42 protein-coding genes are annotated in these 40,796 nt (G+C 43.6%); 40 read left to right on the top strand and 2 right to left on the bottom strand.

Features of this window, described 5'->3' with window-relative positions; genetic code table 11:
• Positions 1-375 (bottom strand): transposase (locus AC1U9Z_RS15850; RefSeq protein ID WP_479957690.1); only part of this gene is annotated, 375 nt, incomplete at its 3' end.
• A gap of 338 nt (positions 376-713) precedes the next feature.
• Between AC1U9Z_RS15850 and AC1U9Z_RS15845 the strand changes: the two genes are divergently transcribed.
• From AC1U9Z_RS15845 to AC1U9Z_RS15750, 20 genes are all read left to right on the top strand, one after another.
• A complete protein-coding gene (locus AC1U9Z_RS15845) occupies positions 714-1,592 on the top strand; it encodes a YicC/YloC family endoribonuclease (protein ID WP_479958306.1) in 879 nt (292 codons plus the stop codon).
• Between the two features lie 20 nt (positions 1,593-1,612).
• Positions 1,613-1,885, top strand: a complete 273-nt coding sequence (gene remA, locus AC1U9Z_RS15840; protein WP_333530872.1) for an extracellular matrix/biofilm regulator RemA — start codon at positions 1,613-1,615, stop codon at positions 1,883-1,885.
• A gap of 8 nt (positions 1,886-1,893) precedes the next feature.
• Positions 1,894-2,496 (top strand): guanylate kinase, encoded by a 603-nt coding sequence (gene gmk, locus AC1U9Z_RS15835; protein WP_333530871.1) that lies wholly within the window; start codon positions 1,894-1,896, stop codon positions 2,494-2,496.
• Between the two features lie 24 nt (positions 2,497-2,520).
• The gene (gene rpoZ, locus AC1U9Z_RS15830) at positions 2,521-2,730 is read left to right on the top strand and encodes a DNA-directed RNA polymerase subunit omega (protein ID WP_333530870.1); all 210 of its coding nucleotides are present in this window, start codon (positions 2,521-2,523) and stop codon (positions 2,728-2,730) included.
• A 14-nt stretch (positions 2,731-2,744) separates the two neighbouring features.
• On the top strand, positions 2,745-3,956 hold the full coding sequence (gene coaBC / locus AC1U9Z_RS15825) for a bifunctional phosphopantothenoylcysteine decarboxylase/phosphopantothenate--cysteine ligase CoaBC (RefSeq protein ID WP_479958305.1): 1,212 nt from the start codon (positions 2,745-2,747) through the stop codon (positions 3,954-3,956).
• A 1-nt stretch (position 3,957) separates the two neighbouring features.
• Positions 3,958-6,156, top strand: a complete 2,199-nt coding sequence (priA, locus tag AC1U9Z_RS15820; RefSeq protein ID WP_479958304.1) for a primosomal protein N' — start codon at positions 3,958-3,960, stop codon at positions 6,154-6,156.
• Between the two features lie 87 nt (positions 6,157-6,243).
• A complete protein-coding gene (gene def / locus AC1U9Z_RS15815; RefSeq protein ID WP_479958303.1) occupies positions 6,244-6,702 on the top strand; it encodes a peptide deformylase in 459 nt (152 codons plus the stop codon).
• 14 nt (positions 6,703-6,716) lie between these two features.
• Complete coding sequence (gene fmt, locus AC1U9Z_RS15810) at positions 6,717-7,670, top strand: methionyl-tRNA formyltransferase (protein WP_479958302.1); 954 nt, start codon at positions 6,717-6,719, stop codon at positions 7,668-7,670.
• Positions 7,671-7,726: 56 nt separating this feature from the next.
• Positions 7,727-8,467 (top strand): DUF116 domain-containing protein, encoded by a 741-nt coding sequence (locus AC1U9Z_RS15805; protein ID WP_442886060.1) that lies wholly within the window; start codon positions 7,727-7,729, stop codon positions 8,465-8,467.
• On the top strand, positions 8,464-9,825 hold the full coding sequence (gene rsmB / locus AC1U9Z_RS15800) for a 16S rRNA (cytosine(967)-C(5))-methyltransferase RsmB (RefSeq protein ID WP_479958301.1): 1,362 nt from the start codon (positions 8,464-8,466) through the stop codon (positions 9,823-9,825). Before AC1U9Z_RS15805 ends, rsmB begins: the two co-directional genes overlap by 4 nt.
• Before the next feature lie 2 nt (positions 9,826-9,827).
• Positions 9,828-10,874 (top strand): dual-specificity RNA methyltransferase RlmN, encoded by a 1,047-nt coding sequence (rlmN, locus tag AC1U9Z_RS15795; protein WP_479958300.1) that lies wholly within the window; start codon positions 9,828-9,830, stop codon positions 10,872-10,874.
• A gap of 14 nt (positions 10,875-10,888) precedes the next feature.
• The gene (locus AC1U9Z_RS15790; RefSeq protein ID WP_479958299.1) at positions 10,889-11,677 is read left to right on the top strand and encodes an FhaA domain-containing protein; all 789 of its coding nucleotides are present in this window, start codon (positions 10,889-10,891) and stop codon (positions 11,675-11,677) included.
• A 2-nt stretch (positions 11,678-11,679) separates the two neighbouring features.
• Positions 11,680-12,198: an FHA domain-containing protein gene (locus AC1U9Z_RS15785; protein ID WP_479958298.1), complete on the top strand. Its 519-nt coding sequence runs from the start codon at positions 11,680-11,682 to the stop codon at positions 12,196-12,198.
• Positions 12,176-12,889 carry a Stp1/IreP family PP2C-type Ser/Thr phosphatase gene (locus AC1U9Z_RS15780; RefSeq protein WP_479958297.1) on the top strand — a complete coding sequence of 238 codons (714 nt, stop codon included), beginning with the start codon at positions 12,176-12,178 and terminating at the stop codon, positions 12,887-12,889. The genes AC1U9Z_RS15785 and AC1U9Z_RS15780 overlap by 23 nt, the downstream gene beginning before the upstream one ends.
• Positions 12,890-12,926: 37 nt before the next feature.
• Complete coding sequence (locus AC1U9Z_RS15775) at positions 12,927-14,252, top strand: FtsW/RodA/SpoVE family cell cycle protein (protein WP_479958296.1); 1,326 nt, start codon at positions 12,927-12,929, stop codon at positions 14,250-14,252.
• On the top strand, positions 14,236-15,663 hold the full coding sequence (locus AC1U9Z_RS15770) for a peptidoglycan D,D-transpeptidase FtsI family protein (protein ID WP_479958295.1): 1,428 nt from the start codon (positions 14,236-14,238) through the stop codon (positions 15,661-15,663). The genes AC1U9Z_RS15775 and AC1U9Z_RS15770 overlap by 17 nt, the downstream gene beginning before the upstream one ends.
• Positions 15,664-15,696: 33 nt before the next feature.
• On the top strand, positions 15,697-17,580 hold the full coding sequence (gene pknB / locus AC1U9Z_RS15765; RefSeq protein WP_479958294.1) for a Stk1 family PASTA domain-containing Ser/Thr kinase: 1,884 nt from the start codon (positions 15,697-15,699) through the stop codon (positions 17,578-17,580).
• Positions 17,581-17,609: 29 nt separating this feature from the next.
• Complete coding sequence (rsgA, locus tag AC1U9Z_RS15760) at positions 17,610-18,488, top strand: ribosome small subunit-dependent GTPase A (RefSeq protein ID WP_479958293.1); 879 nt, start codon at positions 17,610-17,612, stop codon at positions 18,486-18,488.
• A gap of 1 nt (position 18,489) precedes the next feature.
• Entirely contained in the window at positions 18,490-19,146 is a 657-nt protein-coding gene (gene rpe / locus AC1U9Z_RS15755; protein WP_479958292.1) for a ribulose-phosphate 3-epimerase, read from the top strand.
• Positions 19,147-19,182: 36 nt separating this feature from the next.
• Positions 19,183-19,296, top strand: a complete 114-nt coding sequence (locus tag AC1U9Z_RS15750; RefSeq protein ID WP_479958291.1) for an RCKP-type rubredoxin-like domain-containing protein — start codon at positions 19,183-19,185, stop codon at positions 19,294-19,296.
• A 122-nt stretch (positions 19,297-19,418) separates the two neighbouring features.
• Here AC1U9Z_RS15750 and AC1U9Z_RS15745 read toward each other — a convergent pair whose 3' ends face one another.
• Complete coding sequence (locus AC1U9Z_RS15745; RefSeq protein WP_333530853.1) at positions 19,419-19,646, bottom strand: hypothetical protein; 228 nt, start codon at positions 19,644-19,646, stop codon at positions 19,419-19,421.
• 185 nt (positions 19,647-19,831) lie between these two features.
• Here AC1U9Z_RS15745 and AC1U9Z_RS15740 point away from each other — a divergent pair, with 185 nt between their 5' ends.
• The 20 genes from AC1U9Z_RS15740 to AC1U9Z_RS15645 all read left to right on the top strand — a co-directional run.
• Entirely contained in the window at positions 19,832-20,473 is a 642-nt protein-coding gene (locus AC1U9Z_RS15740) for an adenylate kinase (RefSeq protein ID WP_479958290.1), read from the top strand.
• Between the two features lie 346 nt (positions 20,474-20,819).
• A complete protein-coding gene (locus tag AC1U9Z_RS15735; RefSeq protein WP_333530851.1) occupies positions 20,820-22,004 on the top strand; it encodes an ABC transporter substrate-binding protein in 1,185 nt (394 codons plus the stop codon).
• 82 nt (positions 22,005-22,086) lie between these two features.
• Positions 22,087-22,968 carry a branched-chain amino acid ABC transporter permease gene (locus tag AC1U9Z_RS15730; protein ID WP_479958289.1) on the top strand — a complete coding sequence of 294 codons (882 nt, stop codon included), beginning with the start codon at positions 22,087-22,089 and terminating at the stop codon, positions 22,966-22,968.
• A gap of 4 nt (positions 22,969-22,972) precedes the next feature.
• Positions 22,973-23,914 carry a branched-chain amino acid ABC transporter permease gene (locus AC1U9Z_RS15725; protein ID WP_333530849.1) on the top strand — a complete coding sequence of 314 codons (942 nt, stop codon included), beginning with the start codon at positions 22,973-22,975 and terminating at the stop codon, positions 23,912-23,914.
• 13 nt (positions 23,915-23,927) lie between these two features.
• On the top strand, positions 23,928-24,695 hold the full coding sequence (locus AC1U9Z_RS15720) for an ABC transporter ATP-binding protein (RefSeq protein ID WP_333530848.1): 768 nt from the start codon (positions 23,928-23,930) through the stop codon (positions 24,693-24,695).
• Positions 24,695-25,399, top strand: a complete 705-nt coding sequence (locus tag AC1U9Z_RS15715; RefSeq protein WP_479958288.1) for an ABC transporter ATP-binding protein — start codon at positions 24,695-24,697, stop codon at positions 25,397-25,399. Before AC1U9Z_RS15720 ends, AC1U9Z_RS15715 begins: the two co-directional genes overlap by 1 nt.
• A 143-nt stretch (positions 25,400-25,542) precedes the next feature.
• Positions 25,543-27,288 carry a sigma-54 interaction domain-containing protein gene (locus AC1U9Z_RS15710; protein ID WP_479958287.1) on the top strand — a complete coding sequence of 582 codons (1,746 nt, stop codon included), beginning with the start codon at positions 25,543-25,545 and terminating at the stop codon, positions 27,286-27,288.
• Between the two features lie 175 nt (positions 27,289-27,463).
• Entirely contained in the window at positions 27,464-28,651 is a 1,188-nt protein-coding gene (locus AC1U9Z_RS15705) for an ABC transporter substrate-binding protein (protein ID WP_479958286.1), read from the top strand.
• Positions 28,652-28,733: 82 nt separating this feature from the next.
• Positions 28,734-29,606 carry a branched-chain amino acid ABC transporter permease gene (locus tag AC1U9Z_RS15700; RefSeq protein ID WP_479958285.1) on the top strand — a complete coding sequence of 291 codons (873 nt, stop codon included), beginning with the start codon at positions 28,734-28,736 and terminating at the stop codon, positions 29,604-29,606.
• Between the two features lie 10 nt (positions 29,607-29,616).
• Complete coding sequence (locus tag AC1U9Z_RS15695; protein WP_479958284.1) at positions 29,617-30,540, top strand: branched-chain amino acid ABC transporter permease; 924 nt, start codon at positions 29,617-29,619, stop codon at positions 30,538-30,540.
• 15 nt (positions 30,541-30,555) lie between these two features.
• On the top strand, positions 30,556-31,326 hold the full coding sequence (locus AC1U9Z_RS15690; RefSeq protein ID WP_479958283.1) for an ABC transporter ATP-binding protein: 771 nt from the start codon (positions 30,556-30,558) through the stop codon (positions 31,324-31,326).
• Positions 31,327-31,329: 3 nt separating this feature from the next.
• On the top strand, positions 31,330-32,037 hold the full coding sequence (locus AC1U9Z_RS15685) for an ABC transporter ATP-binding protein (RefSeq protein ID WP_333530841.1): 708 nt from the start codon (positions 31,330-31,332) through the stop codon (positions 32,035-32,037).
• A 236-nt stretch (positions 32,038-32,273) separates the two neighbouring features.
• A complete protein-coding gene (locus AC1U9Z_RS15680; RefSeq protein WP_479958282.1) occupies positions 32,274-34,001 on the top strand; it encodes a sigma 54-interacting transcriptional regulator in 1,728 nt (575 codons plus the stop codon).
• A 296-nt stretch (positions 34,002-34,297) separates the two neighbouring features.
• Complete coding sequence (locus tag AC1U9Z_RS15675; protein WP_333530839.1) at positions 34,298-34,603, top strand: (2Fe-2S)-binding protein; 306 nt, start codon at positions 34,298-34,300, stop codon at positions 34,601-34,603.
• Positions 34,600-35,676, top strand: coding sequence for an NAD(P)/FAD-dependent oxidoreductase (locus AC1U9Z_RS15670; RefSeq protein WP_479958281.1), 1,077 nt, complete (start codon positions 34,600-34,602; stop codon positions 35,674-35,676). The genes AC1U9Z_RS15675 and AC1U9Z_RS15670 overlap by 4 nt, the downstream gene beginning before the upstream one ends.
• 26 nt (positions 35,677-35,702) lie before the next feature.
• The gene (locus AC1U9Z_RS15665; RefSeq protein WP_479958280.1) at positions 35,703-36,197 is read left to right on the top strand and encodes a 4Fe-4S binding protein; all 495 of its coding nucleotides are present in this window, start codon (positions 35,703-35,705) and stop codon (positions 36,195-36,197) included.
• Complete coding sequence (locus AC1U9Z_RS15660) at positions 36,198-36,488, top strand: (2Fe-2S)-binding protein (protein WP_333530836.1); 291 nt, start codon at positions 36,198-36,200, stop codon at positions 36,486-36,488.
• Entirely contained in the window at positions 36,481-37,629 is a 1,149-nt protein-coding gene (locus AC1U9Z_RS15655; RefSeq protein ID WP_479958279.1) for an NAD(P)/FAD-dependent oxidoreductase, read from the top strand. The genes AC1U9Z_RS15660 and AC1U9Z_RS15655 overlap by 8 nt, the downstream gene beginning before the upstream one ends.
• A gap of 45 nt (positions 37,630-37,674) precedes the next feature.
• A complete protein-coding gene (pruA, locus tag AC1U9Z_RS15650; protein ID WP_479958278.1) occupies positions 37,675-39,219 on the top strand; it encodes an L-glutamate gamma-semialdehyde dehydrogenase in 1,545 nt (514 codons plus the stop codon).
• A gap of 96 nt (positions 39,220-39,315) precedes the next feature.
• Positions 39,316-40,796: IS1182 family transposase (locus AC1U9Z_RS15645; RefSeq protein ID WP_479958277.1), on the top strand; the 1,481-nt coding region annotated here is incomplete at its 3' end.

The raw sequence follows: 40,796 nt of genomic DNA, 5'->3' as shown, positions 1-40,796 counted from the left end.
TAGCCGTACAAATTCCCGGAACAGCTTTTGCAATGGGCGCACGTTTTCACGCCGGAACTCTGATATGGTTTTGTAGTCCGGTGTAAGACCCTCCAAAAGCCACATGACTTCTACGTTTCGCCGTGCTTCACGCTCCAGTTTTCGGGACGAGCGAATACCGTTCTCATAGCCATAGACATACAGCTTGCACAGTGCCTGGGGAGGATATGCCGGGCGTCCTGTATCCGCTGGAATGGTTCGTGTGAATCCCAGTTGCCTCAAATTGAGTACCTCAATGTATCGATCGATCACGCGAGCCATGCTCTCCCCATCCACCATATCTTCCAAAACCCATAGCCCACATTGTTCTCTATTTGTTCCTTTTAGGTACCCCATCTCTATCTCTCCATCCGTACTCTTCTTGCTTATATTTTACCATTTTTACTAGAGGTGGAGATGGTTTTGTAACAGTCTGCCGTCCCCGTGAGTCCCCTCCGTGAGCACCCCCCCGCTGATGCAATAACCAAAATGATCCCAAAGTAAAACATGCAAAAAGCTGACGTCTAATAAACGGATGGCTAATAATAGGGCCAGTTTGGGTATAACTATGAAAAATAGGGTTATAACCCAGTACTGGCCCTATTGCTTTACCTTACGTGATTTTTCTTAAGAATTAAAGGATAATCTAGTTTTAGGTAGAAATGATGATATATTAAAAAGTAGGTGGTGGAAAATTGATAAAAAGTATGACAGGGTACGGCCGAGGTGAGGCATCTATAGAGGGCCGTAGGTTTACAGTGGAACTAAAGTCTGTAAACAACCGTTATTGTGAAGTATTTCTTCGGCAACCCAGATCCCTAACTCCCATAGAAGATAAAATAAAACGCAGTATCCAGGCCAAAGTTAACCGTGGGCGTGTGGATGGATATATTTCAATAGAAGAGACGGGTGAAATCACCCCTTCGGTAAAAGTTGACAAAGCTTTAGCAGTGGCGTATCATAATTCAATGGAGGAATTGGCGGAATACCTGTCTATTAAAGAGAAGATCTCTATAAAGGACCTAATATCACTGCCAAACGTTATTTCTCTTGAGCAACCAGAAGAAAACCTGGAACTATGGTACCCAGCTATACAGGAGGCCACTGAGCAAGCCCTAGAGGCACTTCTAGCCATGCGTCAAACTGAAGGAGAACGTCTAAAGGAAGATATCTTGAACAGGAAGGCTACCATCGGGCATCTTACCATGAAAATAACAGAAAGAGCCCCCCTTGTTGTACAAGAATACAGAGACAAATTGTCCCAAAGACTATCCGAGTGGCTAGATAATGGCATCATTGACGAAACCCGCCTAGCAGCAGAAATAGCAATCTTTGCAGACAGAGCAGACATATCAGAAGAAATTGTACGATTAAACAGCCATTTGTTGCAATTGGACCAATTTCTCTCAGAAGGCGGTTCTGTGGGGAGAAAACTTGATTTTCTCGTTCAAGAAATGAACCGGGAAATTAATACAATTGGTTCCAAGGCTAATGATTTAGCAATTACAAAGGCTGTTGTTAACGCCAAAAGTGAACTTGAAAAAATAAGAGAACAAGTCCAAAATATTGAATAATGTAATAGGGGGAACGAAACATGGATATTAAGCTTATAAATATTGGCTTTGGCAATATTGTTTCAGCTAATCGCATTATTGCTATTGTTAGCCCCGAATCCGCTCCTATAAAACGCATTATTACTGAAGCCAGGGATAGGGGCATGTTGATTGATGCCACCTATGGCCGTCGTACCCGGGCCGTAATAATCACCGATAGTGATCATGTCATCTTGTCTGCTGTGCAGCCAGAAACTGTGGCCAATCGTCTGGTAAGTAAAGAAGCTACACAGGTTGACGAACCTACGGACTAGGTGAAAATATGACTAGGCAAGGATTACTAATCGTTATATCAGGACCTTCAGGCGCAGGAAAAGGTACCATATGTCAGGGATTGCTCAATAAAAATAAGAATCTTTGCCTTTCCATTTCTTGTACAACAAGGGCACCAAGACCCGGTGAAGTGGATGGAGTAAACTATTTCTTTATTAATAAAGATAATTTTGAAACCATGCTGGCTGAAGACAAATTGTTGGAATATGCAAAGGTTTACGATAATTACTATGGAACACCTAAACATTTTGTGGACGATAAGTTGTCCAATGGACAGAATGTAGTGCTAGAGATCGATATTCAAGGAGCCTTACAGATAAAAGAAAAATACCCCCGTGGGGTATTGATTTTTGTGGTGCCACCGGGTCTATCCCTGTTAAGGGAAAGACTGATAAAACGAGGCACAGATTCAGAGGAAGTTATTAACAAACGGTTAAAATGTGTTTGCGAAGAACTCGCCAACACCAAAAAATACGATTATCTGATTGTTAATGATACCGTTGAGGAATCGATTGAACAAATCGAGAGTATCATCAAAGCCGAAAAGTGCAGACCCTTTAATTTCGACATTGGTAAATTTATGCAAGGCTAAATACTTATAAGTGGGGTAATTACCATGATGAATCGACCTACGCTGGATGAATTAATGACGAAGGTAGATAGTCGTTATACCTTAGTTGTTGCTGCGGCAAAAAGGGCACGTAGACTTACTGAAGAAGAAATTGAAACAAATTCACCGTTAGCGATTAAGCCAGTAACACTGGCTTTGGAAGAGCTTGCCGATGGAGATATCCTATATCGACGTGTCAAAGAAGGTCATAAGTAACGGAGGTGTTATCGTTGCTGACAGGAAAAAAAATTACCGTAGGGATTACTGGTGGTATTGCAGCTTATAAAACGGCTGATCTGGTTAGCTCCTTGGTAAAAGCTGGTGCGAATGTGAGGGTTGCCATGACCTCAGCGGCCCAGAAATTTATTACACCCCTTACTTTGGAAACACTTTCAGGCAATCCGGTACATACAGACCTCTTCCCAAATGGTTTTGCTGGTGGCGTTTTACACATTGATTTAGCCCAAAACACCGATTTGCTGATCATTGTTCCAGCTACGGCAAATATAATTGGCAAAGCAGCCAATGGCATAGCGGATGATCTGGTTTCCACATTGCTGATGGCTGCCACCTGTCCCGTATTGTTCTGTCCAGCCATGAATGTTGCAATGTATAACAACCCCATATTGCAATTAAACATAGGTAAACTTAAGGAGTACGGCTGCCATTTTGTGGAACCTTCTATCGGACCATTGGCCTGTGGTACCACGGGCAAAGGGAGACTGGCCGAACCAACTGAGATAGTATATAACATTGAGCGAATGTTAACCCCCCAGGATCTGGCGGGGTTAAGGGTTCTGGTTACCGCTGGTCCAACCAGGGAACCCCTTGATCCCGTTCGTTATCTAACCAACCGTAGTTCAGGCAAAATGGGTTATGCCCTGGCAAAGGGTGCGGCTCTGCGTGGTGCTCAGGTTACTTTGGTTAGTGGACCAACTAATTTAAATGCACCGAATGCAATCGATAAGATAAGGGTTGAAACAGCAGTTGAGATGCGCGATGCTGTTTTGAAGCATTCCGATCATTCTGATCTTATTATCAAGGCTGCGGCAGTGGCTGATTATGGTCCGATGGAAATAAGCGATCATAAAATTAAAAAACAAGCAGACAACATGTCCATCCCGTTGCAAAAAAACCCAGATATACTAGGTGAATTGGGAACTCGTAAAAAGGATCAACAAGTACTGGTTGGCTTTGCTGCGGAGACCCATAATCTTGAGCGTTATGCACAAAGTAAACTGGAGAAGAAAAACCTAGATCTATTAATTGCCAACGATGTTACCCTACCTGGAGCTGGATTTGATTGCAATACAAATATTGTACGCATCTTCTGGGCTGACGGAACGATCGAACCACTTTCTAAAATGGCCAAAGAACAGGTAGCCCAGGAAATACTGGACCGAGCGATCAAGGTATTAAGGACCCGCCGGGGGGAAAATTAGCATGTTATATGCGGAGGTGGCTGTTCCTGTACCGGTTCGCTCCCTCTATCAAACCTTTCATTACGGGGTACCGGAGGCCCTTCAGGGCGAACTAAAAAGGTTCAGCCGGGTCGAGGTACCCTTTTCTGGTAGGTTCATACAGGGGTTTGTTATCGGTTTTGGCGAGCCCCCTGCCTTTAAGAATATAAAGAATATAAAACGTATGATCGAAAGAGAACCCTTTTTAGATACAGAGCTATATAAAACAGCCCAATGGATGGTACAGCGGTATTTATGCAGCTTAGGGGATGCGATCCAAACGATTGCCGGATCATCTGTTGGCAGCCTAAAGATAGAAAAAAGAAAAAAAGGATTAATCCCAACGGTAGGAAATGATTTTCTTATCGGGCTGGCAAGGGCCCCCAAACAAAAAATTGCCCTTGAGGTGGCTCTTAGGCAACCAGGACTAAATAAACAGGAGTTGGCCAAAGAAGCAAATACCTCACCAGCCATCATCAATGCTTTAATTGATAAAGGCTTACTAAAAGAAACAGAATTAACAGGGTCAGAAGACGATCAGTATCTAGGCCCTAAACCAAACCTTACAAAGGAACAAGCCATAGCCGTAACACAAATCAGTCAGGCATTGAAAGAAGAAAAACCATCTGCCTGGCTTTTGCATGGAGTAACCGGCAGTGGTAAAACAGAAGTGTACCTGAGAATTATTGAGGAGGCACTGGGGCAAAACCGTCAGGCCATTGTTCTGGTACCAGAGATTTCCCTTACTCCTCAAATGGTGCAAAGATTTAAATTGCGTTTTGGTAGTCAGGTGGCCTTGTTACATAGTGCCTTATCCCAGGGGGAAAGATATGCCGAAAAGGCACGTCTGCGTAACGGAGAAGCTAAGGTTGTTTTAGGAGCACGTTCTGCTATCTTTGCACCACTACCGAATCCGGGGGTCATCATTATTGATGAGGAGCATGAATCCTCCTATAAACAGGACGAAAGTCCTAAATACCATGCCAGGGAAGTGGCATTACAGAGGGCTGCCCAACATAAAGCGGTGGTTGTACTGGGCAGTGCAACACCGGCCATTGAAAGTTATTGTCGAGCCCGCCCCGGTGGCCCTTATCAGCTTATTCAACTTACAAAGCGAGTGGACCAAAGAAAAATGCCAGTGGTTCACATTGTTGATCTTCGCAAGGAGTTTGCTTCAGGCAATAAAAGTATTTTTAGTCGACTTTTTATCCATGCTTTGTCAGAACGTATTGAAAAAAATGAGAAAAGTATTATATTCTTAAATCGACGGGGTTACGCCTCCGTTGTTGTATGTCATCATTGTGGACAGGTCATTAAGTGCCCCCATTGTGATATATCTTTGACTCTCCACAAAGACGGATTATTAAGATGTCATTACTGCGGCTATGGCAGTCGAATTCCTCAAAAATGTCCTTCCTGTGCCAGTAGCGTCATCCGAAACTTTGGCTTGGGAACTCAAAGGGTAGAGGAAGAAATTAAAAAGCTTTTTCCCAGCATCAAAGTACTTAGAATGGATGCGGATACTACCACCCGCAAAGGTTCGCACCAAAAGTTACTTGACCAATTCATTGGCGGCGATGCGCAGGTATTAGTGGGTACGCAAATGATTGCCAAGGGTTTAGATATACCACAAGTAACATTGGTTGGGGTAGTCAGTGCGGATATAACACTGCACATGCCTGATTTCCGGGCAGCCGAAAGAACCTTTCAATTGTTAACCCAAGTTGCGGGGCGTGCCGGTCGGGGGGAAATTGAGGGCGAGGTAATTATTCAAACCTATGACCCAGAGCATTATAGTATTTTACACGCCCAACAGCATGATTTTATTCACTTTTTTCAAAAGGAAATGGCAACGAGAAGAACCTTATACTATCCGCCCTTTAGTTTTATCATTCGAATCATGTTTTCAGGCGTAAATGAAGGGGATGTACTCAGTGCAGCCCAGGCTTGGCTGGAACGCTTATCGAAAACAAGGCAAGAAACGGATTTGTCAAACATCGATATCCTCGGGCCTGCACCTGCCGGCATAACCAGGATTAATGATCGTTACAGGTGGCAACTACTATTAAGAGGTCCGGTAAGCCGGGACCTGCGAAAAATAGTTACCCTTGTTTTGGAACAATTGGGCATTCGTTATAAACAAGTCACGGTTAGCATTGATGTGGATCCGTTGACGATATAGCCATTCGCTTGTGGCCATGGCCCATGGCCACATAGTTGCAAATCAATAAGCAAATAAGCTTACGTCAATAGTGGAGGGAAATAGACAATGGCAGTATACAAAATCGTCGAAATCGGTGATGAGGTTTTAAGGGAAAAAGCCAAACCGGTGAAAGAGGTTACACCAAATATTCATAAACTACTGGATAATATGGCTGATACCATGTATGCAGCCAAAGGGGTAGGTTTGGCTGCGCCGCAAATTGGGGTTTCTAAGAGGGTTATCGTCATCGATATCGGAGAGGGTCTGATCGAATTAGTCAATCCAGAGATATTAGAAGCCTCTGGTCCCACCGTGGTAGATGATGAGGGATGTCTTTCCGTGCCCAATATGGTTGGGGAAGTAGCCAGAGCGGATATACTGGTAGCCAAAGGGCTTAATCGCAAAGGTGAAGAAGTGGTCTATCGGGTTAAAGGTTTTCTGGCCCGGGCCTTCCAGCACGAGATTGATCACCTGGAAGGAGTTATCTTTGTTGATAAAGCAAGTAATCTCCGTAAGGTTGAGTAGTTAGGGGTATTAACATGCGCATTGTATTTATGGGAACGCCTGATTTTGCTGCAGTATCATTAAAAGCCTTGCTTGAGGCAGGACAACAAGTGGTGGCGGTAGTTACCCAACCTGACAAACCAAAAGGCAGGGGAAAACAGGTGCAGGCACCACCTGTCAAGGTTTTGGCTGAGGCCTATGATTTACCTGTTCTTCAGCCAACCAGTGTTAGGACAAATGAATTTTTGCAAATAATGGAAGAAATCAATCCGGAATGCATTATCGTAGTGGCCTATGGAAAAATATTACCGTCGGAGTTGCTGGACTTGCCTCCTAAGGGTTGCATTAACGTCCATGCATCCATATTACCCTATTATCGGGGATCAGCTCCCATCCACTGGGCGATCATTAATGGAGAGACAGAAACCGGGGTTACAACCATGTATATGGATAAGGGAATGGATACCGGCGACATGATCCTGAAAAGTTATCTGTCCATCGGTTCAGAGGATACAGTGGGAGAAATACATGATAAATTGGCGGCCCAGGGGGCAGAATTATTATTAGAAACCACTCGCTTACTGGAACAAAATCGGACACCCAGGACACCCCAAAATAATGATTTGGCCACCTATGCACCGATGTTAAAGAAGGAAAACGAGTTAATTCAATGGCATACTGGTGCTAACAAGATTCATAATCATGTGCGGGGCATGAACCCCTGGCCTGTCACTTATACCACTTGGGGAGATAAAATATTAAAGATATGGCGCACAGCCCTGCCACCCCAAGGGAATAATGCTGCTGAACCAGGTACAGTCTTACAAACGAATTCTTCAGGTATCTTGGTACAAGCCGGACAAGGACAAATTTTGATTAAAGAATTACAGCTTCAGGGTAGTAAAAGGATGGAGGCTGAGCAGTTTCTCCGGGGCAAACAGTTACTTTCTGGCACGGTTTTAGGAAAAGAAGGGGGGGGGGATCACTGATAACACAGAGTCATGTCCAGGCACCACAAGTACGCAAAAGATTGTTCCTGGGCCTGTTGGCTGCAAGCTTAGTCATTGTAGGTCTAACGATCTTTACGATCTGGTATCTGGTCTATCATCCCACCACTTTGTTACAGCAAACGGTATTGGTTGCCCTGGTTGTGGCTATTATTTTAGCCATTATTCTGGTAGGCTTTGGCCTTGGTGGTATCGTCTTAACCATTTGGCTGGCCCAAACGATTAAGCCTTTACAGCCTTTGATGCGGATTGCCATGTCGTCATTGTTTCCCTTTGCCATTGGCCTGGGCAGGCTTTTTAAAATTGATACCGATAAAATTAAGAATTCTTTTATTGAGGTAAATAATGAACTGGTTAGGACCAATACGCCCAATCTGGAACCAAGGCAAATTTTATTATTAGCACCCCATTGTATTCAGGAATACACCTGTCCCCATAAGGTGACGAATGATATTAACAATTGTAAGCACTGCGGCAAATGTAAGGTTTCGGAACTACTAGACTTAAGGGATAAATACGGTATTCATGTGGGGATTGCTACCGGCGGCACCCTAGCACGCAAACTTGTTAAAGAGCATCGGCCAAAGGCCATCGTAGCAATAGCCTGCGAAAGGGATCTGTCCAGCGGTATACAAGACTGTAATCCAATTCCAGTACTAGGTGTACTGAATGATCGTCCCTTTGGGCCATGTATTAATACATCGGTATCCACACTTGGAGTGTCAAAAGCGATTGAGTTTTTTCTGGGTAACCGGAAAGGGGAAGAGAGGATCAATTGAAAAATATAAGTGCCAGAGAAATTGCACTTCTAGTAAGTAAAGCGGTAGAAGATGAAGGTGCTTATGCTAACCTTGCCTTAAATAAATTACTAGAAAAGTATCAGCCCGGCAAATTAGACCGGGCTTTTGCCACAGAGATTGTTTACGGGATATTAAGGAACCTCAATACCATTGATTGGGTTCTGGCCCATTTTCTTAAACAACCCTTGGCATCACAAACAATTTACATAAGAAACATCCTAAGAATGGGCACTTACCAGATTATGTTTATGCCGAGGGTCCCAGATTCTGCTGCCTGCAATGAATCCGTAAATTTAGCTAAAAAATATGGTCATGCTGGGGCAGCCAAGTTTGTCAATGGCGTTTTACGAAATGTAGCAAGGCAACAGCAAAGCTTGACCTATCCAGACCCCAAAGAGTCACCGGTTGACCACATTGCTCTAAAATATTCACATCCTACCTGGTTGGTGGAAAGATGGTTAAAAGAATATGGTTTTGAGCAAACCGTTGCCCTCTGCCAAGTTAATAATCGTCCGGCACCGAATACTGTGCGAACAAACACGTTGAAAATATCCCGACAGGATTTGATTGACAGATTAAAAGAAGAAGGAGTGGAAGCAAAGGAAACCCAGTATGTACCAGAAGGCTTAAATCTGCATGGTTTTTTGTCTTATCGGAGTCTCAAGCCATTCCAGGAAGGTCTATTTCAGGTACAGGATGAAAGTTCCATGTTGGTGGCCCATGTTTTAAATCCTTCCTCAGGGGCCAAGGTGTTGGACGTAGCAGCTGCTCCGGGTGGTAAAACAACTCATTTGGCCCAAATAATGGGTGATAGTGGGCAAATTATGGCCTTTGATTTACATAAACATAAATTAGATTTAATTATAGAGAATTGTCAACGACTAGGCATCCACTCCATCCAAGTCGAAGTAGCCGATGCCAGAGATTTAGACAAAAAATATCAGGGCTGGGCAGACTATGTTTTAGTTGATGCGCCTTGTTCCGGGCTGGGGGTATTAAGAAGAAGGGCGGATGCCAGATGGCGCAAAGATCCTAGTCAATTGCCAGGTATCATAAGATTGCAAAAGGAGATTTTGCAATCTGCTGCCCAATGCTTACGGCCGGGCGGAGTTCTGGTTTATAGTACCTGTACGATCACAAGGGAAGAAAACATAGGGGTTGTGGAAGACTTTCTCAAGGGACATCCCGAATTTACCATGGGGGATCTGAGACAATTCCTACCACCTGGCCTGGACCAGGAAGAATCGGCCGAACATGGTTTTTTGATGTTATTGCCCCATATTCATGGCATGGATGGCTTCTTTATAGCCCGCATGAGAAAAAAAGGATTTGAGTAGAAATGCCTAGAAGTATCACGGATAAAGTGAATTTAAGGGACTTAAATAGACAGGAAATGAAGGAGTTTTTCTTAAGCCTAGGGGAAAAACCCTTTCGGGCAGATCAGGTCTGTCGTTGGGTTTTTGCTCAGGGGGTTACCTCCTTTGCCGAAATGACGAACCTACCCAAGGTCTTGCGAGACAAACTGGCAGAAGTAGCTAAACTGAGCCAACCCACCATATTAACCAGCCAAGTATCGGCAAAGGGTGATACAAGAAAATATTTATTTGGGCTGCCAGATGGCAATGCAGTTGAATGTGTACTAATGAAACATTCCTATGGCAATTCAGTATGTGTTTCTACCCAGGTGGGTTGCCGTATGGGCTGCTTTTTCTGCGCCTCAACCATAAATGGTCTGGTAAGGAATCTTACCCCAGGGGAAATTTATGACCAGGTAATGGGCATCCAAAGGGATACTGGGGAAAGGGTCAGTCATATTGTTATAATGGGTTCAGGGGAACCCTTGGACAATTATGAAAATGTAATGAAATTTTTGGAAATCGTCAATGCGGAGTATGCCTTAAATATTGGCTATCGTCATATCACCCTTTCAACCTGCGGAATTGTGCCAAAGATGCTGGAATTGGCAGAGAAAAAGCTCCCCATTACCTTGGCGGTATCTTTGCACGCCCCCAATGATGAATTGCGTGATCAATTAGTTCCCATGAACAGAAGGTATAATATAAAGCAGTTATTGGCAGCATGTTCTGAATATATCAAAATTACCGGCCGCCGCATAACCTTCGAATATGCTCTGTTGGCTGACGTAAACGACAGTGACCGACATGCCCGTCAACTGGCAGAGGGATTAAAGGGCCTAATGTGTCATGTCAATCTAATCCCGGCCAATCCGGTGGAAGAAAAAGGTTTTCTGAGAACACCACCGGAAAGAGTGGAAAGTTTCCGTAACTATTTAGAGGAAGCCGATCTAAATGTTACCGTCCGCCGGGAACTAGGCACGGATATTGATGCCGCCTGCGGACAACTCAGGCGTAGATTTGAAAAATAAATGGTGGTGATACTATGCGTATATTTTCAGGGTTGGAAAGCAGCTTAGAAAAATATATTGAGGGTTTTTTTAAGGGTAAATTCAGCTCTGACAAGCCTATTCACCCCACAGATATTGCCAAAAAACTAGCCAAGGCCATGCGGGATAAACGAAGAATCAGTGTTTCTAATGTCTATGTGCCAAATGAATATCATATTCTTTTGCATCCCTCAGATTTTTTGTATATTCAACCCATGATCCCGCTTCTAACAAAGGAGCTGGGGGAATTTCTGGTGCAAAATGCGGAGGATAGGAAATTTACTTTGGTTTCGTCACCCATTATTAATTTTTCAGAGCAAAAGGAACTGGAACCGGGCGATATTTTTGTTGAAAGTAAATTTGGTTTTTCTGAGGGTGGGGACATACCTTTATCACTAACCCTAGCACAACCGGAGAACAACCTTAAGCATGAAGAAACCAAGGCTTATGAAGCGTTTTCTGATACGGCACCCCTCGTCAAGCTGAAACAAATCTACTTTGCCAGCCTGGTAGTAGAAGAAGGTGCCGACCTTGGTAAAGAATTTCCGCTAAGTGCTATTCATTCAAGTATAGGAAGACGGGATACCTGTGATATCGTTTTAAACGATAACAGTATTTCAAGGCGACATGCCCAGATCGAAAAAAACAAGGATGGCTTCTATATCTCCGATCTTAACAGTACCAATGGAACCCATGTCAATGGTTTACTTATTGATACCTATAAATTAGTATCGGGTGATGTGATCACCCTGGGTAATACAGTTTTGATATTTAAGGAGTTATAATCGTGTTAGCTCTCGTTATAACAATTTTACGTGCCCTTTTTTTAATTTTGCTCTACCTTTTTATTTTTAGGTTAACTACCAGTATGATTGAACAGATAAGAAATATTGATCGGTCCAGCGGTTCATTGCCGTATCCAGAAAACCATCCTCCGGTAAATCACCTACCGGGTCAAAGGCATTTAATTACCGATGGAGATGGTGCTATTTTAAAAGTAGTAACCTCTGGTGATGATTTTATAAAAATAGGTGAAGTTTTTTTGCTGGGTGATGAAACAAGGTTAGGACGGGGTCGGGGCAATCATATTATTTTTAGTGGTCATTATGCATCCCAGGAGCACACTAGAATTGTCTATAAGCAAGGGCAGTACTGGCTGGAGGACTTAGATAGTTTGAATCATACATTCTTAAATGATGTACCAATAGACAAGCAAACGGTACTGGCAAATGGGGATCTTATTCGAATTGGTGATGTAATTTTTCATTTTGTGAGGTGGGCGTATGAAATGGAGTCAGATAAGTGAGATTGGCCTGGTTAGGGCCGGCAATGAAGACAGTATGTGCGCCTGTCCGGAAATTGGTCTTTTTGCTGTAGCGGATGGTATGGGGGGTCACAGGGCTGGTGAGATAGCCAGTAGTACAGCCCTAAGCTTATTAAAGGAACAGTTAAAAAATTCTAGCGTGGAACAGGAAGATGTGGCAACAAATTTACTTTCTATCATGGACGAGGCCAACCAGAGAATATACCAGTTATCCTGTGAAAATGAGCAATTTCGTGGTATGGGTACCACTGTAACAGCGGGAATTATTTTGGGAAATGAACTCATTATTGCCCATGTAGGAGATTCCAGGGCTTACTTAATCCGCAGTGATGACATTTTACAAATTACCAATGACCACTCCCTGGTGGGCGAAATGCTGCGTTGTGGGGGACTAACTGAAGAACAAGCAATCAATCATCCCCAAAAAAATGTCTTAACCAGGGCCATGGGAACGGCACCTACTATAAGAATAGACTTGTATAGAAAAGACATCCAGGTCGGAGATAAGATTTTGTTTTGCACCGATGGACTGACAAATCATTTAAGGCCTCAGGAAATTAAGGAAATAATTTTGACTCCGTCAGATCCTGGGAAATGTCTAAGGGAATTAATGAGAATTGCTTTAGAGCGTGGTGGCCTTGATAATATCACCATGGTTCTAGTGGAAATATGATGTAGGGAACGACCCCCTTGTCAGAGGAGTGCTCTTGATGTTAGCTTATCTGCGTAAAGAAGAACGCAGCTTGCTGTATTATATTGCCGCTTTCCTGGCAGTGGGAATTATTACCCTTTACCTGGGAAAGCCAGAATTAAATAAAGTATACGAACTATCTTTAAGCAGTGGTACCAAACTTCCTTTCTGGTGGTTTGTAGCCTTTTTGAGTGTCGGTACGATGGCAGGTTTTAGTCTTGTCAGTATCTACTGGAGATTAGCAGATTTTCGCTGTGATCCATATTTAATGCCGATTACTGCTGCTCTAACCTCTATTGGACTTATTTTTTTATTTAGACTGCGTCCCCAATATGCCGAAAGACAATTTGCCTGGTTATTAATAGGGTTACTGGTCTTAGTTATGGTTACGACCATTCTTAGACACATAGATAAACTGGCTGAATATAAATACATTTACGTAGCCGTAGGTGTGGTATTGCTTGTGGTGCCAATTTTTTTGGGCCAAGAACAGTACGGTGCCCGCAGTTGGTTAAACCTAGGTTTATTTCAAGTTCAACCGTCGGAATTTGTCAAGATTCTTCTGGTTTTGTTTTTAGCCAGTTTTTTGGCAGAAAACCGCAGAATGCTAATTAGTGGAAATGAACGAATGTTTGGCGTAAGCATTCCTGGCATTCGTGAATATGGCCCCTTAGTGGGAATGTGGGGCATCTCACTGCTTATTTTAGTTTTTCAAAGGGATTTAGGAACCGCTCTCATTTACTTTTGTACCTTCCTGGCGATGATCTATGCCGCCACAGCAAGAGTGTTATATATAATACTTGGTTTGATCCTGTTTTTTATGGGAGGAACTCTGGCTTACTACATTTTCAGTCATGTCCAAGCCCGGGTGAATATTTGGTTAGATCCCTGGTTATACCTGGAGGGCAGCGGTTATCAAATTGTACAATCCCTATTTGCCCTAGGGTCAGGTGGACTCTTTGGCACCGGCCTGGGCAAAGGATTACCTGATTTAATCCCGGCTGTGCACACTGATTTTATTTTTTCGGCCATTGTAGAAGAGTTAGGGCTTTTTGGCGGCTGTGCAATCTTAGTCTTATATATGTGTTTTCTTTTTAGGGGGTTGCTGATCGCCTTAAATTGCCGGGATCAATTTTTATCGCTATTAACTGCTGGTTTGACATTATTAATGGGTCTGCAAACCTTTATTATTATCGCAGGTGTGATTAAGCTTCTGCCAATGACAGGTGTAACTTTACCCTTTGTTAGTTATGGCGGCAGTTCTTTAATTGCTAATTTTATTATTCTTGGTATAATTTTAAACATCTCCCACGAGGTAAATGGAGGAAATGACAGAGAATATTAAAAGATTAGGTTACTTCTTATTATTCATCTTTGTTGCCTTAATCTTATATTTAACCTACCTGGTTATGGCTGAAGGAGAAAGCCTGGCCAGACATCCCCAAAATCAAAGAATGGCGGCTAAGGAAGCTGGTATTATCCGTGGCACCATCTATGATCGGACTGGCATTGAATTAGCAGAAACGGTCTGGCATGGTAAGGCGGGTGAACGTGTTTATCTAAAACAGGGTAATTTGACACCCTTTTCCCATGTAACTGGTTATGTATCCCAAAGATATGGTTCATTTGGCCTGGAAGCTTCCTATAGTAAAGAACTTCTCGGTTTAACAGAGGCTGACGCGGTGGAAAATCTTCTGGATGGGATATTAAACCGTACGCCACGGGGTAATGATTTAGTATTAACGTTAGATACAGCGCTCCAGAAGACTGCCTTAAATGCCCTAGGGGATAGGAAGGGGGCAGTGGTGGCACTGAATCCGCAAACGGGTGAAATTCTCGTATTAGCCAGTTTCCCGACCTTTGATGCCAACGCCATTGATAACCCCGGTCTTTGGCAGCAGTTAAACCAGGATCATCTCAATGCCCCTTTATTAAACCGAGCCACCCAAGGGGCTTACCCGCCCGGTTCGGTGTTTAAAGTTGTAACAGGTACTGCCATTCTTGAGCAAAAGATTTTAGAGCCCCAGGATAAGATACAGTGCCCAGGCTACGCAGTGATTAATGGCCAACGAATTGCAGACAATGGTGTCCACAATAATGTGAATTTTAACCAGGCCTTGGCTCTGTCCTGTAATACATATTTTGCCCTAGAAGGATCACAACTCAGTTGGGGGCAATTTGAGGCTGCCTTTCATAAGTTTGGTTTAAGTGAAAAACCTAGCATTGGCATACCAATAAGGGCAGGTACCCTTGCTGCAAAAGAGAGAAGGAATAAAAGTCAATTGGCCGAATCCTCCTTTGGACAAGGTGATACCCTAATCAGCCCCTTTCAGATGGCCTTGGCTTGTGCCGCTATTGCAAATAAAGGGACCATTATGAAGCCGTACATCGTAAAAGAAATAAAAAAACCCAATGGCAAAGCGGTCCGTGTTACAGAAAACGCTTTATGGCTAACTGCAACAAATCCAGCAGTTGCTGAACAAATTGCCCAGGGTATGATAGCAGCAACAAACTGGGGTACTGCAACAGCAGCATCGATCCAAGGTATTCAGGTGGCAGGAAAAACAGGCACGGCTGAGACCGCAGAATCCCAAGGTAAAGGTCAGCCCCATGCCTGGTATGTGGGTTATGCCCCGGCAGAAAACCCCAAAATTGCAGTTGCGGTGATCGTGGAGAAGTCAGGCTCAGGCGGCAGAATAGCAGCACCCATTGCCAGGGAAATATTCTCTGCAGCCCTAGCTAGAAGTGATATTTGAAGCTCTCATCTGTTAATTCAGGTGGATTAAGGAGTGAGACAGAAGATGATAGGCAAACTTCTGGGTAATCGTTATGAAATACTAGAACAATTGGGCGGCGGAGGAATGGCACTGGTTTGGAAAGGCAAGGATACCTTTCTAAATCGGTTGGTTACCATTAAGGTACTAAGGCCAGAATATGCCAGTGACCAGGATTTTGTACGCCGTTTTCGTCGTGAAGCCCAAGCTGTGGCCAGTCTGTCCCACCCGAATATAGTAAGCATCTATGATGTAGGGCAAGAAAATGAAAGCCACTACTTGGTAATGGAATATATTGATGGGGAAAGTCTCAAGGAGATGATTCGCAGGGAAGCCCCCCTAGACCCAACCAGGGTTACTCAACTGGGACGTCAAATCGCCGATGCCCTTGAACATGCCCATGAAAACAATATTATTCATAGGGATGTGAAACCCCATAATATATTGATCACCAGAAGCGGCCGGGCTAAACTAACTGATTTCGGTATTGCCCAGGCCAGCGCCTCTACCATCACGCACACGGATACCATCATCGGTTCTGTTCATTATATATCGCCAGAACAGGCCAAGGGAGAGCCGGCGGGGCCAAAATCCGATATTTACGCCCTGGGTGTCGTGATTTATGAAATGCTAACCGGCCAGGTTCCCTATCAGGCAGATGGTGCCATTGGTGTGGCACTCAAACATATTCAGGAAAAACCTCTTTTATTAAGAGAGATCAACCCAAATGTTCCAGAAGATCTGGAAAAAGTTGTTTTGCGTGCCATGGATAAGAGGCCGGAGAAAAGGCATAAAAGTGCCAAAATTCTAGGTGATGATTTAGTTTCTATCAGTGATGAAACTAAAAATATGGCCGCCTATGACCCAGAGGAGGAAGAATATACCAGGGTTTTACCCGGACCTGTTGTCATCAAAGATGAAATGAAGGCGGGCAGACCTGCGAAAGAAGAACCAAAGAAAAAGATACAGATGAAACCTGCTGCCTGGGGTATGCTGGGAGTATTGGTTCTATTATTGACGGCTGGGTTAATCTTTGCTCTCAGCAGTTATTTAAATGTGGGTGAAGTTAAAATGCCCCCGGTTACGGGGATGAAGTCAGCCGAAGCCGTGAAGGTACTGGAGGGTTATGGACTGGAGGTAAGTATATCCAGGCAGCACCATGCAACCATCGAGCAGGATCAAGTAATATCCCAACAACCTGAGGCTGGCAATATCGTGAAAAAGGTGCGGCCGGTGGTTATCGTGGTGAGTAAGGGCCAGGATTTGGTTGACCTACCAAATGTTATTGGACAATCCTATGATGAAGCAAGATTTTCCTTGATTAATCGACAGTTCCAAGTGGATACGCCGGAGTATGTTTACAGCAACAGCATTGAAAAAGATTTAGTGGCAGAGCAGGAACCGGCGGGTAACAACAAAGCACCCCGTGGCAGTAGAATTATTTTACGACTAAGTCAAGGCCCTAAACCACAAATACAAAAGGTGCCTAATCTCATTGGCCTCAGCCAGGAAGCGGCCCGGGCAGAATTAACCGCCTTGAAACTCAATTTGGATGAAAATATCGGACAAACCGAAAGCAATGAATATCTCAGTGGACAAATTGCCTCCCAGGAGCCTGGCCATGGCAGTGAATTAGAAGAAGGGCAAAAAGTAAAAATAACAATTAGCACGGGTCCGGGACCTGCACCAAGGGAGGTTAAGGTTAAACTCTTGGTACCGGAGGATGGGCATAGCCATGAGGTTAAAATAGAGACAGAAGATGTCAGGGGTAAATCGAACGCTTATATTAATACGCACCAGCCCGGTGATAATGTTGCTACCAACGTTAGACTATATGGCAAGGGTATCGTTAGAGTATTTATTGATAACAAGCTGGAAGATGAAAAGGAAGTTGACTAAAGGGAACCTGGATCAAGGAGAGTGTCATATTGTTCGAAGGGGTTTTAATCAAGGCCTATGGTGGTTTTTATTATGTCAAAAAAGGTGACGAGATTTGGGAATGTTCCCTGCGAGGAAAATTTCGTTTAGGTAAAGATACGCCTGCCCTCGTGGGAGACCGGGTCATGATCACACCGATCAAAGAAAATGTTGGTCGTATTGACGAAGTACTGCCAAGAAAAACAGAATTATTTAGACCAGCGGTGGCAAATATTGACCAGGCTGTTATTGTCTTTGCCGTGCAAAATCCAGAACCAAACCCAACTCTTCTCGATCGCTTTCTAGTTTTAGCAGAGACAGCCGAAATTGCACCCTTAGTATGTCTAAATAAAGGTGACCTACTTACCGGACGCAGGGATCATGAATGGCTTCGTTTATACAAAAAAATTGGCTACCCCACGGTTATTGCCAGTACCAAAAAAGGAGAAGGCATTGACGAGTTAAGACAGTTATTGGTGGGTAAAACATCCGTTTTTGCCGGCCCGTCGGGGGTTGGTAAGTCTAGCCTCTTAAATGCAGTGCAGCCGGGACTAGAACTAAAAACAGGAGATATCAGCCATAAATTAAAAAGAGGCAAACACACAACCCGTCATGTGGAATTATTACCTTTGAATAATGGTGGTTACGTAGTGGACAGCCCGGGTTTTTCCAGCCTGGATCTGCCCCAAATGAATAAAGAAGATTTATGTTACTATTTTCCTGAGTTTGCTACCTTTATATCTGAATGTAAGTTTAACGGTTGTCTGCACCATCATGAGCCCCAATGTGCCATCAAGGATGCCGTAGAAAAGGGATTGATTGATAAAGAAAGATACCAAAACTACTTAGCCTTTTTATTAGAAATCCTGCAACAGGAGAGGAGATACTAGCATGATTAAACTGGCACCGTCCATACTGTCTGCAGATTTTGCTAACCTGGCTCAATCTGTTCAAGTAGTGGAGCAGGCAGGAGCAGAATATTTGCATATTGATGTGATGGATGGTCATTTTGTCCCCAATATTACGATTGGCCCACTGATCGTTAAAGCCCTAAGGCCCCATAGTAAGATGTTTTTTGATGTGCACCTGATGATAGAAAATCCAGACCGTTATGTTCCCGAATTTATTAAGGCCGGGGCTGACTTAGTCTGTGTCCATGCCGAGGCCTGCCCTCACCTGCATCGCAACATCAGCCAAATCAAGGAATTAGGAGCAAAGGTTGGTGTGGCCTTAAATCCACATACACCCTTAAGCATCCTGAATCATGTGCTGCCGATGCTGGATTTAGTTTTATTAATGACAGTAAACCCTGGTTTTGGCGGACAAAAATTTATTCCCGAGGTATTACCTAAAATTCAAAAGTTATCCCAAAAAATCCAGGACCAAGGCTTACACACAGAAATTGAAGTTGATGGAGGGGTTAATCCAGAAACAGCCCCATTAATCACCCAGGCAGGTGCCCACGTCCTGGTGGCAGGCTCAGCCATCTTTGGCGCACCTGATCCGGCCCAAGCGGTGGCTGCTATCCGAACGGCTGCTAATTTCTAAGGCCTTAACACATACTAGAGATAGGAGGTGGTAGGGATGGCTGTTTGGAAATGTCAAAAATGCGGAGCCGTTAAGGAAGGACGTTGTCGTCCTCAAAAGTGCACTTGTGGAGCAACCAAGGAAGATTATGTTAAGGAAGAAAGCAAGTAAATCATTTCACAAAAAAGGAGCCATGGGCTTATCTATTCAAAAAAAGCCCGTGGCTCATGGCCAAAGGCTACATGTTTTCCCCAAGGGCAAAGTCTTTAAAGCGGAAGGCTAAAGACTGACAGCTAATTACCCTCATTGATCATCTCAGAAACAAGTCGCAGAGTTGCCACTGTGTTGGTCAGGAGAATCTCGTAAAGCATAATCGGCAGAACATCTTGAATGGTTGCACCCACTTCCCCGTTCTGTACCTTCTTGGCCACAATATCGCCAGCCCGGTTTAGACTGTTATTAACTAAGGTAATAATCTCTTCCTGGTGTTCTTGAACAAATTTGTCAACATCTACTGTCATATTTAACGATTTCCTCCTTTGGGGTATTCCTTATGGGTTGGCCGTGGGCCATGGCCTTATTATGGCAGAAAACTTTTCCAAGGTAAACATTTTTTGTTTTTATTGTTAAACTATATTGACCAGTTTGTGATATAATATACAATATGATTAGGACGAGCTCACTAAAAATTTCAGGAGGGATATTTGTGAATTTGTTAATTATGGGCCCCCCCGGTGCTGGTAAAGGCACACAGGCAGAAGTTTTGGTAAAAGAACTAAATATTACCCATATTTCTACTGGTGATATGTTCCGTGCTGCTATTAAGGAAGGCACAGAAATGGGTAAAAAGGCTAAAGAGTATATGGATAAGGGTGCTTTGGTTCCTGATGAAGTAGTTATTGGTATGGTTAAGGATCGTCTATCTCAAGCTGACTGCAAGCAAGGATTCTTACTGGATGGTTTTCCCCGTACGGTAGAACAAGCCTCTGCCTTAGATGCAACACTGCAAGACATGGGCATTAAGCTTGATGCTGTAATCAATATTGAAGTTCCCCTAGAGAAATTAATGGCTCGTTTAACCGGACGTCGTGTTTGCAAAAACTGTGGTGCTTCCTATCACGTTATCTTTAATCCTCCCCAAGCAGAAGGTGTCTGCAACTCCTGCAGCGGTGAGTTATATCAGCGTTCCGATGACAACGAAGAATCCGTAGGAACCCGTCTCAATGCCTATATTGAAAAAACCAAACCCTTAATCGATTATTATGATGCCAAGGGTATCTTGAAAGACATTAATGGCGATCAAGAAATCAGTATAGTTCTTGCTGATATCATGGCTGCTGTGAAGTAGTAGACTAACTAAAAATACCGCCCCCCTAGATTGTACAAATCTTGGGGGGCATTTTTTTAGCCATTCGCCAGCCGCTTTAAAGCATATGGGATGTGCGTGCCATCGATTTAGGAACGACTCTAAAGTGATTTGAAAACCGAAAAAGCGGCTGGCGGCTGGCAAATAGCCCTGTTAATAATTTTTTCCCAAATTGCCAAACATGCTGCAGGATTTTGCAATATCATGTTGAAATAAACAAGGCGTCGAAATTTTTAGTCAATAGTTGAATAAAAAACTAGAGGGGGTGGCTAATAACCTGACGCTTTATGTGGACAAAATGTTTTACTATTAGGCGAGGAGGATTGAAATGAAAAAATTCCGTATTTTTGCTATCCTAACAATGATCACATTGTTGACAGCATTCGTAACCGGATGCGGCGGCGGTGCTACAGAAGAAAAGAAAGCTGCAGATGCAACAGAAATTATTATTGGTGGTAACTTAGAACTTAGCGGAGCGGTGGCTACCTATGGCACCGCCTTAAAAAATGGTGCCGAGCTGTATTTTGATGAAGTTAACGCAGGTGAAGGCGTTCTTGGCAAGCAAATTAAATTTAAAGTATTAGACAATAAGTCCGAAACCACAGAATCTACGAACGTTGCTACTCGGCTAATCACCCAGGATAAAGCAGTGGCAATTTTTGGTGCTGCTACTTCTGGTAATACCATGGGTGCTATGCAAGTAGCCATGGATAACAAAGTTCCTATTATTACTCCTTCTGGTACTGCCCTGGAAGTTACAGTAGATCCCAATACCAACCAGGTACGTGATTATGTTTTCCGTACTTGTTTTATTGATCCTTTCCAAGGTATTGTCATGTCAAACTTTGCCAGCAATGAGCTTAAAGCAAAGACAGCCGTTATTTATGTAGACAACCAGTCTCCTTACGCTAAAGGCCTAGCTCAATTCTTTGAGGAAGCCTTTGTTAAACAGGGTGGCAAAATTATAGGTAAAGAAGCTTTTGTTCCAGAAGATCAAGACTTCAAAGCGACCTTAACGAAGATTAAGAATTTAAATCCAGACGTAATTTATCTTCCGGCATATTATGAAGCTGTAGGAAAAATTGTTAAACAAGCAAGAGAAATTGGTTTTACTGCTCCCTTTTTAGGTGCTGATGGTTGGGATTCTCCTAAACTTGTCGAAATAGCTGGAGCAAACCCCCTTAATGGCACATATTTTACCAACCATTATTCTTCACAACAGGATGATCCGATCGTTAAAGAATTTGTAGAGAAATATCAAGCAAAATATGGACAAATTCCCGACACATTTGCAGCCCTTGGGTATGACACAGCCATTTTGTTAGTAGATGCTATTAAACGTTCTGGCGACGCCACACCTGAAAAAATTAATGAAGCTCTGGCAGCCACGAAGGATCTGCAGACCGTTACCGGTAAACTCTCCGTTGACGAGCAGCATAACCCAGTTAAAGGTGCTGTTATTTTGGAAATGAAAGATGGTAAGCAGGTTTATAATACCTATGTAACCCCATAGTCACGGGTAATTTCAATTAAGTAATGAGGGAGTCCTCGCTCCCTCATTATTTTTCTAAAACAACTGATAGGGGTGGCCTGTTATGGATGTATTTTTTCAACAACTAATTAACGGTATATCCCTGGGCAGTATCTATGCACTTATTGCCTTGGGCTATACGATGGTTTATGGCATCGTTCAATTAATTAACTTCGCTCATGGTGATGTATACATGGTTGGAGCGTATATCGGATTTTATACTACAGCCATCCTAGGTTGGTCATTTGTACCTGCTCTTTTAATGGCAATGATAATTTGTGCTGTCGTCGGTGTTATCATTGAAAAACTGGCCTACAAACCTTTGCGAAACGCTCCTCGGCTGGCTGCTTTAATTACAGCTATTGGTGTTTCTTTATTATTAGAATATGGCATGATGTTTTTTGTTTCTCCCCAGGTTCGTACTTTTCCTAATGTTTTACCAGATATTCAATATACCCTTTTTAATAGTGTAGTTATCTCTAATCGCCAAATTCTTATTTTAGTAGTTACAGTCGTTTTAATGCTGCTTCTACAATTTATTGTACATAAAACAATGATTGGCAAAGCAATGCGTGCAGTGTCCTATGATAAACAGGCTGCTCAATTAATGGGAATAAACGTCAATAACACCATTTCAGCAACATTTGCCATTGGTTCGGCATTGGCTGCAGCTGCAGGTGTTCTTGTAGGAATTTACTATAATGCGATTAGCCCATTAATGGGTCTTATGCCTGGGTTAAAAGCCTTTGTAGCTGCTGTTCTTGGAGGCATAGGCATCATCCCGGGGGCCATGGCGGGCGGCTTCTTATTAGGTATTATTGAGGCGATGGTTAGTGGTTATGGACAATCTCTGTTCCGTGATCCGGTTGCCTTTTTAATTCTCATCATCTTCTTAATTGTTAAGCCCACTGGGATCTTTGGCAAGAATGTCCGGGAGAAAGTGTAGGTGAATGTCAATGCTTCAGAACAACAAAGGCAAAATACTAGTAACATTTTTAATTCTGATGGCCTTTTGGTTATCTGTGCAGTTATTACTTAGTTCCGGTATGATCAACCCTTACTATGAATTAAATCTAATCTTGATCGGTATTAACATCATCTTAGCCGTAAGTTTAAACTTAATTAATGGTTTTAATGGTCAGTTTTCACTTGGCCACGCCGGTTTTATGGCCATAGGTGCTTATGGCGCTGCCATAATTACCCTTAAGGCTCAACTTCCTTTGCCTGCTGCCCTTTTATTTGGAGCTGTATTGGCTGCAATATTTGGCATCTTGGTAGGTCTGCCAACATTACGTCTAAGGGGTGACTATTTGGCCATTGCCACCCTTGGATTTGGTGAAATCATTCGCGGCCTTATCGTTAATATAGATTACATCGGAGGAGCCTACGGACTTTCAGGTATTCCTAAAACAGTAAGTTGGACCTGGATTTTTTGGTTAACCGTTTTGACTGTAGTTATCATTACCAACTTTATTAATTCAACACATGGTAGAGCAACGATATCCATTCGCGAAAATGAAATTGCGGCGGAGGCCATGGGTATTAATACAACTAAATATAAGGTTATGGCCTTTACCATTGGATCATTTTTTGCAGGTCTTGCCGGTGGCTTACATGCACACTTTTTTTATACCATCCAACCAAACACCTTCAATTTCCTCAAATCCTTTGATATTCTAGTGATGGTCGTTTTAGGAGGTCAAGGTAGTATAACAGGTTCCATTATAGCAGCCATCGTTTTAACCATAATATCTGCTTCGCTGCAGAGTTTCGCTGAAGTACGTTTGGTTATCTACGCTTTACTGTTAATTATTATCATGATCTTTAGACCGCAGGGGTTAATGGGCACAAAGGAATTTTCATTAAACATCTTTGGCAAAACGAAAGATTAGGAGGGAAAACAACATGGAACTTCTATCGGTCAATAATCTGTCCATATCTTTCGGAGGTTTACGGGCTGTTTCAGAGCTGAATATCCAAATAAATAAAAATGAATTAGCCGGTTTAATAGGCCCAAACGGGGCCGGGAAAACCACTGTTTTTAATATGCTAACAGGGGTATATTTGCCTACTTCGGGAGATATTCAATTTGAAAATAAGAGTTTGGTTGGGCTCAAGCCATATAATATTAATCAACGGGGTATTGCCAGAACCTTTCAGAATATACGTCTCTTTAGTGATTTAACGGTTATTGATAATCTAAAAATTGCCTATCATAACCATGCTCAATATGGGCTGTTGTCTGCCATTTGCCGCTTACCCGGGTTTTATGCGGGCGAAAAGGAAATGCATGAAAAATCCATGGAAATTCTAAAAATATTTAATCTTGCTGATAAAAGTAATGAATTGGCAAAAAACCTTCCTTATGGAGAACAAAGACGCCTGGAGATTGCCAGAGCCATGGCTACCCAGCCACGCTTGCTTCTTTTGGACGAGCCTGCCGCAGGGATGAACCCCCAGGAAACCCATGAATTAATGGAATTAATAAGATGGATTCGTGAAGAATTTAACCTGACAATATTATTAATCGAACATGATATGTCTTTAGTAATGGGAGTATGTGAAAATATATTTGTTCTGGAGTATGGTCAACTTATTGCGGAGGGTACACCAGACGAGATCAAAAATAATCCTAGAGTTATTGAAGCATACCTGGGAGAGGAGGCCTCCTAATGTTAAAACTTGAAGATATTCATGTATATTATGGAGCAATTCATGCAATCAAAGGTATTTCATTGGAGGTTCCCAAAGGTAAGATTGTTACTCTTATTGGAGCGAATGGTGCAGGAAAAACAACGACACTTAACACCATCTGCGGCCTAATAAAACCACAAAAAGGTAAGATATTATTCGAAGGCAACGATATTACAGGCGTAGCAACCCAAGATATTGTCAAGAAGGGTTTAACTCAGGTGCCAGAGGGAAGGCGGATATTTGCGAATATGCCTGTTTATGAAAACCTTGAATTAGGTGCCTTTTTAAACAAGAATAAAAAAGAAGCGGCCAAGGATTTGCAAAAGGTTTACACAAAGTTCCCCAGACTGGCTGAGAGGAAAAATCAGATGGCCGGCAGCTTATCCGGAGGGGAACAACAAATGTTAGCCATGGGTCGGGCTTTAATGTCAAAACCCAAACTTCTTTTGCTGGATGAACCGTCGATGGGTTTAGCGCCTATTCTGGTTAAAGAAATATTTACAATGATTAAGGAATTAAACGAGCAGGGAACAACAATTTTACTGGTGGAACAAAATGCTAAAATGGCATTATCCATTGCCCACTGGGGTTATGTTGTGGAAACTGGTAAAATCGTTCTTGCTGGTGAGGCCAATGAACTTCTGGAATCCCCCGAAGTAAAAAAGGCTTACCTCGGTGGGTAACCGACGAGGATTTTAGCTGTCGGCAAGTTGTACAAATTTCTCATTTAATTTTTTATAACATTCTTATTTTCGCAGGAATTATTACGGATAGTGTTGAATATTTAAACTAATGATAAATAATTATAACCTGGATGTGATGGGCTATGGGGAGATATCATCAATTTTACCCAGAGGCCAGGGATTTGCCCAGTTTACCTGTCCAGGAAGTTGACGGGACAATTTCTGTCAGAGAAGGACAGAGGTTGCTGGAATCTGGCCTGTTGGGTGGCTTGTTGCTGCAGAAAAATGATCAGTATTTTATTGTATTACACTCAGATATATCTAGCATGGGAGAAGAGACTCTAGGTGCTTGTGCCTGGAGAATTGCTCTTTTTATTCCAGAGCACTGCACAGTGGAAGAATTATTTAAACAATGGGTGAAGGACCCCACAGCGATACCCGTTATAAATAATAGGACCGATAAGTCAGTGGCTATATTAGACCCCTTATTGGTAGCCAATAAAATATTTTCTGAATTTACCAACCTAAGAGGATTTTTGGAAACTGTATTGTGCCAAGTGAATGAAAGTATCTGTGGCATTGACAAAGGACACCGGGTAGTAATTTGGAACCCTAAGGCTGAGCAACTTTACAATGTCAAGGCCGAAAACATTCTTAATGAGCGTATCGAAGATTATTTTTCTAATTTACGCGTTAGCAGCTGTATGCATGAGAGAAAAGAGGTTAAAGGACATTATCATCAACCCTGTGATGGTGCACATGTACTAATTAACTCGGCACCGGTTCTTGTGGCAGACAATGTTGTCGGAGGCATATCCGTTGAAAAGGATATTACCGAATTAGTACAACTGAACCAAGAATTAAATAAAGCCAGCTCACAGGTTAAACTCCTGGAACAAGAAATAAGAAAAATTTCCGGGCAGGATTGCGCTTTTCGTAAATTAATTGGCAGAAGCGAAGCCATACAAAACCTCACAATCTTTGCTAAAAAAATAAGCTTTACCGATGCAACCGTCTTACTTAGGGGTGAAAGTGGTACTGGTAAAGAATTACTGGCCAGAGCGATTCATCAAAACAGTCCCAGGCATCTTAATCCATTTATTGTCGTTAATTGCGGAGCTATCCCAGGAAATCTTTTTGAAAGTGAACTATTTGGCTACGAAAGTGGTGCCTTTACAGGGGCTGACCGCAAGGGTAAACCGGGCATGTTTGAATTGGCCAACGGCGGCACACTTTTCTTGGATGAAGTAGGCGAAATGCCCATCGACATGCAAGCAAAACTCTTGAGAGTATTGCAAGAGAGCACTTACTATCGGGTGGGGGGGTCACAACCGGTACAGGTCAATGTAAGAGTGCTGGCAGCAACCCACCGTAATTTAGAAGATATGATCAATCGCCGCCAATTTAGAGAGGATTTATACTATAGGCTAAACGTTGTTTCCTTGGAAATACCGCCCCTGAGGGATCGTAAGGAGGACATACCGGAACTTGTCCACCTTTTTATGCAGGAGTTTTGTCATAAGTATGATAAAACCATCAAAAAAATTGAACCTGCCGTAATGACATCCTTTTTGGATTATACCTGGCCAGGCAACGTCAGGGAATTAAAGAATGCAGTGGAAAGGCTTGTGGTTTTGACAGATGGTGATATCATTGATGAAGCCTCTCTGCCAGAGAATTTAAGAAGGAATACCTATATTTCCTTAGTTACAAGTACGGTGTCACAAGGTAAACTAATGAATGTAGCCATTGAAGCTGAGAAGCAGCTTATCTTAAAAACCCTGCAACAGGTAAAGGGCAACCGCTCAGAAGCGGCCAGAGTTTTGGGTATTCCAAGAAGTACGTTATATTACAAGCTTCGACAACTGGGTATTCCAGCTAAGGTTTAATAATGAAATACGGAGGTGAGGACGGGGTAGCCATTAGCTATTAGCCGTTAGCTCTTAGTCATTAGCTAAAAGCTAAAGGCTAATGGCTAACAGAACGCCTGCGGTATTTCATCAGGTCTTGACAAGTAAGGGGCAGGTAAAAGGATACTATTGAACAGAGGAGAGGAATAGAGAGATGAAAAAGAATAAGCTATGGAAGGTTATGTCATTAATGTTAGTTCTTTCCCTGGTGCTCGTCGGCTGTGGCGGAGAGAAAAAGGCTGCTGAAGGAGATAAGCCTGCTGCTGGTGGAGATACCATTAAGATTGGTTTTCTAGGTGCTAAAACCGGTGGACATGCTGCCTTTGGTATACCTACCCTGGAAGGCATGAAGATGGCGGCGGCAGATGTTAATAACGCTGGCGGTATCTTGGGTAAAAAGATTGAAATTATCGAAGAAGACCATGGCAGCAAAAACTCCGAAGGTGCCAACGTAACTCAAAAAATGATTACCAGAGACAATGTTGTGGCCATCGTTGGGGATCCAACCACTGCCATTACTAAAATTGCTGCACCAATTGCCCAGGATAAAAAGGTTGTTTTACTTTCTGCAGGTGCTGTAGGTACTGGCGTAGTTGAAATCGGTGACTACATTTTCCGTGATACCTTACTGGATGCAGTGGCTGCTCCTGCAGTTACCCAATATGTAAAGGAAAAATTGGGTTGGCAAAAGGTCGCGGTTGTTACTTCTATGAATAACGACTATAGCGTAGGTTTATCCAAACTGTTTAAAGCAGCACTGGTTGAAAACGGTATTGAGATTATCGTAGAACAAAGTATTCAAGATGGAGATCAAAACTTTAGTGCACAGGTTACTACCATTAAAGAAAAAAATCCGGATGGCATTATTTTCACTGGCTATTATACCGAGGGTGGCCTCTTCATGAAAGAGGTTCGTAAACAAGGTATCAAAGCATTTATGGTAGGCGGCGATGGTCTGCTTGGCGATGTTCTTATGAAGATGGGCGGCGAAGCCGTTGAAGGAAGCATGGTCTATTGTGGTTTTGCTGCTGATGAAAACAAAGCAGGAGAGAAAACCAAGAAGTTTATCGAAGCATATAAAGCAGGCAACAATGGTGCACTGCCAGATATGTTTGCAGCCCAGGGTTATGATGCTGTGATGTTATTGGCAGACGCCATAAAAGCTGCCAATAGTGATGCACCTGAAACATTCCGCAGCGAATTGGCTAAAACCAAGGATTGGGAAGGTGTTTCCGGAACAATAACCTTCCAGGAAAACCGTGAGCCAATTAAGAGCCCAGTTTATTTGTTGGAAGTAAAAGAAGGCAAGTTTGCTGTTAAGGATATCGTCGATATTAAATAAAATTTGCGCAAAGATAGTTGCAGCCATTGCTTCATGGCAATGGCTGCAAACCTGTTAATACCCCGCAGGAAGGGATGATTCTATGCTTGGACAACAACTGCTTAACGGCTTAACACTGGGTGCAACCTATGCGCTGATCGCACTGGGTTATACGATGGTATATGGTATTATTCAATTAATTAATTTTGCTCACGGAGAAATATATATGGTAGGTGCCTTTGTCGGGGTGTTGATGGTCGCCGTTTTTAAACAGGGGTTGGTAGTGTCTTTAGTTGCTGCCATGCTTACCTGCATGATTATTGGTGTATCCATAGAGAGAATTGCCTATCGACCACTGCGTGGATCAACGAGGTTATCACCGTTAATTTCAGCCATTGGTGTTTCAATTTTTTTACAGACCCTAATGACCAAGGTTCAAGGACCTCAGCCAGTGGGGTTTCCTCATGTTATTGAAGATGCCATCTATAAGTTTGGTTCCCTGGAAATTACCAAGGTGCAAATCCTTATTTTAGTTGTGGCCAGTTTATTGATGGCGGGACTAACCTTTATTGTAAAATATGTAAAAATCGGTAAAGCCATGCGGGCAGCTTCGGAAGATTATGATGCAGCATCCCTCATGGGTATTAACGTTAATCGAGTTATTTCCTTTACCTTTGCCATTGGTTCATCGCTGGCTGCAGCCGGTGGTGTGTTGGTGGGAATTTACTTTAATTCGGTATCCCCATTGATGGGGGTTTCTGCAGGATTAAAGGCTTTTTGTGCTGCCGTTTTAGGTGGCATTGGCAGTATCCCCGGTGCTATGCTGGGTGGTATCTTTTTAGGAGTTGCCGAAACCCTTGGTATTGCCGGCGGGTTTGATCTATATAAAGACGCCATTGCCTTTACCTTATTGATTGTGGTGTTACTTTTCCGGCCCACTGGTTTGCTGGGGCGTCCAATCCAGAGGAAAGTGTAGGTAACTTAGCATGGATACTATTTTTAACATTTTATTAAGTGACAGTTTTTTCAAGGCTTTTTTAAATGACTATTATATTCAGGTCCTAACAATGCTGGGTATATACCTGATCGGCTCCCTCGGATTAAATTTAATTACTGGGGTAACAGGTCAGTTATCCTTCGGTCATGCGGCATTTTTAAGTATTGGGGCTTATGCGTCGGCGATTACCAGTCTTAAATTAGGCATGCCTTTTCCCATCGCTATTCTTGCCGGAGGAGTTATGGCCAGTATATGGGGTATCTTGTTGGGTTTTCCTACCCTCAGATTAAGTGGTGATTATTTAGGAATTGCTACTTTAGGATTTGGTGAAATTGTGCGGGTTGTTTTTCTTAATTTAAGTATTACTGGTGGGGCACTTGGTATGGCCGGGATTCCTCGTAATTCCAGTCTCACTCTGGTGATTTTTGTTGTGTTTTTTACAATTTGGGCCATGTATCGCTTGGAAAATTCTCGCTTTGGCCGTGCTTTAGTAGCAATTCGTGAAGATGAGATTGCTGCAGAGGCCATGGGCGTTAACATTACGAATTCAAAAATTGTTGCCTTTGCTTTAGGTACATTTTTTGCCGGGGTAAGTGGTGGACTGTATGCTCACCTCTTAACCTATCTAAATCCATCGGATTTTGGTTTTCTTAAATCCTTTGAATTCCTAACCTTCGTGGTATTGGGGGGATTAGGAAGTATTCCTGGCGTTATTTTAGGTACCAGTATCCTAACTCTGGCACCTGAGTTTCTCCGATTTATTGCTGATTATCGGATGATGGTGTATGGTTTATTGATGGTATTTATGATGATTGTTCGACCCAGAGGTTTGCTGGGCGGTGTTAGGTTAAGCAGGGTTTTTAAAAAGAAGCTTTCCCAACGAGATAAAGCTTCAGCCACCGGCGCTAACTAACGGAGGTAAAAGCACATGTCAAAAATATTACTGGAACTTAGAGATGTCACCATTCGTTTTGGCGGTCTTACTGCCGTTGATAATGTAAGTATAAAGATTGAGCAGGGTAAAATTCGTGCCCTCATTGGACCCAATGGAGCCGGTAAAAGTACCATATTCAACCTAATAACCGGTATTTATCCGCCAACCGAAGGGGAAATAACCTTTCAAAATATTAAAGTAAGTGGTCTAAAACCACACACCATTACTGAAATGGGTATCGCTCGGACTTTTCAAAATATCAGGCTGTTTGGTGAAATGACTGTCCTAGAAAACGTCAAAATTGGCCAACATTGTCGAACGAAGGCTGGCTTTCTGTCAGCCATTTTAAGAGGTCCCAGGGTTAAAAAGGAAGAAAAGGCCATTACAGAAGCATCGATGGAAGCCTTAAAACTAATGGAACTTGATCATAAAGCAGATGAATTAGCAAAAAACTTACCCTATGGAGAGCAACGTCGTTTAGAAATTGCCAGGGCCATGGCCACCAATCCCAAACTTATTTTGCTGGATGAACCTGCTGCTGGTATGAATCCCCAGGAAAAAATGACTTTAATGAACATGATCAGAAAAATTCAAGCTAAGGGCCTGACCATTTTTTTGGTTGAACACGACATGAAGTTTGTTATGAGTTTATCGGATCGTATCGCTGTTTTAGATTATGGCAGAAAAATTTCTGCCGGAACGCCAGCAGAAATCCAACATGATCCCGCAGTTATTGCAGCCTATTTGGGAAAGGAAGTGGTCTAGCCCATGCTGCTGGAATTAAATGACCTGCATGTTTCCTACGGGGCTATTCGAGCACTTAAGGGGATTTCTTGTCAAGTGGCAGAAGGACAAATTGTAGCCCTAATTGGGGCTAACGGTGCAGGAAAGACAACAACTCTGCGCACAATTTCTGGCTTAATTCGCCCCCAGTTGGGTACCATTACCTATAAAGGGCAGCCGATTACCAAAATGCCTCCCCATCAAATCGTCTCCCTAGGTATTTGCCAAGTACCAGAAGGACGGCGGGTTTTTACTCGCATGACTGTGATGGAAAATTTAGAGATGGGTGCTTATATACGTAAGGACAAAGTCGGCGTGAAGGAAGATATAAAAAAGGTTTTTGAACGTTTTCCCCGTCTGGAAGAACGTAAAAACCAACTGTCTGGGACACTCTCTGGTGGCGAACAACAAATGTTAGCCATGGGTCGGGCCTTGATGTCACGCCCCCAGGTACTATTAATGGACGAACCTTCTATGGGTTTAGCACCGATGCTGGTTCGAGAGATATTTTCCATCATTAAGGAAATCAATCAAACTGGCACAACCATCCTATTGGTTGAGCAAAATGCCCACATGGCCTTATCGATATCCCATCGGGCCTATGTACTGGAAACCGGGGAAATCGTCCTATCCGGTCCTGCGGCAGATTTAGCGAATAACCCTGAGGTGCAGAAGGCTTACTTGGGGGAATAAAATAAGCCATCCGTCGTCAGCCATCCGCTAAAAGACCAAGGCCTATGGCCTTGGTGCTTTCATGTCATCCTAAGCGGTGGCGAAGGAAGCCTTCCAAAGGATCGAAAAGATCCTTCCTATTGCTCAGGATGACAGGTGATGCTTCAAAGCCTACGGCTCATGGTCCACGGCCAGTTAAGGCCTCCAACGCCAGGATCGACTAATAGTTAAGCTGACGGCTTAAATGGGGTGATATAATGCATAAAGGCTTTTTGACAGTGAAAGAAATGCTATACAAGGAACTTCTGTCCGTTACTCCAGATGAAACCATCGGTCAAATACGAGAAAAGGGTATACCGGGGCGTCCCATTGTTCTGGTGAAAGATGGAGAAAAATTGGTTGGTATTTTGCTTTGGAGAGATGCCATTAACCGTAAACTGGATACCGATTTACAGGTAAAACAGGTAATGAGAAGGGATTTTTCGACCCTCGATGAAGAGGATCTTGATCGGGAAATCTTAGCCTTTTTACCGGAACTTCGTTATCATGCCCTCGTGTGCCGTGATAATTATAGAAAAATTCTTGGAGTATTATCCTATGATCAGGTATTCCATGACCTTGCCCTAAGGGTTTGTGAAACCGAAGCCCGTATAAATGCTGTGGTAGAGACTGTGGATGAAGCCATCTGCATTGTAAATCAAGAGGATGTAGTAATCACCTGGAATAGCCGGGCAGAAGAACTATATGCCATCAAAGCCCAGGATATTATTGGCAAGTCTGTCCATAGCTTTTTTACGAATCTGGTAGTAACCAGGGTTAATAAAGAATGGCAGGAGATACGTTCCCTGCCGCACCAACCAGTTGAAGGTACCCACGTTTTAGTCAATGCTGCACCCGTAAGGTTGGGACCGAAGGTAATTGGTGGTGTTACGGTAGAAAAAGATATTACGGAAATCGTGCAATTAAATAATAAATTAAATCAGGCAAGTTCCCAAGTTCAGCGGTTGGAAAAAGAGATTGATAAATTTGCCACGGATCGAAACCCCTTTGCTACCATCAAGGGTCACCATAAAAGGCTCATTGATCTAATCAATGTTGCAAGAAAAGCCGCCTTAACCAGTGCTGTGGTGCTCTTGCGCGGCGAGAGTGGAACAGGCAAAGAGTTATTTGCCAAAGCCATTCATGAGGCGAGCCATCGGGCGGGAAAAAATTTCTGTGTCATAAATTGTGCAGCAATTCCACCTAGTCTTTTCGAAAGCGAAATGTTTGGCTACGAAAGCGGTGCCTTTACTGGTGCTGACAAGAAGGGAAAAGCCGGTGTGTTTGAAACGGCCAACGGCGGCACACTTTTCCTGGATGAGATTGGTGAACTACCCTTGGACATGCAGGTAAAACTCCTCCGTGTACTTCAGGATGGTGTCTTTTTTAGAGTTGGCGGTGCCGCACCAATTAAGGTGGATGTAAGAATTATCGCCGCCACCAACCGTTTACTGGAGGATATGATGGCCAAGGGAACCTTCCGGGAAGACCTTTATTATCGTCTTAATGTTGTATCCCTGGAGATACCACCCCTGCGGGAGAGAAGGGAAGACATCCCGGAATTGGTTTATTTATTCCTGCAAGAATTCAGCCAGCTCTATCATAAACAAATTTCCAAACTGGAGCCAGGTGTTATGGCTACTCTCTTAGCTTATCCCTGGCCTGGTAACATTCGGCAGCTTAAAAATGTGATCGAGCGTATGGTTATTCTCACGGAAGGTGATACCGTCTCCGAGAAGTCTATTCCCGACTCTTTAAAAACAGGTAACTTACAGGAGCAAGTAACGGCGACCACCGGCCTAGCCTCGGTTACAGAACAGACTGAAAGGGAACTTATCATACGTACCTTAAAGCAGGTAAATGGCAATCGTTCAGAGGCTGCCCGCATGTTAGGTATTCCCAGAAGCACCCTTTACTATAAAATGCATCAACTGGGAATTATGTAAGTCCTAACTGTCCAAACACATGTGTCAGGATAGACATTAAATGTACAGCAAATTATACAACTTGTTTCCTTGCTAAAAAGAACGCGTCAATGACGCGTTCTTTTTTTCTGGCGGTTAGCTAAAAACTTTAAGCATAACAGGCAGAAAAAGCCCAAGGTCCAAGGCTTCAAGGCCCTGTTTTAAGCTGTTCGGATAAAGGCTAATGGCTGATAGCCAAAAAACTGTACACCCCGGAGGGAAGATTGTCCATTCGGCACGAAATTTGCAAGAATATTCTTTATGAGGAGGTATCGCCCATGAGAATTGAAAAACATCCCATACTTGACTTTAAAGCCGGCGAAAAGGTTACCTTTACTTTCGATGGCAAAGAATTGGAAGGATATGAAGGAGAGTCCATAGCCTCGGCCCTGCACGCGGCAGGGGTGAGAATCATGCGTGAAAGCGGGCATTTACATCGGCCTAGGGGCTTGTTTTGTAATATAGGAAATTGTTCCTCTTGCTTAATGATTGTAAATGACGAACCCAATGTCCGTGTTTGTATAGAAAAATTGCAAGCGGGGATGATCGTCGAGACCCAGAAGGGGAAAGGGGAATTGAAGTGAAACAATCCGAAATTGTCATTGTGGGCGGTGGTCCCGCAGGTTTAGCTGCGGCAACTCAGGCAGCTCGGGCCGGGGCAGAGGTTATTTTAATAGACCGTAACGATTATTTAGGTGGTCAACTCATCAAACAAACACACCGTTTCTTTGGCTCCAAAGAGCAAAGGGCTTCGGAACGGGGAATTAATATTGCCCGGGATCTCAGTGACCAGGTAAAGGGAACTGCCAATATTCAAGTGATGACCGAAGCAACCGCTCTGGGCTATTATGAGGACGGAGTGCTGCTGGTGGAACAACATCATAAAATAATTGCCATTAAACCTAAAAAACTCATCATCGCCACGGGTGGGGCAGAAAAGACCTTGCTCTTTCCCAATAACGATTTGCCAGGGGTATATGGTGCCGGAGCGGTGCAAACCCTGGTCAATGTTTTTGGCGTAAAACCTGGTCATCGAGTTCTTATGGTTGGAGCAGGCAATATTGGCGTTATCGTAAGTTATCAATTGCTTCAGGCAGGCATTGAAGTAGCCGCCATTATTGAAGGTGCGCCAAAGATTGGTGCCTATTGGGTACATGCAGCAAAGGTGGTGCGAGCAGGTATCCCCATCCTAACTAGTCATACCATTTTAAAAGCCTACGGTGAAAGGGAAGTCTGTGGTGCAAAGGTTGCTCAAATTGATGAAAATTGGCAACCCATGGCTGGCACAGAAAAGGACATCGATGCGGATGTTATATGCTTATCAGTGGGACTAACCCCTATGACGGAATTGCTCTGGCAAGCTGGCTGCAGGATGGTCTATGTCCCAGCATTGGGTGGCAATGTCCCTTTGCGTAATGAGCAATTGGAAACCTCCGTGCCTGGTATTTATGTGGCTGGTGACGTGTCAGGTATTGAAGAAGCCTCCGCGGCCATGATGGAAGGTGCCTTGGCCGGCTTAAATGCCGCTGAAAGTCTTGGTTATGGCAATGAAGCCTTGAAGTTAGACAAAATTAACTTCCTGAAACAACTGGCTGGTTTGCGTTCCGGTTCAGTGGGTGAAAAAATCCGCAGTGGATTAGCCCGGGTATCTCTTTAATGATAAAATGGTAGGAGTGATGTTCCATGCTGCCCAAGGATGGTATTGCCACAGCGGAAGATGTGGCCCAGGTCTTACCCCCGCAGGAACGCTTGGCCCAAGGTCCAGTGGCCATAGCTGAATGCTTTCAAAATATACCCTGTGATCCCTGTTACCATAGTTGTAAGCGGGGAGCAATCAAAGAGTTTACAGATATCAATGAGCGACCTCAAATATTATTTGACCAATGCAACGGTTGCGGTACCTGCATGAGTCGTTGCCCTGGCCTGGCAATTTTTGTTGTAGATGCTACTTATTCGGAAACCGAGGCCGTGGTCAAAATACCCTATGAATTTTTACCGATCCCTGAAGTAAATGAAATCGTCACAGCCATTAATCGGGCTGGCCAGGCCATCGGGGATGCCAAGGTGGTTCTGGTGCAAAATCCTAAAATTCAGGACCGGACAGCAATCGTATGGTTAGCTGTGCCTAAGGACATAATGATGGAAGTTCGGCATTTTAAAGTTAAGGGGGTGCAGTAAATGTGTCAAAATAACGGTCAGGATATGACTCTAATCTGTCGTTGTGAGGACATCACCGTAGAAGAGGTGCGTGCCTATATTCAAAAGGGAATCACCGATTTAGAACAACTGAAAAGGTTATTGCGTGTTGGCATGGGACCCTGTCAGGGTAGAACCTGCACCCCTTTAATTGTTCACGAACTGGCTAAAGCAACGGGACTGTCTGTGGAGGACATTCCTCTAACCGTATTCCGCCAACCAACCACCGCCGTAAAAATGGGGGTTCTCGCAGGAGGTACCGTGCATGAATAAAACCGCAAATTATGTTATTGTTGGCGGCGGCGTTATTGGCTGCTCCATTGCCTATCATCTGGCCAAGAAAGGTGCCAAGGATATCGTATTAATTGAAAGAAAATACCTTACCAGCGGTGCCACCGGTCGTTGTGGTGCCGGCGTGAGGATGCAATTTGGTACTGAGACCAACTGTATGTTGGCGAAGAACAGTATTGAAATGTTTGAAAACCTGGAAGAGGAACTTCGTTATGATGGAAGTATCGAATTTAAACAAAGCGGCTACTTGTTATTAGCCTACACAGAAAAAATGGTTGAACAATTTCATAAAAATCTTGGTGTTCAACATCAATTGGGCATTCCCTCCCGTTGGGTTACGCCTGAAGAGGCGAAGGAAATTGTACCACACCTAAATACCCAGGGCTTGTTGGGTGCTACCTTCTGTGGTAAAGATGGCCACTGTAATCCCTTCAAAACCACGGATGCCTATGCCAAGGCAGCCCAAAGGTTAGGGGTTGAAATATTAACCTACACGGAAGTTACTGGATTATTAGCTCACGAAGGGAAAATCAAGGGAGTTAAGACAAATAAAGGAACCATTGAGTCATCCGTGGTTATTTTATGTGCTGGTTCCTATTCCCGGGAACTTTCACAAACCATCGGCATTGATGTACCCATTACCCCGGAGCGACACCAAATTCTGGTCACAGAACCAGTGGAACCGCTGCAGGGCCCCATGGTGATGAGTTTTTACCATGGACTTTACTGCCAACAGGTACCCCATGGGGGTTTTGTGATGGGCCTTGGTGATCCTAACGAACCGAAGGATTACAATGATAATGGCAGTTGGCAGTTCCTCCATGAAATGGCGGCTAAGGCCACCTTCCTATTGCCACCACTGGCAAATTTAAGGGTAGTTCGGCAATGGGCCGGCCAATATGATTTGACACCGGATCGTCAACAAATTTTAGGCAGTGTGCCTGGTGTTGAAGGTTTTCACTTGGCCGCTGGTTTCTCCGGTCATGGTTTTATGATTGCCCCCATGACAGGAAAATTAATGGCCGAACACATTCTAGGGGAAGAAACCAGTTTCCCCATTGGTATGTTTGATTTCTCCCGCTTTGAGCGGGGAGAACTATTTGTTGAACCCTCCGTGGTATAGCACCACTGAGATTCATGGAATGAACACATATTGAAGGAGGAGCTTATGAAAAACTTTGCGAATGAACCCTTTACAAATTTTGCCTTGCCTGAAAATGCAGAAGCGATTAAGTCTGCCATCGCCCAAGTGCGCCAGGAATTGGGGAAAACATATCCCTTATATATTGGAGAAGAAACAATTTATAACGATGATCTAATTATTTCCACTAATCCGGCCAATGAAAATGAAATTATCGGTAAAGTGGCCAAGGCAAACTTGGCTCAGGCTGAACAGGCCATCGAAACTGCTTATGCTACCTTTAAAAGTTGGTCTAAGGTAGAAGCCGAAGAACGGGCCATCTATTTATTTAAAGCGGCTGAACGGATGAGACAAAGAAAGCATTATTTTTCCGCCTGGTTAATTTTAGAATCGGGTAAAAACTGGGCTGAGGCGGATGCAGACACCGCAGAGGCCATTGATTTTATGAATTTTTATGCCCATGAAATGTTGCGCTATGCCAATCCTCCAGAGTTGATTCCAGTAAACGGTGAGTATAACAAAATGAAATATGTTCCCCTGGGGGTAGGGGTTGTTATCCCACCTTGGAACTTTCCCCTGGCCATTATGGCGGGTATGACAGTGGCATCGGTGGTAACCGGTAATACCGTTGTTCTTAAACCAGCCAGTGCTACACCGGTTATCGCTGCTAAATTCATGGAACTGCTGCAGGAGGTTGGTTTACCCAGTGGAGTGGTAAACTATCTGCCTGGCTCTGGCGGAGCCATTGGTGATTACTTGGTTTCCCATAAATTAACTCGTTTTATCAACTTTACCGGCTCTAAGGAAGTAGGGCTTAGGATCAGCGAATTAGCTGCTAAGGTTGCCCCAGGTCAAAAATGGATTAAGCGAGTAGCCGCTGAAATGGGCGGTAAAGATTCCATTATTGTGGATGAGACAGCAGACCTCGATAAAGCAGCCCAGGGAATTGTTGCTTCGGCCTTTGGTTTCCAGGGTCAAAAGTGTTCGGCATGTTCCAGGGCCATTGTTGTGGAAAGTGTCTATGAGGAAGTAATCGAAAAGGTTCTGGCACTGGCCTCAAAATTGGCCATGGGCTTGCCGGAAGAAAACTTTTCTACCGGGCCGGTCATTGAAAAGAGGGCCATGGAGAAAATTTTAGAGTACATCGAAATTGGAAAAACAGAAGGCACCCTGGTATTGGGGGGCGAAAGATTTGGCAATCAGGGTTGGTTTGTTAGGCCCACCATCTTTAAGGATATAGCACCCACAGCCAGAATTTCCTTAGAAGAAATCTTTGGGCCGGTCTTGGCCTTGATCAAGGTAAAGGATTTTGCTGAAGCATTGGCTGTTGTTAACAATACAGAGTATGGCTTAACCGGTTCCTTATATAGCAGAAACAGAGAAAACATTGCCCAGGCTAAGGAAGAATTTAATGTTGGCAACCTGTATTTTAATAGAAAATGTACCGGAGCACTGGTTGGGGTTCATCCCTTTGGCGGTTTTAATATGTCCGGTACCTGTTCAAAGGCGGGTGGCTATGACTATTTAGGCTTACTAATGCAGATGAAAATAACCTCAGAAACCTTAGGCTAATGGATAAAGGGAGTGTCGCAGTAAGCCAGCCTGGAAAACAACAAAAGACGGCGACTGGCAGATGCCAGAAGCCGTCTTTTGTTGTAAAATATAGTTGTGAACAAAACTTTACAGCCAAATTATACATTAACCGGGAATGTATATCAACTGGTAATTCCGATGGATATAGGAGAAATGATCCCGGAGGACGATTCAGTGAGACTACTCAATGCCGTGTTGGAAAGGATTGATTATCGGAAATTGCATGCGGCGTACTCCCGTCTGGGGAGAATCGAGCGGTCACCGGAAAGTCTCTTTAAAATCATCGTTTATGGATACATGAACGGCATCTATTCCAGCCGAAAACTGGAACAGGCCTGTCAGCGAGACATTAACTTCATGTACCTGCTAGGCCGGTCTCCGGCACCCGATCATGCCACCATCGCCCGCTTTCGGAGCGAACGGCTGACGGGAATCGTGGAGGATATGTTCTCCCAACTGATAGAACTTTTGGCCCAAGCAGGGGAACTGTCATTATGCAGTGTTTTTATTGATGGAACAAAGCTGGAAGCCAACGCAAACCGATATAGCTTTGTGTGGAAAAAAACCACTCAAAAAAACGAAGCCAAAATGCAAGATAAAATGAAAACAGAACTGCCAAAACTGGCGAACCAAATGGGTATACGTCTCTATGTAGGAGAAAAAATCCGGGCCAAAGACCTCAAGAAACTGCGGAAAAAGCTATATGCCCTAAAAGGTGAAGAAGAATTCGTCCGTGGAAAAGGCAAACGAAAATCCCCCTTACAGAAAGCGATTGAAATGGTAGAGGGCTACCTTGTCCGTCAGAAAAAATATGACGACTACAACCACAGTTTGGGTGAGAGGAACAGCTTTTCCAAAACAGACCGAGATGCCACCTTCATGCGAATGAAAGAAGACCACATGAAAAACGGCCAATTGAAACCGGGCTACAATCTCACCCTGGCAGTAGACGCCGAATACATCGTAAGTGCGATAATCTCCCAGGAACGCAGTGATACAAACACCTTCATCCCGATAATGGAAAAGCTTCTTCCCCTTGGCTACACCAAACCAGTAGCAGACGCAGGCTTCGAGAGCGAAGAAAACTATACCTGGTGCGAGGAGAACGGACAGCTAGCCTTTATCAAACCAGCCAACCATAACCGGGCCAAGACCAAGAAATACAAAAGCGACATCGGCAAGCGGGAGAATATGCCTTACGATGTTGATAATGACGCCTACATCTGCCATGCAGGTCAGAGAATCCAGGTGGCCTATGAAAAGAAAAGCAAGTCCAAGAACGGATATCCGATCCTGACCACCGTGTATTCCTGTGCTCACTGTGACGGCTGCCCTCACAAAGCCAAGTGCATCAAAGGAGCAAGCAAAACACCCCTGGAAGAACGGAGTAAGAACCTTTATGTCTCCAAGAACTTTCAGAGACAGCGCAGCGAAATGGAGACCCGCATCAATACTGACGAAGGCATTCTCTTGCGGATCAATCGCTCCATCCAGGTCGAGGGTGCTTTTGGCGTACTGAAACAGGACATGGGTTTTCGACGTTTTCTCCTGCGAGG

The organism is Desulfotomaculum sp. (genome assembly GCF_982386235.1).
The sequence above is the reverse complement of the archived record's forward strand: the minus strand, read 5'-3'. Positions and strand labels throughout refer to the sequence as shown.

Excerpts from the sequence above, each read along its gene's own strand:
- remA (WP_333530872.1), top strand. The coding sequence starts at position 1,613 with ATGGATATTAAGCTTATAAATATTGGCTTTGGCAATATTGTTTCAGCT.
- gmk (WP_333530871.1), top strand. The coding sequence starts at position 1,894 with ATGACTAGGCAAGGATTACTAATCGTTATATCAGGACCTTCAGGCGCA.
- rpoZ (WP_333530870.1), top strand. The coding sequence starts at position 2,521 with ATGATGAATCGACCTACGCTGGATGAATTAATGACGAAGGTAGATAGT.
- priA (WP_479958304.1), top strand. The coding sequence starts at position 3,958 with ATGTTATATGCGGAGGTGGCTGTTCCTGTACCGGTTCGCTCCCTCTAT.
- def (WP_479958303.1), top strand. The coding sequence starts at position 6,244 with ATGGCAGTATACAAAATCGTCGAAATCGGTGATGAGGTTTTAAGGGAA.
- fmt (WP_479958302.1), top strand. The coding sequence starts at position 6,717 with ATGCGCATTGTATTTATGGGAACGCCTGATTTTGCTGCAGTATCATTA.
- rlmN (WP_479958300.1), top strand. The coding sequence starts at position 9,828 with ATGCCTAGAAGTATCACGGATAAAGTGAATTTAAGGGACTTAAATAGA.
- AC1U9Z_RS15790 (WP_479958299.1), top strand. The coding sequence starts at position 10,889 with ATGCGTATATTTTCAGGGTTGGAAAGCAGCTTAGAAAAATATATTGAG.
- AC1U9Z_RS15780 (WP_479958297.1), top strand. The coding sequence starts at position 12,176 with ATGAAATGGAGTCAGATAAGTGAGATTGGCCTGGTTAGGGCCGGCAAT.
- AC1U9Z_RS15775 (WP_479958296.1), top strand. The coding sequence starts at position 12,927 with ATGTTAGCTTATCTGCGTAAAGAAGAACGCAGCTTGCTGTATTATATT.
- AC1U9Z_RS15770 (WP_479958295.1), top strand. The coding sequence starts at position 14,236 with ATGACAGAGAATATTAAAAGATTAGGTTACTTCTTATTATTCATCTTT.
- rpe (WP_479958292.1), top strand. The coding sequence starts at position 18,490 with ATGATTAAACTGGCACCGTCCATACTGTCTGCAGATTTTGCTAACCTG.
- AC1U9Z_RS15750 (WP_479958291.1), top strand. The coding sequence starts at position 19,183 with ATGGCTGTTTGGAAATGTCAAAAATGCGGAGCCGTTAAGGAAGGACGT.
- AC1U9Z_RS15745 (WP_333530853.1), bottom strand. The coding sequence starts at position 19,646 with ATGACAGTAGATGTTGACAAATTTGTTCAAGAACACCAGGAAGAGATT.
- AC1U9Z_RS15735 (WP_333530851.1), top strand. The coding sequence starts at position 20,820 with ATGAAAAAATTCCGTATTTTTGCTATCCTAACAATGATCACATTGTTG.
- AC1U9Z_RS15730 (WP_479958289.1), top strand. The coding sequence starts at position 22,087 with ATGGATGTATTTTTTCAACAACTAATTAACGGTATATCCCTGGGCAGT.
- AC1U9Z_RS15725 (WP_333530849.1), top strand. The coding sequence starts at position 22,973 with ATGTCAATGCTTCAGAACAACAAAGGCAAAATACTAGTAACATTTTTA.
- AC1U9Z_RS15720 (WP_333530848.1), top strand. The coding sequence starts at position 23,928 with ATGGAACTTCTATCGGTCAATAATCTGTCCATATCTTTCGGAGGTTTA.
- AC1U9Z_RS15715 (WP_479958288.1), top strand. The coding sequence starts at position 24,695 with ATGTTAAAACTTGAAGATATTCATGTATATTATGGAGCAATTCATGCA.
- AC1U9Z_RS15710 (WP_479958287.1), top strand. The coding sequence starts at position 25,543 with ATGGGGAGATATCATCAATTTTACCCAGAGGCCAGGGATTTGCCCAGT.
- AC1U9Z_RS15705 (WP_479958286.1), top strand. The coding sequence starts at position 27,464 with ATGAAAAAGAATAAGCTATGGAAGGTTATGTCATTAATGTTAGTTCTT.
- AC1U9Z_RS15700 (WP_479958285.1), top strand. The coding sequence starts at position 28,734 with ATGCTTGGACAACAACTGCTTAACGGCTTAACACTGGGTGCAACCTAT.
- AC1U9Z_RS15695 (WP_479958284.1), top strand. The coding sequence starts at position 29,617 with ATGGATACTATTTTTAACATTTTATTAAGTGACAGTTTTTTCAAGGCT.
- AC1U9Z_RS15690 (WP_479958283.1), top strand. The coding sequence starts at position 30,556 with ATGTCAAAAATATTACTGGAACTTAGAGATGTCACCATTCGTTTTGGC.
- AC1U9Z_RS15685 (WP_333530841.1), top strand. The coding sequence starts at position 31,330 with ATGCTGCTGGAATTAAATGACCTGCATGTTTCCTACGGGGCTATTCGA.
- AC1U9Z_RS15680 (WP_479958282.1), top strand. The coding sequence starts at position 32,274 with ATGCATAAAGGCTTTTTGACAGTGAAAGAAATGCTATACAAGGAACTT.
- AC1U9Z_RS15675 (WP_333530839.1), top strand. The coding sequence starts at position 34,298 with ATGAGAATTGAAAAACATCCCATACTTGACTTTAAAGCCGGCGAAAAG.
- AC1U9Z_RS15665 (WP_479958280.1), top strand. The coding sequence starts at position 35,703 with ATGCTGCCCAAGGATGGTATTGCCACAGCGGAAGATGTGGCCCAGGTC.
- AC1U9Z_RS15660 (WP_333530836.1), top strand. The coding sequence starts at position 36,198 with ATGTGTCAAAATAACGGTCAGGATATGACTCTAATCTGTCGTTGTGAG.
- AC1U9Z_RS15655 (WP_479958279.1), top strand. The coding sequence starts at position 36,481 with ATGAATAAAACCGCAAATTATGTTATTGTTGGCGGCGGCGTTATTGGC.
- pruA (WP_479958278.1), top strand. The coding sequence starts at position 37,675 with ATGAAAAACTTTGCGAATGAACCCTTTACAAATTTTGCCTTGCCTGAA.